Source organism: Methylobacterium sp. GC_Met_2, assembly GCF_026540795.1.
GTDB lineage: Bacteria > Pseudomonadota > Alphaproteobacteria > Rhizobiales > Beijerinckiaceae > Methylobacterium.
The window spans coordinates 54068-94790 of the sequence record NZ_JALNUM010000008.1; the positions used below are offsets into that span (position 1 = coordinate 54068).

The following is a 40723-nucleotide window of genomic DNA, read 5'->3' on the forward strand; positions in this document are numbered from 1 at the left end:
CCCGCACCACCGGCATTTTCGGCGGCCAAGCTGGCGGTCCCCATCGACAATAGGCCGACAGCCGCGATCAGTGCGGTCTTTCGCATGGCAGGCTCCTCGAGCGTTCCACGATCACGTCTTGTGCGTGATCCGTGCACCAACGTCCGCGATGGACGCCTGTTCACTTCGTCAGTCCACTTGGGGGGCTATCGGGCAGTAATCGCGTTTTTGATCGTGTCGTAATCGGCGCGTTTCAAGACACGGCGCGTCAGGAGCTCATCGGGGGAGGCGTAGGGACGGAACTCGATGATCCGCCGGCCGATCATACCGGCCCCGAGCGCGTTCAACTGCTCGACCGACGCCGTGTTGAGATCGACGCTCCCACCTGGCGAGTCGGAGGGGTCCCGAGCCTCTCCCGGGGCCGGCTCCGTCCTCAAACCCGTGGTGGACACACCGTCGGATTGCCGCGCGGGAGAGCCGAGATCGGCCGAGGCACCAGGCGCCGGGCTGGCCGGAGCAGCAGCGGACGGGGATGATGCCGGGGGCGCCGTTGCCGCCATCCCGGGACCGGCCGACGATCCCGGCGTGATGGTCCGGATGGATTGTCCCTTGGCGTCCACGGTGGTTCGCTGCTGTTGCGACAGGGGAATCACCGCGGAGGTCCGCTTGTCCGGCCCACCCTGAGGGCGTGGGCCATACCCGATCCACAGGGATGCCAAGACGATTGCGATCACCGCCAGACCGGCGCTCACGGACAGAACAGATCGGATCATTCGCCCCCCTCTTCGGCCGGCCCGATGCTTGTCCCCGGGCCCGCGATACCATCCGCGCTTCCTCACGGATCGCGCGGGGCAATTCAAGGTTCGTTCGAGTCGCGTTGAACCGTCCTCTGGCGAGCCACCGCTGTCCCCGGGGACGGATTGCGCAAGACGGTGGCCTGTCGAGCCTTGCAGAGCAGGGGGCGGTGCCATGCGGCGGCTCGTGCCGCGCGACATTGACTTCGCAGCCGCACACCGTCATATCGGCGTTGCAGCGTCAGCGGCCGCCATGGCCCGCTTGAGGGGGCTGCGTGACGGATCCTGCGCCATCGCGGCGTGATCCGGCCCCCCTCTTCATAACGTGCATGCACCCGGGCCGCCCCATCACGCGGGCTGCCCCCTGCCAACGGACCGGCCTCAACACGGCATTTCTCGCGCGGAACGCGCGGCGCCCGGCCGGCCCTGCTGCATCGGATACATCCTTGACCCAATTCACCGATTTTGGCCTCGCCCAGCCCGTGCTGCGGGCGCTCAGCGAAGCCGGCTACGTCGCGCCGACCCCGATCCAGGCCCAGGCAATCCCGCCGGCCATGACGGGCCGCGACCTCTGCGGTATCGCCCAGACCGGCACTGGCAAGACCGCGGCCTTCGCGCTGCCGATCCTGCACCGCCTCGCCCTCTCGGACCGCCGCGCCCCGCGCCGCGGCTGCCGGGTGCTGGTGCTCTCGCCGACCCGCGAGCTCGCCAACCAGATCGCCGAATCCTTCTCGGATTACGGCCGGCACCTGTCGTTCACCAACACGGTGGTGTTCGGCGGCGTCACCATCAGCCGTCAGGAGCGGGCGCTGGCGCCGGGCGTCGACATCCTCGTCGCCACCCCGGGCCGCCTGATCGACCTGATCGAGCGCCGCTCGCTGACGCTGGAAGGCGTCGAGATCCTCGTCCTCGACGAGGCCGACCAGATGCTCGATCTCGGCTTCATCCACGCCCTCAAGCGCATCGTGAAGATGCTGCCGCAGAAGCGCCAGAGCCTGTTCTTCTCGGCCACCATGCCGAAGAACATCGCAGGTCTCGCGAGCCAGTACCTCACCGATCCGGTCCAGGTCGCGGTGACGCCGGTCGCCACCACGGCCGAGCGGGTCGATCAGCAGGTGATCTTCGTCCATACCGGCGCCAAGCAGGCGCTGCTCGGACACATCCTGCGCGATCCGGCGATCGAGCGCGTGCTGGTCTTCACGCGCACCAAGCACGGGGCGGACCGCGTTGTGCGCGGCCTCGACAAGGTCGGCATCGCGGCCGCCGCAATCCATGGCAACAAGAGCCAGCCCCAGCGTGAGCGGGCGCTCCAGGCCTTCCGCGACGGCGATTGCCGCGTGCTGGTGGCCACCGACATCGCGGCCCGCGGCATCGACGTCGACGGCGTGAGCCACGTCATCAACTTCGACCTGCCGAACGTGCCGGAGAGCTACGTCCACCGGATCGGGCGGACCGCCCGCGCCGGTGCGGACGGGCTCGCCATCTCGTTCTGCAACGACGAGGAGAAGGCCTACCTACGGGACATCGAGCGCATCACGCGCCAGAAGGTGCCGGTGGCGGGCTTCCCCGAGGGCTTCAACCCGCCGTCCCGCCAGGAAGCGGCCGAGATCGCCCGCGAGGAGGAGCGCCGGCCCGAGCGGCAGCAGCAGCGTCCGGGTGGCGGCCGCCCGGGCCAGCGGCCCCGGCAGCAGCAGGGCCGTCCCCAGCAGGGACGCCCCGAGGGCGGACGCGGCTTCGGCGGCCAGGGTGCCGCCCCCCGGCAGGGACGGCCGCAAGAGGGCCGGCCGCAGGAGGGCCGTGGCCCGGCTCCGCAGGGCCGCGAGGCCCGGCCGCAGGGCGAGCAGCGCCCGAACCAGGGTCGTCCGAGCCGCGATAGCCGGCCCCAGCGGGCGGATGCCCGCCCGCGCAGCGGCGGCGGCGGTGGTGAGGGTCGCAACATCGGTTGGCTGGAGCGGTCGCCCCGCTCCTGAACCAGCCACGACTTCGAGCGCTTGCCGCCGAACCGGATATCGGTTCAGCGGCGCGCGCTCTACGTTAGAGCATTGGAGCCGTACCGGACCGCAACGCAGTCGGGCGTGGCACACGGTGAGACAGCACAGCCGCCCGGGACGGGACCGTCCCGGGCGGTTTTTCATGTGCTCACACCTTCGTGAGCCCTCAGGGGTTGATCTCGTAGCAGCGCGAACGCGCGCTAGTTGAGCGAGCCGGCCCTAGAGCCGGCAAACCAATGATCGGAGAAAACGCCTCATGCTGAGGATTCTTGTCCCGGCCGCCGCCCTCGTCGTGGCGTCGCTCTCGCCGGCTCTTGCCCTTGAAGTCACGAAGTCCGTCGATGTCGCGGCTGCGCCCGAGGCGGTGTGGAAGACGATCGGCGGATTCTGCGGGATCGGCGATTGGCATCCGGTGATCGAGAAATGCGCCCTGTCCAAGAAGGGCGGCAAAGACGTCCGTACGCTCAACCTGAAGGGCGGCGGGACGATCGTCGAGGAGGAAGAGTCCCGCAGCGACAAGAAGATGGACTACACCTACACGATCCTGGAAGGCCCGCTGCCCGTGACCGACTACCACTCGACCATCACGGTGGCGAAGGCCGGCAGCGGCTCCAAGGTGACGTGGACAGGTACGTTCAAGGCCAAGGGCGCTCCGGACGACAAGGCCAAGGAGGCCATCGCCGGCGTCTACGAGGCCGGCCTGAAGGGCATCGCCGACAAGGCGAAGTAAGCGGTCTCCAAGCCAATGCGGGACAACGGCACCGTTCTCCCGCTGATGACGACCGGCGCCCGCCCTCGGGGTGGGCGCCTTCCCTTCCTGATTCGGCAACCCATCTCAGCGGGCGGATTATCAGGGAGCCTGCACCATGCGGTTCGAACTCTATCGGGATGCGAAGGGCGAGTGGCGCTGGCGCCTGCGGGCGCGCAACGGCGAGGTGATCGCCGAGTCCGGTGAGGGCTACGTTCGTCGCGAGGATTGCGAGCACGGCATCGCCCTCGTGCGGCAGAGCGCCGAGGCGCGCATGGAGGACATGACCACGAAGATCGCCTGAACCGGCGCGTCCCAGGGGGTTCTCAACCCGGGATCAACCCTGTCGGACACTCAGCAGTGGTTACGCTGCAACGCTTCACCTCGCCCACGCGTTGCAGCGTTTCGGACCGGGCGGTGGGTTCTCGCTTCCCGTGCGGTTCGTCGTCGGAGACGCAATCACACAAAGGGAGTCGAGACCGTGCTGAGGAAATTCCTGCTCGCGGCCCTGCTGGTGCTGGGCTTCGCGGCCGCAGCGCCGGAGGGCGCGTCCGCCGCGCCGATCGGCCCGGCTCTCGCCCTGCCGGCCAATGCCGCGCCGGCAGTGGCCGAGAAGGCCCAGTACTACTACCGTCGTCGCTTCTACGGTCCGCGGCCCTTCTACCGCCGCCCCTACTACCGTCGCCGGTTCTACGGCCCGCGGCCCTACTGGCGCCGTCCCTATTACCGCCGCCGGTTCTACTACTGAGCTGATTCCAGCCTGACCGACCCGGCGGCTCCCCGAGCCGCCGGGTTTTTCATGCCGTGAGTCGGGCTGCGCATGAAGAGACCATGCGATATGATGCCGAAGACGGGACCGACGACGACAGATCGGCCGGCCCGGGAGGATGCCCGATGAACGATGTTGCTCAAAGCTCCGAGCCTACCGCGGCGTCACCGGACCTCTGGCAATCGATCCCGCTCGAATGCATCCTGAGCGCGGCCGCCATCCTGCTGGCGGCGGGGCTCAAGCTCGCCGGCCTTCTCTCCTGACGGCGCGCGATGAACGGGTGGTCGGCATGCAGCACGTCGGGATCTCATCGGCCGCGAGCGTGGCGCCGCCCCCGGAGACCGATCTGCCCAAAGACGACCAACCAAAAGGCGACCTGACAGTCCGCACCATCGCGATGCCGGCCGACACCAACGCCAACGGCGACATCTTCGGCGGCTGGGTCCTGTCGCAGATGGATCAGGCCGGCGGTATCGCGGGAGTCGACCGGGCGCAGGGCCGGGTCGTGACCGTGGCGCTCGATGCCATGACCTTCATCCGGCCGGTCCGGGTCGGCGACGTACTGTGCGTCTACACCCGAGTTTCTCATGTCGGCCGGACCTCGATGAAGATCGAGGTCGAGGCCTGGGCGCGACGCTTCTGCACCCAGGTCCGCGAGCGGGTGACGCAGGCCACCCTCACCTTCGTGGCGATCGACGAGGCGGGCCGACCCCGGCCGATCCCGCCGGAGGTCCCCTCGCCCCAGGCAGCCACCTGAGCAGGTTTCGCCAAAGTGGCCGCCGGTTTTGCGATGAACACCTGCGACCGGCCGGGGATTTAGACGGCTACTTGATCACCGCGCAGGCGACCCGGTCTCCGGCGCCGCCGATCGGCTGGCTGGTGTGGTCGTCCTCGTTGGCGTGGATGATCAGCGCCGAGCCGTCTCCGTCCTTCAGGCCGCCCTCGCCGTTGAGCGGCGTCTCGCTCCAGACCTCGGCGTTGGCCGAGCCGTCCTGCGCCACGTAGAGGTTCGGCAGGTCGCCCTCGTCGGGCCCGTCCGGGTTGAGCAGGCCGTGCTTGCTCTGGTCGTGGTTCACATGCGCCTTAGAGTTCATGAACTTCGGGTCGGAGCAATCGCCGACGGCGTGGAAGTGCAGGCCGTGCCAGCCGGGCGACAGGGCGCCGGCCTGAAGGGCGACGCGCAGCACGAGGGCATTGGCACCGTCGCGGATCGCCAGAGAACCGATCGTGTCGCCCTTGGCGTTCTTGATCGGCGCCGAAAAGGTCTCAGCGGCCTTGGCGGCCTCCTTCGGCGGCTCCTGGGCGTGGGCAGCGCCCGCGGCGACGGTCGCGAGCGCTGCGAGCAGCGGCAGGGTACGAATCATGCGGTGGCTCTCCTGTCAGGCCCGGTCTAGTTAGGGAGCGCGCTCGCCATCGACAGGGCCGCGCGGGGGAACCTATGCCGCAGATCTGCCGGGACCGCACGAAGCCTTGATGACCTCAGACCGGACCATACCGGAGCGCACCACGGCGGCGCGCCGTGCCGACCTGTTCCTGGTGGAGCACGGCCACTTCGAGAGCCGGGCCCGGGCACAGGCCGCGATCCGCGCCGGGCTGGTGCGCGTCGATGGCCGGCCGCTCGCGCGTGCCTCGGAGGCGATCGAACCCGGGGCACGGATCGAATCCACGCCCGAGCACCCTTACGCCTCGCGCGGGGGCCTCAAGCTGGCCGCGGCCGTGGACGCGTTCGGCCTCGATCCGGCGGGGTGCGTCGCCCTTGATGTCGGTGCTTCGACCGGCGGCTTTACCGACGTGCTGCTCACCCGGGGCGCGCGCTACGTCCATGCGGTCGATGTCGGCCGGGGACAGCTCCATCCGCGGCTCCGGGCCGATCCCCGGGTGGCGAACCGCGAGGGCACCGATATCCGCAGCCTCGATCCCGCCGCTCTGGCGCCGCGCCCGGACTTTGCGAGCGTCGATGTCAGCTTCATCGGCCTGCGCCTCGTGCTGCCGGTACTACCAGCCCTCCTGGCGCCGGGCTCGGGACTCGTCGCGCTGATCAAGCCGCAATTCGAGGCCGGCCGCGACCGGATCGGCCGGGGCGGCCTGGTGCGTGATCCGGCCATCCACGCGGAGGTCTGCGCGGCCGTGCGCGCCGAATTGGAGCGGCTCGGCGCCGCGATCCTGGGCCTGATCGCCTCGCCGGTGACCGGCGGCGACGGCAATGCCGAGTTCCTGATCGGCGCGAGGTTGGCGTGAGTGAAACGATAAGCGAGACCATCACGATCCGCGATCTCGGTGCCCGCGGCGACGGCATCGCGGAGGACGGGACCCTCGTTGCCTATGCGCTGCCGGGCGAGCGCGTCGCGATCCGGCGCGAGGGGCGCCGCGCCGAGCTGCTCGACGTCGAGCAGGCCTCGGCCGACCGCGTCGAGCCCTTCTGCCCCTACGTGATGCGCTGCGGCGGTTGCCGCACCCAGCACCTCGCGCGGCCGGCCGAACTTGCGTGGAAGCGGGGCCTCGTCGCCCAGGCCCTCTCGCAAGCCGGGCTCGGCGTTGCGCCCGAGCCGGCCATCGACGCTCATGGCGCCGGACGGCGGAGGCTCACGCTCCATGTCCGGGCGGTCGAGGGTCGCGCCGAGGCGGGCCTGATGGCGGCGCGCAGCCACGAACTGGTGCCGATCGACCATTGTCCGATCACGGTTCCGGCGCTGCACCCGGCGCCCGACGTGGCGCGCCGCCTCGCCGCCCCCCTCGGCCATGGCCGCAAGCCCCTCGACGTGGCCGTCACCGCCACCGACCAGGGTCTCGACGTCGACCTGCGCGGCCACGGACCGGTGAGCGCCGGTGTCGGTGCCGCCCTGGTGCGGGTCGCGGGCGAACTCGGCCTCGCCCGGCTGTCGCTCCACGGCGAACGTCTGATGGAGGCCGAACCGGTCTCGGTGACCGACGGCGGCACGCGCCTCTATCCCTCGCCCGGCGGGTTTCTTCAGGCGACCGCCGCGGGACAGGCTGTCCTCATCGAGCTGACGCTCGCGGCCCTTGGGGGCCGTGTCCGCAAGGTCGCGGATCTGTTCGCCGGCTGTGGGCCGCTCAGCCTGGCGATGGCCGGGCGCGCTGCGGTCCACGCCGTGGAATCCGACGCTGCGGCGCTGGCCGGTCTCGACCGAGCCTTCCGGGCCGCGACGGGCCTGAAGCGGATCACCACCGAGCGGCGCGACCTGTTCCGCCGCCCGCTGCTGCCCCTCGAGCTCGGCGCCTTCGACGCCGTGGTGTTCGATCCGCCCCGGGCCGGCGCGGAGGCCCAAGCCCGTCAGCTCGCCGCCGCGCAGGTGCCGCTGGTGATCGGCATCGCCTGCGACGCCGGCACTTTCGCCCGCGACGCCGCCACGCTGGTGGCCGGCGGTTACCGGCTGGAATCGGTCACGCCGGTCGACCAGTTCCGCCACGCGGGGCATGTCGAGATGGTTGGCGTGTTCCGGCGCGCGGCGCAGCGACGGTGAGCGACGCAACCTGCAAGGGATTCTCACGTTCTCTCGGCGATTGGAGATTTTCCATGTCCCGAGGATCCCTGCGCCCGCTGGCGCTCGCCGCCCTGAGCCTGGCCCTGCCGGGCTCGCTGGCCGCACAGACCGTTGCCCCGGACCAGACCGGCACCGGCGGCGGCCCCGCCTCGACGATCACGGCGCCGAACACCAACCGGTACGGCGTCACCAAGCCGCCGGGCACCTCGATGGGCCCCGGTGAGGTTCCGTCCCGCCAGGAGAAGCGGCGCGAGCGGGCCCTGACCGACAAGATCGACGACAGCATCTGCGACGGCTGCAATTAGGCCGGTCGCCAGGGTCGGATAGATTCGGCGGCGGACCACGCGGCGCCCGACCACCGGTGCACGTCCTTTCGCCAAGTGTGCCCCGCGGGCGGATGCCGCCGGCTCTGCACCGGAGACCAGCCTGCGGTCGGCAGGCCCGACCGCGATGTCACGGAAGCGTCAGAAAACACCGTCACACCCCCAGCGCAGCTTGCGCCGGGAGTCGCCGTGCCGGATGCGGATAAAACCCAGCGCTGTCCCGTGATCGTCCTGCACCCGAGACCTGTTCGTGATCTTCATCCACCAGCCCGCCGTCGGCGCCGGATCCGCGCTGCTTGAACGCCGCATCATCGACCTCCAGGATCCGATTCCCGAGGATACCGTCTGGCTCGATCTGATCCGGCCGAGCCGCGAGGAGGAGATGAAGGTCGAGGCCTTCGCGGGCATCGAGGTGCCGACCCGCGAGGAGATGAAGGACATCGAGCCGTCCGAACTGCTCTACGTCGAGGAGGGCGCCCGCTACATGACCGGGCGGGTGCTCTCGAAGGTGAGCGATTCCGAGGAGCCGGGGCTCGCCGGCATCACCTTCATCCTGCGGGGCAACCGCCTCGTGACGGTGCGCCACGAGGAGCCGCAGGCCTTCCGGATGTATACGCAGCGCGCTGGCCGCACGATGGGCAACGGCAGCGCCTCCGCACCCTCCGGCGAGACCATCCTGGCCGGTCTGATCGAGGCGGTGATCGACCGGGCCGCCGACGTGCTCCAGCTCCAGGGCGAGCGGATCGACCGCCTCTCGGGCAAGATCTTCGAGGTGCAGGATGATCCTTCCGCCCGCAACACCGCCCTTCAGGACACGTTGCGCGCGCTGGGCCGGCACGGCGACCTGATCTCGAAGCAACGCGAGAGCCTCGTCTCGATGGAGCGTATCCTGCTCGCGCTCTCGGCGACGTACCGAACCAACAAGGCCCCGCGCGACCTACGGGAGGATGTCCGCTCGACCCTGCGGGATCTTCAATCCCTGGAGGAGCACGCGACCTTCCTGAACAACAAAATTCAGTTCCTGCTCGACGCGACCCTCGGTCTCGTCAACCTTGAGCAGAACAACATCATCAAGCTGTTCTCGGTCATGGCGGTCGTCTTCATGCCGCCGACCCTGATCGCGTCGATCTACGGCATGAACTTCAAGTCCATTCCGGAACTGGATTTGCCGTTCGGATACCCGATGGCCCTGGTCATGATGGTGGTGGCCGCGGTATTTCCGTACTTTTTCTTCCGCTGGAAGAAGTGGCTGTAGAGATAATTCCGGTTTCAAAACGAAAAAGGATTAAGATTTTTATCGGAGAATACGTGGCCTGAAGGCGCGGCACCGCCGCGAAGACGGACATTTCCATGCGTATCTCCCTCAAGACGGTTCTCTCCGGCGCGATCGCCCTGCTGGCGCTCGCCGCGGCCGGCCAGGGAGTCGCCAGTGTCGCGTTCCTGTCCGAGATCGAACAGAACGCGACGGCGGTCTCACAGCAGGCGCTGCCGACGCAGAACCAAGCCGAGGCCATCGGGACGGCCGTCCGGGACGCGCGGCTGAGCCTCTACAGGCTCGCGGTGGCGTCCCCCGACGCGACAGCCCTGGACAAGAACCAGACCGCCCTCACCGATACGCTCGGGTCGCTCTCGGGCCTGCGCCAAGCCTTCCAGGACCGCCTCACGGCGCCCCGCGACCGGGCGATCTACGAGCGCTTCACCACGGCCTGGAACGCCTACCAGAACGTCCAGCTGCAAGTGGTCGAGCTGATGATCGCGGGCGACCAGCCCGGAGCCCTCGCGCTTGTGCTGGATCCCGCAACCGGGGCGCGCAACGACGAGGCCGTGGCGAGCCTCACGGAAGCGATCGCCTCGGCCCGCGCGCAGACGGAGGCCAACGTCGCCGAGACCGCCCGGGAAGCGACCCGCGCCAAGCTCGTCGCCGTGGCGGCCACCGTGGTCGGCCTTGCGGTCGCCGCCGCCGCATTGCTGTTCGCAATCTTCGGAATCGCCCGGCCGATCGCGCGCATGACCGGTGCGATGGGACGGCTGGCCGAGGGCGACGAGACCGTAGCGGTTCCCCATACAGGCCGCCGCGACGAGATCGGCGCCATGGCGGCTGCCGTCCAGGTGTTCAAGGACAACCTGATCCGCAGCCGGGCATTGGAGCGTGACACCGCCCTCGCCCGCCAGGATGCCGAAACCCAGCGCCGCCACGCCGTCCACGCCATGGCGGACACCTTCGAGGCTGCGGTCGGCGGCGTGCTCGCGCGGGTCTCGGACGCGGCACGCGGTCTGCGCGCCGATGCGGAGACGATGTCGCGCACGGCCACGCACACGGCCGAGCGGTCGGCGACGGTGGCGGGCGCCGCGCAGGAGGCGGCCCAGCATGTCGGTACCGTGGCGGCGGCCGCCGAGGAACTCGGCGCCTCGGTCCAGGAAATCAGCCGCCAGGTGGACGGCTCCGCCGATCTGGCCCGGGGCGCGGTGGTGCAGGCCGGCCAGACGGCCAACCTCGTGCAGGAGTTGAGCGCGGCGGCGGGACGGATCGGTGACGTGGTGCGGCTCATCACCGACATCGCCGGGCAGACGAATCTGCTGGCGTTGAATGCCACGATCGAGGCGGCCCGGGCCGGCGCGGCCGGCAAGGGTTTCGCGGTGGTGGCCGCCGAGGTGAAGCAACTCGCCGAGCAGACCGCCAAGGCCACGGGAGAAATCGCCGGGCAGGTCGGCCGCATCCAGGGGGCGACCGGTCAGACCGTCAACGCCATCGACGGCATCGCGGCGCGGATCCGCGAGATTGACGGCGTGGCGACCTCGATCGCGGCCGCCGTGGAGGAGCAGGGGGCGGCGACCCGGGAGATCGCCCGCAACGTCGCGGAGGCGGCCATCGGCACGGGCGCGGTCACCGGCACGATCGACGCAGTGGCGCAGGCCGCCGACGAGACCGGCACGGCCGCCACCCGCATGCTCACCTCGGCGGCAAGCCTGTCCGAGCAATCCACCGAGTTGCGCCGGGAGATCGACACCTTCCTGACGACCGTGCGGGCCGCCTGAGGCTTCCCGCTCGGCATTGTGCATCATCCCGAAAGCCGGAGGCTGCTTCTCGGGATGAAGGAGCCAGGGCCTTTGTTTCGACGCGCTCTCTGACGCCGAACCGGTGGCCGCTTCGGCGGAGACCGCGCTAGCCCGGGCTCGACAGCTTCATCAGCACGAGCCCGGAACCGATCAGGCCGGCCGCCAGCATCCGTGCGGCACCCGCCTCCTCGCCGAGCACGGTGATGCCGACCAGGAACGCGCCGACGGCGCCGATGCCGGTCCAGATCGTGTAGGCGGTTCCGAGCGGAAGCGTGCGCATGGCGAGCGCCAGGAAGCCGACGCTGGCGGCCATCGCGACGGCCGTGATCGCGGTCGGCCCGAGGCGCGTGAAGCCGTCCGACTGCTTCATCGCGAAGGCCCAGACGACTTCGAGGATGCCCGCGGTGACGAGATAGATCCAGGCCAAGGCGGCCCTCCTGAAAGGGCCGGGCCGTCCCGGGCTTGTGCCCCGCTGGACGGGGGGAGGACGTGGCCTCGCGCGACGTCAGCTAAGGTTCACGCGGACCGGCTGCAAGGGCGGCGCGGGGATCCCACCCGAGCCGATCCCCGTCACGCCACCGCGGCGAGGTGCTTCACCTCGGCCTTCGCCACCACCTTGCCCACCGGCGCGGCCTTGCCGCAGCTTTCGGCTTCCGGAGCCAGCACCGGCGGCTGCACCCAGCGGCCGGCGTCGAGTTCGGTGATCCGGCCGTTGATCTCGCGGATGACGTAGCGCGAGAACGGATAGACGTGCAGGTAGATCACCATGTTGGTGACCACCGCCTCCAGGGCGGCCGGGTTATGGCGGGCGGTCTCCAGGAACACGCTCCAGAAGTGCTTGGCGAGTTCCGGCCGGCGCACGGTCATCCGCCAGCACACCCGCAGCAGCGAGTAGAGATCGTGGACGACGTGGCGCCAGTTGAGTTTCTGGGCTGCGAATTTCGGCCGCTTGACCCGCCGCGCCACGACCCGCACCCGGTCGAAGAAGTTCTTCGGGTCGTAGACCTCCTGCAGGACGTCCCGGTAATCGGCCAGCACGTCGCGCTGCGGGCGCAGGGTGACGAAGTTGAGCCCCTGCGTGCACTGATCGCCCTGGTCGGCGGTGGTGTGCGCGTAATTCTCGTAGAGCCGGCCCTCCTTGCGCAGGCGCCGCGAGAGCTGCGTGTTCGGCAGCGCGAAGAGCAGGCCGACCATGGCGATCGGGATGCCGGTCTGGCTGATGCAGAGCGACATCGCCTTGGAGATGCTGTCCTGCTCGGTGTCGAAGCCGACGATGAAGCCGGCGGTGACGAACATCCCGTTCTCGTACAGCTTGTGGACGCTGTCGGCGATCGAGCGCTTGGTGTTCTGCTTCTTCTGGGTCTGGATCAGGGTCGCCTCGTCGGGCGTCTCGATCCCGGTGAACAGGGCGAAGAAGTTCGCGTCTCGCATCATCCCGAGCAGCTCGTCGTCGTCCGCGAGGTTGAGCGAGGCCTCGGTGGAGAACTTGAACGGGTAGCCGTGATCCGCCTGCCATTGGATCAGGTGCGGGAGGAACAGCTTGATCGCCTTCTTGTTGCCGATCAGGTTGTCGTCGACGAAATCGACATGGCCCCGGTGGCCGAGGCTGTAGAGCCGGTCGAGCTCGGCCAGCATCTGCGGCGTGGTCTTGGTGCGCGGGGCGCGGCCATAGAGCTCGATGATGTCGCAGAACTCGCAGGTGAACGGGCAACCGCGCGAGAACTGGACGCCGATGTAGAGATAATGGCTGAAGGTCAGCAGGTCGAAGCGGGGGATCGGGCTCTTGGTGACGTCGGCCTTGAATTTCTCCGCCGTGAGCCGGCCGCGGCGCTCACCCGATTCCCAGGCGGCCACGAACTTGTCGAGGATGCCCTCGGCCTCGCCCAGCACGAGGAAATCCGCCTTGTCGTAGACCTCCGGCGTCGAGGTCGGCGCGGGGCCGCCGACGCAGACCGGGGTGCCGAGGGCCACGCACTTGTCGATGACGACGAGGCAGTCCGGTTCCTGGGGCAGCATGCCGCCGGTCATCACGAGGTCGGCCGCCTGGATCTGAGCGTCCGTCAGGTCTTCGCAGTTGCGATTGACCAGTGTCACCTGCCAGGCCGGCGGCAGCATCGCGGCCAGCGTGATCAGGCCGAGCGGCGGCGCCGGGGCGCGGGCGCCCTGGATCTCCATCGCCTCTTTGAAATTCCACATGGAGTTTTCGTAGAACTTCGGGAACACCATCAGCACGCGCGGGGCCGTGTTCGCTTCCGACATGCTGGTTTCCCTCGTTCATGCGCGCGGCCCGGCTCCGGGAGGAATCGGGGTAGGCACAGGCGCGATCCTCACTTGCGGGCGAATTGAGGCCGTTTTTCGCTGCCGCAACAATCCGGAGCGCCGAGTCGCAAAGGACGCCCCTCCACGAGCAGCGAGTGCTCCACCTCGACGCGCTGCGGCGGTGGATTTCCTCATCTTCTTCGGGAATCGCGCTCTTTCGGCGACACACCCGGCGCGCGGCTGATCAGGGTTCGATCCGGAATCGCTCCGGCTGCGTGCCGTCCGCGTCGGTGAAGCCGTAGATCCGGGCGAGGTCGCCCGCATGCAGCACCGCGCCCGCCCGCCGCGCGATGTCGGGGTCGGCGGCGAGTGCGGCGAGCGCCCGGCCGGCATAGAGCGGACCTTCCGTGGCGTGCCCGTCCTGTCCGAGATCGCGCGCCCGCTCGGTGGCGACGAAGCCCGGCGAAAGGCCGAGCGCCGTGACGCCATGCGGGGCGAGTTCCCGCGCGAAGGCCAGGGCCAGCCTGTTGGTGGCGGCCTTGGCCGAATCGTAGAAGATATCGCCGAGGTATTCCTCGGTCCCGAACGAGACCAACGCGATCAGGCCGGAGCGCGCCGCCACCATGGCGGGAGCTACGGCTCGGGCCAGAAGCAGAGCCGGCAAAGGACCGGCTTCGAGGAAGCCGAGATAGGGCTCGGCGGAGCGGCGCCAGAACGGCGTGCCCCAGCCGGCGCCGTCCGGATAGCGTTCCCCGTCGTAGCCCTCGTTGCCGCCCCAGACGCTGCAGGCCGCCACGTCGATCCGCCCGAAGCGGCGGAGCGCCCAGTGCATCATCGCATCGGTGGCGCGCTCGGAGCGGTGGTCGCAGAGGTAGTGATGGCCGCGCCCACCGGCCTCATCGACCATGCGGGCGGTATCCTCGATCGATTCCGACCGCATCTCGGTGCGGGCGCCGGTTTCACTGGACCGGGCGGTGACGATCACGGTAGCCCCTGCCTCACCGAGCGCCCGGGCGAGACCCCGGCCGACGCCCCGCGACGCGCCCGCAACCAGACAGATCTTTTGAGACAGATCGGGCGCGCTCACGTCGAGGTCGCGGGCTTCGACCGCGACAGGAAGGCGGCGAGCCGCTCCTGGGATTCGGGCGAGCGCAACTGCGCATCGAACGCCCTGGCCTCCGCCTCCACGGCCGCCTCGATCTGGGCCTGATCGCCCCGGATCAGCGCCCGGGAGGCGGCGAGCGCCCCGCGCGGCAGGGCGGCCAGCTTGGTCGCCTGGGCGATCGCCTGCTCCACCAGCATGTCGGCCGGCAGCACCGCGTTGACGAGGCCGAGCGCCTGCGCCTCGTCGGCCTCCAGCGGCCGGGACAGGAGCAGCAACTCGGTGGCCCGGAGCCGGCCGACCCGCAGGGGCAGCAGGTAGCTCGACGCCGCCTCCGGCACGAGGCCGAGTTCCACGAAAGGCATGCGCAGCCGCGCCGCGGGGCTGGCATAGACGAGGTCGCAATGCAGACAGAGCGTCGCGCCGATTCCCACCGCGATCCCGTCCACCGCCGCCACCATCGGGGTGCGCGTGCTGGCGAGCTGCCGGATGAAGGCCAGCGCCGGCGAGGCGCTGAACCCGTCCTCGGCATTGTCCCCGGCATTCCCCATGAAGTCGGCGAGATCGTTGCCGGCGCTGAACATGCCGGGCTGCCCGGCGAAGACCACGGCGCCGATCGCCTCCGACGCGTCGGCCGCGGCCAGCGCCTCGCGCATGGAATCGTACATGGCGCCCGTGAGCGCGTTCTTCTTGTCCGGGCGGTTCAGGGTGATCAGGCGGACGCCGCCCTCCAGATCGCTGATGATGATCGTCTGCATGGCGGCGTCCGGATCCAATCCCTACTCGATTTCGGCCAGTATACTGTCGATCGCGTCATCCGCCTTCAGGGCGCTCCGACGCGCCAGGGCGTAGAGCTCCTCCAGGACGCGCGACCACGACCCGGGCTGACGCGGGCTGTCGCGATCGAGCAGGTCGCGCCCGAAATCGTCGACGACCCGGCCGATGGAATCGGTGATCGACACGTGGAACTCGGTGAAGCGCCCGTCATCGACCGACTTGATCTGCACGCTGCTGTTCTGGAAGGCCGCCTGGAACACGTCCGGCCGGATACTCTCCTGCCAGATCAGCTCCCCCGCGCGCGTCCGCTCCAGCAAGCGCTCGACGAGACGCCGCTGCTTGTCGAAATTCATGCCCAACCCCCTGTCGGTTTCCCGACCCGATCGTCTCTCACGGCCGAGCAGCCACGGCCCCGCCGGGGACGAATCGCGGGCATTGAACATCGTGCCGCAGGGCGGAGCTAGAGCGCTCTCCGCAGAAGTGGACACCGCTTCGGCGCAAGAGAGCGCGTCACAACAAAGGCTTTGAGCCGGGCTCGATTGCAACGCGATCGGGCACGGCTCTAGCACGATGTGTCGGGTTCCTGCTCCACATGGCTGTTCGAGCCGGCGGCCGCTCAGACCGCCAGCGCCAGCTTGGCCTCATCCGTGAAGGCGCCGCCCTCGATCACGCTCTGCTCCAGCCCGGACGCGGCCACCAGAAGGTTCTCGGCGTAGAAGCGTGCGAGCGCGACGCGCCCCGCATGGGCCGGGTCGGTCTCGCCAGCCTTCAGGGCAGCGCCCGCCGCCAGCGCGCTCCGGGCGAGGCAGGCGCCGCCGAGCACGAGGCCGAACAGGCGCAGATACGGGGTTGCGCCCGCGAGCGCCGCCTCCGGACGGTTGGACGCCAAAGCCGCGAGCTGGTGGCTCGTCGCCCGGTCGAGGCTGCCGATCCCGTCCCGCAGCCGCGCCGCCATGTGGCCGAAGGCCGGGTCGCCCGCCTTGAGCAGGCCCTCGGCTGCCCGGCGCATCCAGGCGATCTGCGAGCGCACCGTGGCGCCGCCGTTCAGGGGCAGCTTGCGGGCGGTGAGGTCGATCGCCTGGATGCCGTTGGTGCCCTCGTAGATGCCGAGGATGCGCGCATCGCGCATCAGCTGCGCCGCCCCGGTCTCCTCCACGAAGCCCATGCCGCCATGGACCTGCACGCCGAGCGAGGTCACCTCGTTGGCGAGATCGGTGGCGAAGGCCTTGGCCACCGGGGTCAGCAGCGAGGCGCGGTCGAGGGCGGCCTGCCCCTCCGCGCCCTTCGACGCGTCGAGGGCGGCGGCGGTGAGGTAGCAGATCCCCCGGGCGGCGGCCGTGTAGGCCTTCATGGTGAGCAGCATGCGCTGCACGTCCGGATGCGCCACGATCGGGCTCGTCGCCTCGGCGGCACCGATCGCCCGGCCCTGGCGGCGCTCGTGCGCGTAGGCGAGCGCCCGCTGGGTCGCGGCCTCGGCGACGCCGACCCCCTGGAGGCCGACGTTCAGGCGGGCCGCGTTCATCATCGTGAACATGCAGGCCAGCCCCTTGTTCTCCTGGCCGATCAGCCAGCCGGTGGCGCCGCCCTGGTCGCCGAACGCCATGGAGCAGGTCGGCGAGGCGTGGATGCCGAGCTTGTGCTCGAGGCCGGAGCAGCGCAGGTCGTTGCGGCTGCCGTCGGGGAGCACCTTCGGCACGAGGAACAGGGAGATGCCCCGGGTGCCGGCGGGCGCATCGGGCAGCCGGGCCAGGACGAGGTGGACGATGTTGTCGGCCAGATCGTGCTCGCCGTAGGTGATGTAGATCTTGTTGCCGGTGATCCGGTAGGTGCCGTCGCCGACCGGCACGGCGCGGGTCCGCAGCAGGGCGAGGTCGGAGCCCGCCTGCGGCTCGGTGAGGTTCATGGTGGCGGGCCATTCGCCCGAGACCAGTTTTTCGAGGTAGCGCGCCTTCAGTTCGTCCGAACCGTGGGCTTCCAGCGCTTCGATGCCGCCCTGCGTCAGGAGTGGGCAGAGGCCGAAGGCGAGGTTGGCGCCGTTCCACATCTCGGTGCAGGCGGCCTCGATCAGCTTGGGCAGGCCCTGGCCGCCATGGTCGGCCGCGGCCGAGAGACCGTTCCAGCCGCCCTCCGTGAAGGTGCGGTAGGCCTCCCGCCAGCCCGGCGGGGTGGTGACGCGCCCCTCCGCGAACGGGGTGCCGTGCCGGTCGCCGGCCCGGTTCAACGGCGCGAGCACGCCGACGGCGATCCGCCCGGCCTCGGAGAGGATCGCCTCGGCGTCCTCGGGATCGACCGCGTCGAGCCCGGCCACGTGCCGGAGCGTGAACAGCATCTCGGGGACCGGGGCGCGGTAACTCATGACGATCCTCCCTCGGCGGCGGCCCGCGCGTTCGATGTGGCGCGGGTTTGACCGCGCCCGCATCCCGGGGCTACGGCGGCCCGAGAATAGGCGTGCGCACCGCCCGTGTCTCTGAGACGGCTTCCCCCATGAACGATCCCGGGTCAACGGTCCCGGCCGCGACCCCGCGGCTCGATCCTGACGCGTCCGGCCTTGCCGAGGCCGCCGCGCTTTTGCGGGGCGGCGCCCTCGTGGCCTTCCCGACCGAGACGGTCTACGGGCTCGGGGCGGACGCGACCGATCCCGCCGCCGTGGCGCGGATCTTCGCCGCCAAGGAGCGGCCCCGTTTCAACCCGCTGATCGCGCATCTGCCGGATCCCGACTCGGCCGCGGCGGAGGGCGTGTTCGATGGTCCGGCGCGCCGTTTGGCGGATGCCTTCTGGCCGGGCCCGCTGACCCTGGTGGTGCCGGCCCATTCGGGGACGCGCGTCTGCGACCTCGCCCGCGCCGGCCTTCCGAGCGTCGCCCTGCGGGTGCCCGCGCATCCGCTGGCGCGGGCGCTCCTGTCCGCGGTGGACCGGCCGGTGGCCGCGCCCTCGGCCAACCGCTCGGGCCGGGTCAGCCCGACGCGGGCCGCCCACGTCCTCGACGATCTCGCGGGCCGGATCGCCGCCGTGCTCGATGGGGGCGACACGCCGGTGGGGGTCGAATCGACCGTTGTGGCCTGTCTCGGCGGCCCGCCGCGTCTGCTGCGGCCCGGCGGGATCACCCGGGCGGCGCTCCGCGCGGTTCTGGGCCACGATCCGGCGCGCCCGGAGGCGGCCGATGCCGACCGGCCGGCGGGACCCGGCATGCTGGCCTCGCACTACGCCCCCCGGGCGCGGGTCCGCCTCGACGCGACGCGCATCGCGCCGGGGGAGGCGGCGCTGCTGTTCGGCGCGCACCACCCCGAAGGCTACGCACTGGCCTGCGCCGCGCTCAACCTCAGCCCGGCGGGCGATGCCGAAGAAGCCGCCGCCCGCCTCTTCGGCGCCCTGCGGGAGCTCGACGCGTCGGGGGCGGCGACCATCGCGGTGGCGCCGATCCCGTCCGAGGGCCTGGGCGAGGCGATCCGCGACCGGCTGGCCCGCGCCGCCGCCCCCCGTTGAGGCAGCGTGCGATTTTTTTCGCCAGCGGCGGAACAGACCCCTTCGTCGCCCGTTTATTGATCACGAAGGCCTTCTCAGCCCCCAATGGCCTTTTTCCTTTCAGGCTCGGAGCAATCCGAGCCTTTTTTCTTGGCCGAAACCCTCAGGCCAGCTTGGCCGCGATCCCGGCAACGTGGCGGCCCTGGAAGCGGGCGCCCTCCAGCTCCACCCCGCTCGGCTGACGCGAGCCGTCGCCATCCGCGATCGTGCTGGCGCCGTAGGGCGTCCCGCCCTTCACCGCCTCGACCCCGCCCTGCCCCTGGAAACTGTAGGGCAATCCGACCACCACCATGCCGTGGTGAAACAGCACCGTGTGGAAGCTCGTCAGGGTCGTCTCCTGGCCGCCGTGCTGGGACGCTGTCGAGGTGAAGACCGAACCGACCTTGCCGACCAGGGCACCCTTCATCCAGAGCCCGCCGGTCTGGTCGATGAACTGCTTCATCTGGGAGGCCATGTTGCCGTAGCGGGTTGGCGTGCCGAAGATGATCGCGTCGTAGTCGGACAGCTCATCGACGGTGGCAACGGGGGCCGCCTGATCGAGCTTGAAATGGCTCTGCCGGGCGACCTCTTCGGGCACCAGCTCCGGAACGCGCTTCACCACCACGTCGGCCCTGGCCTCCCGGGCACCCTCGGCGACGGCGTAGGCCATCTGCTCCACGTGTCCGTAGGTCGAGTAGTACAGCACCAGCACTTTGGCCATGTCGGGATCTCCGGGTCGCGTTTCGCACGGCCGCCCGAATCATCGAACGGCGCGATGCCACCTCCATCGCGCGTTTCGTGCTTTGCAAAAATGCCCTGCTGCGCAAAACCGGTCTTGCGCAGACGCAAGGAGCAGGCATGCCGCTGGATTGGGACGCGTTTCGCTTCGTGAAGACCGTGGCCACGCAGGGCGGCCTGACGGCGGCCGCGGCGCAGCTCGGAATCAACCACTCGACGGCTTTTCGCCGGCTCACGGCGCTTGAAACGAAGCTCGGGGCACGGCTGTTCGAGCGCCTGCGGACCGGCTACGTCCCCACCCCCTGCGGCCAAGCCATGGTCGAGGCCGCGAACCGGATCGAGGCCGACGTGACCCGTTTCGAGCGTAGGGCGGTCGGCCGAAGCGAGACCCCCTCCGGCGAACTCCGCGTGACGGCGCCGACGAGCCTGGCCTTGGAACTGCTCATGCCGATCCTGGCGGACTTCGCCACCCGCTATACCGAGATCCGGATCGAGCTGATCCTGGCCGAGGCGGCGCTCAACCTGTCGCGCCGGGATGCCGATGTTGCGATTCGGGCAAGCCGCGATCCGAGCGAGACTCTGGTCGGTCGCCGCCTCGCCGCGGTGGCGTGGGCCAACTACGGCCGGGCCGACCGGGAATACCGCGACCTCGCGTCTGAGGCCTGGGTCAGTCCGGATCCGACCGTGGCCGGCGGCACGTTCGCGCGGTTCGTCGGCGCGCAGGCTCCGGCGGATCGTGTCAGGCTGCGGATCAACACGGTCACGGGGCTGGAGGCCGCCGTCGCGGCGGGGATTGGTATTGGCCCCCTGCCCTGCTTCTCGGCCGATGCCAACCCCGCTTTGCGCCGCCTCTCGGGGCCTCATCCGGAACTCGGGGTCGATCTCTGGGTGCTGACCCATCCGGACCTGCGGCACGCGGCCAGGGTCCGGGTCTTCATGGACCATATCGCCGAGGCGATCCTGCCCCTGCGGCCGCGCTTCGAGGGTTTGCCGGTCGCAGGCTCGCAGGAGGAGCGGTAAACGCGTTCAGCGGATCTCGAGCACCTCGACATCGTGGCCGTTCACCTCGACCACGTCGCCCACCGTCTTGCTGGTGATCGCGCGCGCCAGCGGCGCCACGTAGGAGATCGAGCCCTTGTGTGGATCGGCCTCGTCCTCGCCGACGATCCGGAAGGTCTGGCGGGTCTCCTTGCCGGACTCGTCCTCGCGCAGCACCGTGACGGTCGAACCGAAATGCACCGTGTCGCCCGCCTTCGGCTCCACGAGCTGAGCGGTGTTCTTCCGGGATGCCCAATAGCGCAGGTCGCGCCCGATCCTGGAATCCTCGGCCTTATCGTTGGGATCCAGGGACGCGACCTCCTTTTCGAGGCGCGCCACTTCGGCCTCGATCTGGGCCAAGCCCTCCGGGGTGACGAAGTTGGTGTGGGGCGAGATCGGCCGATCCGGCAGGTTCTCGAACGCTTCCCCGCCCTCGGGCTCTTTGATGAATGCGACGCTCATAAAGAATGAAACAGGGCTGGTACGGCTCCGGTTCCACCACTTTGGAAGCAGAGCGCTGCCCGCCGCATCGAACACCGGTTCGGCGCAAGCGGGCGCGGCTCTAGCCCACATCCACCACAATCCGCCCCCGCACCTTCCCGGCCAAAATCTCTTCGCCGAGCCGGCCGACATCCTCCAGGCGGACCGTGCTGGTCATCGCGGCGAGCTTGGCCAGATCGAGGTCGCGGGCGAGCCGCGCCCAGGCCTCGCGGCGTTTCGGCTGCGGGGTGGTGACGCTGTTGATGCCCAGCAGCGAGACACCGCGCAGGATGAACGGCGCCACCGAGGTCGGCAGGTCCATCCCCTGCGCCAGACCACAGGCCGCGACGGCACCGTCGGCCTTCGTCATGGCGAGCACGTTGGCAAGCGTCGTCGAGCCGACCGCGTCCACCCCCGCGGCCCAGCGCTCCTTGCCGAGCGGCTTGCCGGGCTTCGACAGCTCCGCCCGGTCGAGGATCTCGGCCGCGCCGAGGCCCTTCAGGTAATCGGTTTCGCCGTCGCGCCCCGTGGAAGCGATCACGTGCCAGCCCGCCCGTGCGAGCAAAGCCACCGCCACCGAGCCGACGCCGCCCGAGGCGCCGGTGACGATCACCGGGCCGTGGGCGGGCGTCACCCCGTGGGCGTCGAGCGCCATGCAGCACAGCATTGCGGTGTAGCCGGCGGTGCCGATCGCCATGGCCTGCTCGGGGCGGAGCCCCTGGGGCAGCGGAACGAGCCAGTCACCCTTCACCCGGGCGCGCTGCGCATAGGCGCCGAGATGCGTCTCGCCGACGCCCCAGCCGGTGAGCACCACGGGATCGCCCGGCTTGTACGCGGAATGATCCGAGCGCTCGACGATACCGGAGAAGTCGATGCCGGGGATCATCGGAAAGCGGCGCACCACCGGCGACTTCCCGGTGAGCGCGAGACCGTCCTTGTAGTTCAGGGTCGAGTGCGTCACCCGGACGGTGACGTCACCGTCCATCAGGTCGGCCTCGTCGAAATCCCGGAACGCAAGGCTCTGTCCGGCCTCGCCCTTGTCGACCACCCAAGCCTTGAACGTCCCCATCGTCACCTCCCGTCGTTGGCGGTGAGGTGTCGCCGGGACGCCCGGAATCAAGGCGGCAGGGCGGGCGTCAGTACCCTTCGTACGGACTGCCGTAGGTGAAGCCGAGGGCGACGCCGAGATCCGAGGAGCTGGCGCCGGTCATGCCCACGGCATCCGGGATCGAGCCGATCAGCGGACCGCCATAGGAGGCCGGTGCGTAGCCGCCATAGCCGCCGCCGACCGGAACCCATCCGGCCCGGGCGGGCGCCACGCGGACGCGCCGGCTCACGCTGGCATATTCCGGCGGGATCGTCTCGGGGATCGCCTGGGCCGGGCGAACCACCACGGTCCGGGTGCGCATGGCGAAGCGCGGCGGCGTGGTGACCCAGCAGCCGACCAGCTCGCCGCCGGGGCCGCGGCTCGTCTGCCAGAAGCGACCGCCCGGCGCGACCAGCACCTGTTCGGACACGGTGTCGTAAACCGGCGGGACGGTGCGGTAGACGGTGCGCGACGGGCGCACCAGTACGGTCTCCTGCACCGTGTCGTAGACGGGCGGCATGACCACGTGGCGGTAGCAGGCGCTGCCGTAGCAGCCACCGGCCTGGGCGGGCGCGGTGAGGAGCAGGCCGCCGAGGGCGGCGAGGACGAGGGTGCTGGCGACCGGCGCGGTCATGGAATTCCTCTGGTACGCAATACGCTGGACAGAGCCGCGAAAGCGGCGCCCGTCTCGACGTACCAGAGGCCAGACTCGTTGCCTGGCGTGCAAGCATTATCGGGAACGAAGGTAAAATTAACCCTTGGTTTCGACTGCTTAGCCGTCGCCTACGTAGGTAGAATTGCTCGGATCGGCATCAGGATCTCTTATGAAGTCCAGACCGGGCCCGATCAGGTCTGGCCGGCCTTGAGCTGATAGAAGATATGCCGGCCGATGACGTCCATCTTCCGCAGCCGACGCGCCCAGCCCGGCCGCACGTAATCGGCGTGGTAATGGGTGGCGGCGCCGACCTCGGCCAGATAGGTCCGGCCCTCGATCACCGAGCGGGCGATGCGGGTGGCGGATTCCCACGCGCCGGCATCGGTGATGCGGAGCGACTTGCCCTCGCAGGCGAAGGAGAATTGGCAGCCCATGTAGTGGTGCCGGTTCTGGTAGACGACGCCGCAGACGCTCGCCGGATAGAGGCCGCTCTTCACGCGGTTCAGCACCACCTGGGCGACGGCGGCCTGCCCGGCCTCGGGCTCGCTGCGGGCCTCGAAATAGACCGCTTCCGACAGGCAGCGCTGCTCCTTGTCGAGGGATTCCGGGTCGATCAGGTCGGCGTAGCGCCGGCGGGCATCCTCGGGCACGGGCTGGGCGCTGTCGGGGCGCTCGGTGCGGATCGCGAAATCGGGCAGCGCGAGGCTCGCGGCCGCGACCTCGACGGGAATCGCGTCGGCGGGGGCCGGGGTGGTGGACGACAGGGCGACGGCGCGGGGCACCGGCGGGGTCGAGCCATCGAAGCGCGCGGGATCGCCGTCCTCGGTCAGGTCGGCCGTCCCCGCGCCCGTGGAAGCGGCACTGCCGGCACCGGTGGTCAGGCCAAGATCGGGCACCGGCAGGAAGGTGGCGTCCGGCTCGGATTCCGGGTCCCAGATCGCGGCCCCTTGCGTGAGCACGCCGCTGACGCTGCCGGTGACGTCGCCGAACACCAGGGCGGCGCCGGTCTCGCGGAGGTTCACGGCACGACGGGCGAAGCTCTCGGCCGGCGGCTGGGCCGGGTTGCCCTTGCCCGCCCGCTGCACCACCGGGAAGACATGGGCGCCGGTCTTGAACACCGCCCGGGGCGGCTCGTCGCCGAGGCTGCGCAGGGCGGAGCCGATCAGCATCGTGCCGGGCGGCAGGGGCGGGACCGTGTCGGCATCGATCAAGCCGAGGCGGCTCGATCCGATGGCGTTCTCCGTGCCGGCATCGGCGGTGAACGACACCAGAAGGCCGAGCCCGACCATCCAGGGGGTCATCGCGGCCGAGAGCCAGCGCAGGCTCGATTCCCGTCGTCCTCGTCTCGTGCCCACGACGCCAGACCCGTACTCACAGAACCCGAAGGACCCGATCCTCCCCGTTTCCAGGGTGTTTCTGCGGCCGCCCGGGATTTATCGCGCGGTATGGTTGAGGCTGGGTTAAGCGCGCGTCACGGGCGCTGTCCCGTTCGGACGCGACCATGAAAAAGGGCGGCCCGAAGGCCGCCCTGTCGCGTCTCGATGCTGCGCGTCGCCTCACTCGGCGGCGGGCATACGCTCCTCGACCGGGATCGCACCGCTCTCGAACTGCTTCTGCTGCAGGATCATCGCGTCGCGGCGGCGGGCGATGGAGCGGATGTCCGCCACCATCGAACCCGTGCCGGCCGGGATGAGCGAGCCGACGATCACGTTCTCCTTCAGACCTTCCAGATGATCGACCTTGCCGTTGACCGCGGCCTCGGTGAGCACCCGGGTCGTCTCCTGGAACGAGGCCGCCGAGATGAACGACTTGGTCTGCAGCGACGCCTTGGTGATGCCGAGCAGGACTGGAACGCCCTGGATCGGCTTCTTGCCCTCGGCGAGCAGCTTGTCGTTGAACTCGGTCAGCTCCGTGCGGTCGATCTGATCGCCCGAGAGGATGTCGGAATCGCCGCCATCGGTCACTTCGACCTTCTGCAGCATCTGCCGGACGATCACCTCGATGTGCTTGTCGTTGATCGACACGCCCTGCAGCCGGTAGACCTCCTGGATCTCGTTGACGAGGTAGGCCGCGAGCTCCTCCACGCCCTTGATCGCCAGGATGTCGTGCGGCGCCGGGTTTCCATCGACGATGTAATCGCCGAGCTCGACCACGTCCCCGTCCTGCAGGTGGATGTGCTTGCCCTTCGGGATCAGGTACTCGACCGCCTCCGAGCCGTCATGCGGCGTCAGCGTGAGCCGACGCTTGTTCTTGTAGTCGCGGCCGAACGCGATGGTGCCCGACTTCTCGGCGATGATCGCCGCGTCCTTCGGGCGCCGGGCCTCGAACAGCTCCGCCACCCGCGGCAGACCGCCGGTGATGTCGCGGGTCTTGGCCGAGTCGGTCGAGACGCGGGCCAGGATGTCGCCGGCATTGACCTTCGAACCCGGATCGAAGCCGATGATGGCATCGACCGGCAGGAAGTAACGGGCGTCCGAGCCGCGGGGCAGCTTGAGCGCCTTGCCTTCCTTGTCGACCACGACCATCGCGGGCTTCAGGTCCGAGGTCCGGGCCGAACCGCGCCAGTCGACGACGACGCGCTTGGCGATGCCGGTCGACTCGTCGGTGGTCTCGGTCATGGACTGGCCGTCGACCAGATCCTCGTAGGCCACGAGGCCATCGACCTCGGTGAGGATCGGACGGGTGTAGGGATCCCACTCGGCGATCCGCTGCCCGCGCTTGATCTTGTCGCCCTCGTCGACCCGGAGCTTGGCGCCGTATTGCAGGCGGTGGACCGCCCGCTCGACGCCGTCCGACCCGACGATGACGACCGCCACGTTACGGCCGGTGGCGATCAGATCGCCATCGGAGTTCTTGGCGATCGCGCGGTTGCGGATCTTGATCGTGCCCTCGAAGCTCGACTCGATGAACGACGAGTCGGCAATCTGGGCCGCACCACCGATGTGGAAGGTCCGCATCGTGAGCTGCGTGCCCGGCTCGCCGATCGACTGCGCCGCGATGACGCCGACGGCCTCACCCATGTTGACGGGCGTGCCGCGGGCCAGATCGCGCCCGTAGCAGGTGGCGCAGACGCCACTCCGGGTGGCGCAGACCAGCACCGAGCGGATCTTCACCTCCTGGATGCCGGCGGCGTTGATCGCCGGCAGGTGCCGCTCCTCGATGGTCTCGCCGGTCTTGACGATCACCGTGCCGTCCGCAGCCACCAGATCCTCGGCCGTGGCGCGGCCCAGGATACGGGTGGCGAGCGTCGCCACGACCTGACCGGCATCCACGATGGCGCGCATCTTGATGCCGTTGGTCGTGCCGCAATCGACCTCGCGGATCACGGCATCCTGGGCCACGTCGACGAGGCGGCGGGTCAGGTAGCCGGAATTGGCGGTCTTCAGGGCGGTATCGGCCAGGCCCTTACGGGCACCGTGCGTGGAGTTGAAGTACTCCAGGACGTCCAGGCCTTCCTTGAAGTTCGAGATGATCGGCGTCTCGATGATCTCGCCCGACGGCTTGGCCATCAGGCCGCGCATCGCCGCGAGCTGCTTCATCTGGGCGGGCGAGCCACGGGCACCGGAGTGGCTCATCATGTAGATCGAGTTGATCTGCTTGTCGGCCCCGTTCTCGTCCTTCTGGACGGCGGAGATCCGGCCCATCATCTCGGCCGCCAGCTTGTCCGAGCACTTGGCCCAGGCATCGACCACCTTGTTGTACTTCTCGCCCTGGGTGATCAGGCCGTCGTTGTACTGCTGCTCGTAATCCTTCACGAGCGCGCGGGTGGTGTCGACGATCGACCACTTGTTGTCCGGAACGACCATGTCGTCCTTGCCGAACGAGATGCCGGCCTTGAACGCGTGGTTGAAGCCCAGCGCCATGATCCGATCACAGAAGATCACCGACTCCTTCTGACCGCAGTGGCGGTAGACGGTGTCGATCATCGCCGAGATCTCCTTCTTGGTCATCAGCTTGTTGACGACGTCGAAGGGAACCTTGGCGTGCTTCGGCAGGGCGCCGGACAGGATCACCCGGCCCGGGGTGGTCTCGTAGGTCTTGGTCAGCGGCTGGTTGTCCGGGCCGATGCCGGTCCAGCGCCACTTGATCTTGGTGTGCAGCGACACGGCCTTGGCGGCGAGCGCATGCTCGAGTTCGCCCATGTCGCCATAGACGCCCTGCATCGGGTTCTTGGGATTGTCCGCCTGGAACGCGCCCGGCAGGCCGTCAGCCACGATCGACAGGTAGTAGAGGCCGAGCACGATATCCTGCGACGGCACGATGATCGGCTGACCGTTGGCCGGGTGCAGGATGTTGTTGGTCGACATCATCAGCACGCGCGCTTCCAGCTGCGCCTCGAGCGACAGCGGGACGTGCACGGCCATCTGGTCGCCGTCGAAGTCGGCGTTGAACGCGGCGCAGACCAGGGGGTGCAGCTGGATCGCCTTGCCCTCGATCAGCTTCGGCTCGAACGCCTGGATGCCCAGACGGTGGAGCGTCGGCGCGCGGTTCAGCATCACCGGGTGCTCGCGGATCACCTCATCGAGGATATCCCAGACCTCCGGCTTTTCTTTTTCAACGAGCTTTTTCGCCTGCTTCACCGTGGCGGAAAAGCCCTTGGCGTCGAGGCGCGCGTAGATGAACGGCTTGAACAGCTCCAGAGCCATCTTCTTGGGCAGGCCGCACTGGTGCAGCTTCAGCTCCGGACCGACCACGATGACCGAACGGCCCGAGTAATCGACGCGCTTGCCGAGCAGGTTCTGGCGGAACCGGCCCTGCTTGCCCTTGAGCATGTCGGCGAGCGACTTCAGCGGGCGCTTGTTGGCACCCGTGATGACGCGGCCGCGCCGACCGTTGTCGAACAGCGCGTCCACCGCCTCCTGCAGCATCCGCTTCTCGTTGCGGATGATGATGTCGGGGGCGCGCAGCTCGATCAGCCGCTTCAGGCGGTTGTTGCGGTTGATGACGCGGCGATACAGGTCGTTCAGGTCGGAGGTCGCGAAGCGGCCGCCGTCCAGCGGGACCAGCGGGCGCAGGTCCGGCGGGATCACCGGCACGACCGTGAGGATCATCCATTCCGGCTTGTTGCCGGACATCTGGAAGGCCTCGATGATCTTGAGCCGCTTCAGGAGCTTCTTGGGCTTGAGCTCCGAGGTGGTGACCGCGATCTCCTCGCGCAGATCGTTGGCGATCTTGTCGAGGTCGAGTTCCTGCAGGATGCGCCGGATGGCTTCGGCGCCGATCATGGCGGTGAAGCTGTCCTCGCCGTACTCCTCCTGGGCGCGCAGGTACTCCTCCTCCGAGAGGAGCTGACGCTCCTTCAGGGGGGTGAGGCCCGGCTCGATGACGCAGTAGGACTCGAAGTACAGGATCCGCTCAAGGTCCTTGAGCGCCATGTCGAGCAGCAGGCCGATGCGCGAGGGCAGCGACTTCAGGAACCAGATGTGCGCGACGGGAGCGGCCAGCTCGATATGGCCCATGCGGTCGCGCCGGACGCGCGCCAGGGTGACCTCGACGCCGCACTTCTCGCAGATGACGCCCTTGTACTTCATGCGCTTGTACTTGCCGCACAAGCACTCGTAATCCTTGATCGGCCCGAAGATGCGCGCGCAGAACAGGCCGTCGCGCTCGGGCTTGAAGGTCCGGTAGTTGATGGTCTCGGGCTTCTTGATCTCACCGTACGACCAGGAGAGAATCTTCTCCGGGGACGAGATCGAGATCTTGATCTGGTCGAAGCTGACCGGTGTGGCCTGCTGGTTGAAAAGGTTCATGACCTCTTGGTTCATGATCCGCTCCTTGTTGACGCCGAGGGCCCCGCGCCGGGCCGTCGTGTCCTGAAAAAGGTCCGGCGCCGCACCCCGCACGGGTGCTGCTCACCGTCGTCAAACCCGGAAGGCCCCTCCCCTTCCCGCTCGACCGTGGCGGCGGTGATCCCCACCGCCACGGGAGGTTTTTGCGACTGGCTCTACTCGGCCGCGTCGGCCGGCGGCTCGAGCTGGTCGTTCGCGGCCTTCTTCGAGGACGTCAACTCGACGTTGAGGCCGAGCGATCGCATCTCCTTGACGAGCACGTTGAACGACTCGGGGATGCCGGCCTCGAACGTGTCGTCACCGCGGACGATCGCCTCGTAGACCTTGGTGCGGCCGGCCACGTCGTCCGACTTCACCGTGAGCATCTCCTGCAACGTGTAGGCCGCGCCGTAGGCCTCCAGCGCCCAGACCTCCATCTCGCCGAAGCGCTGACCGCCGAACTGCGCCTTGCCGCCCAGCGGCTGCTGGGTGACGAGCGAGTACGGGCCGATCGACCGGGCGTGGATCTTGTCGTCCACCAAGTGGTGCAGCTTCAGCATGTAGATGTAGCCCATCGTCACCTTGCGGTCGAAGGACTCGCCGGTCCGCCCGTCATAGAGCGTCGACTGCGCCGAGCGGTCGAGCCCGGCCATCTCCAGCATCTGCTCGATGTCGGCTTCCTTGGCACCGTTGAACACCGGAGTGGCCATCGGCACGCCGCGGCGGACATTGTTGCCGGCCTCGGCCAGCTCCTCGTCCGTCAGACCGTCGAGCTCACCCGGAGAGTAGATCGCCTCCATCTCCTGACGCAGCGGCGCGATGTCGTGCGACTTCAGATAGGCATCCACCGCCTTGGAGACCTTGCGACCCAGGCCCGCAGCCGCCCAGCCCAGGTGCGTCTCCAGGATCTGACCGACGTTCATGCGCGAGGGCACGCCCAGCGGGTTGAGCACGATGTCGGCATGGGTCCCGTCCTCCAGGAACGGCATGTCCTCGATCGGCACGATCCGCGACACGACACCCTTGTTGCCGTGACGGCCGGCCATCTTGTCGCCCGGCTGGATCTTGCGCTTCACCGCCACGAAGACCTTGACCATCTTCATGACGCCAGGCGGCAGCTCGTCACCACGCTGCAGCTTCTCGACCTTGTCGAGGAAGCGCTGCTCCAGGCGCTTCTTCGACTCGTCGTACTGCTTCTGCATCGCCTCCATCTCGGTCATGAGACGGTCTTCGATGACGGCGAACTGCCACCATTGCGAGCGCGGATAGTCGTTGATCAGCTCGCGGGTGAGCGTCGTGTCCTTCTTGAAGCCCTTCGGGCCGGCCACCGGCGCCTGGCCGATCAGCACATCCGCCAGACGGGCGTAGGTGTTGCGGTCGAGGATCGCCTGCTCGTCGTCGCGGTCCTTGGCGAGCCGCTCGATCTCCTCGCGCTCGATCGCCTGGGCGCGCTCGTCCTTGTCGACGCCGTGGCGGTTGAACACCCGGACCTCGACGATCGTGCCGGTGACGCCCGGCGGGACCCGCAGCGAGGTGTCGCGCACGTCCGAGGCCTTCTCGCCGAAGATGGCGCGGAGCAGCTTCTCCTCCGGCGTCATCGGGCTCTCGCCCTTCGGGGTGATCTTGCCGACGAGGATGTCGCCGGCATTCACCTCGGCACCGATATAGACGATGCCGGCCTCGTCGAGGTTCTTGAGCGCTTCCTCGGAGACGTTCGGGATGTCGCGGGTGATTTCCTCCGGCCCGAGCTTGGTGTCGCGGGCCATCACCTCGAACTCCTCGATGTGGATCGAGGTGAACACGTCATCTTTCACGATCCGCTCGGAGAGCAGGATCGAGTCCTCGAAGTTGTAGCCGTTCCACGGCATGAACGCGACGAGCACGTTCCGGCCGAGCGCCAGCTCACCGAACTCGGTCGAGGGACCGTCGGCGATGATCTCGCCCTTCTTCACGAACTCGCCGACGCGGACCAGCGGCTTCTGCGTGATGCAGGTCGACTGGTTGGAGCGCTGGAACTTCTGCAGGCGGTAGATGTCGACGCCCGGCTTGTTCGCATCCGCCTCCTCGGTGGCGCGGATGACGATACGGGTGGCGTCGACCTGATCGATGATGCCGGCCCGGCGCGCCGCGATGGCGGCGCCGGAATCCCGGGCGACCACCGCCTCCATGCCGGTGCCCACGAACGGGGCGTCGGCGCGGACCAGCGGCACCGCCTGCCGCTGCATGTTCGAGCCCATCAGCGCGCGGTTGGCGTCGTCGTTCTCCAGGAACGGGATCAGCGCCGCGGCGACCGAGACGAGCTGCTTGGGCGAGACGTCCATGAGGTCGACGCGCTCGGGGCCCACGACGATCACGTCGCCGGCCCGACGGCAGACCACGAGGTCCTCCGTCAGCTTCTTGTTCGCGTCCATCTGGGCGTTGGCCTGGGCGACGTAGTACTTCGCCTCCTCCATGGCCGACAGGTAGGCGACCTCGTTGGTGACCACGCCGTCGCGGACGCGGCGGAACGGGGTCTCGATGAAGCCGTACTTGTTGACCCGGGCGAAGGTCGCCAGGGAGTTGATCAAGCCGATGTTCGGGCCTTCCGGCGTCTCGATCGGGCAGATCCGGCCATAATGGGTCGGGTGCACGTCGCGCACCTCGAAGCCGGCGCGCTCGCGGGTCAGACCGCCCGGGCCGAGCGCCGAGAGGCGGCGCTTGTGCGTCACCTCGGACAGCGGGTTGGTCTGATCCATGAACTGCGACAGCTGCGACGAGCCGAAGAACTCGCGCACGGCCGCGGCCGCGGGCTTCGCGTTGATCAGGTCCTGCGGCATGACCGTGTCGATATCGACCTGGCTCATGCGCTCGCGGATGGCGCGCTCCATGCGCAGGAGGCCCAGGCGGTACTGGTTCTCCATGAGCTCACCCACCGAGCGGACGCGGCGGTTGCCGAGGTGATCGATGTCGTCGACCTCACCCTTGCCGTCGCGCAGCTCGACCAGAGCCTTGACCACCGCCAGCATGTCCTCCTTGCGGAGGGTGCGGACCGTGTCGGCGGCGTCGAGGTCGAGCCGCATGTTCATCTTCACGCGGCCGACCGCCGAGAGGTCGTAGCGCTCGGAATCGAAGAACAGCGAGTGGAACATCGCCTCGGCGGTATCGAGGGTCGGCGGCTCGCCCGGGCGCATGACCCGGTAGATGTCGAACAGCGCGCCCTCGCGGCCGGAATTCTTGTCCACCGCCAGGGTGTTGCGGATGTAGGGACCGACATTGACGTGGTCGATGTCGAGCACCGGCAGCTCGGTGGTGCCGACATCCTCGAGGCTCTTCAGGAGCTTCTCGGAGATCTCCTCGCCGGCCTCGGCCCAGATTTCGCCGGTCTGCGCGTTGACCAGATCCTCGGCAATGTACTGCCCGACGAGATCCTCGTCGGTCGCCTTCAGGAACTTGGTGCCCTTGTCGGTGATCTGACGGGCGTTGCGGGCGTTGAGCTTCTTGCCGGCCTCGAGCACGACCTCGCCGGAATCGGCGTCGATCAGGTCGACGGTCGCCTTCATGCCCTTCATGCGCTCGGCATCGAACGGCACACGCCACTCGGCGCCATCCCGGTCGTAGACGACGCGGTTGTAGAAGGTCGACAGGATCTCCTCGCCGTCCAGGCCGAGCGCGTAGAGCAGCGACGTCGCCGGCAGCTTGCGCTTCCGGTCGATGCGGACATGCACGATGTCCTTGGCGTCGAACTCGACGTCGAGCCAGGAGCCCCGGTACGGGATGATGCGGGCGGCGAACAGGAGCTTGCCCGACGAATGGGTCTTGCCCTTGTCGTGGTCGAAGAACACGCCCGGCGAGCGGTGCATCTGCGAGACGATGACGCGCTCGGTACCGTTGACGATGAAGGTGCCGTTCTCCGTCATCAGGGGCATGTCGCCCATGTAGACGTCCTGCTCCTTGATGTCCTTGACCGACTTGGCCTGGGTGTCGGGATCGACATCGAACACGATCAGGCGGAGCGTCACCTTCAGCGGCGCCGCAAAGGTGATGCCGCGCTGGCGGCACTCATCGACGTCGTATTTCGGCTGCTCGAAGGTGTAGCGGACGAATTCCAGGAGGGCCGTGGCGGCGAAGTCGGAGATCGGGAACACCGACTTGAACACGCTCTGCAGCCCTTCGTCGCCGCGCCCGCCTTCGGGCTCGTCGACCATCAGGAACTGGTCGTAGGACGCCTTCTGAACCTCGATGAGGTTCGGCATCTCGGCAACTTCCTTGATCTTGCCGAAGAACTTCCGAATGCGCTTGCGACCGACCAGCGTGTTGGCCATGTGACCTCGCTCCTACCCGCGTGCCTCGCGCCCGGGGAAGCGTTCCCGCGAAGGGACCTCCCGCACCGGGCCGTGACGCGCGCCCCGCCGGGCCGCGCCACCGAACCGAATCTCGTTTTCGGTCCCTTCCGGGACCATCCGCCGAAGCGGCCTAAAGCCCGCGGGCGCAGCGCCCGCGGGCTTCGGTCACGACAGGCCCGGAACGGACCTCCGTGAGGTGATGGGCCGGGACCGGCCCATCGTCGCCTTACTTGAGCTCGACCTTGGCGCCGGCCTTCTCGAGCTGGGCCTTGAGCTTCTCGGCCTCGTCCTTGGTGACGGCTTCCTTGACCGGCTTGGGCGCGCCCTCGACCAGGTCCTTGGCTTCCTTGAGGCCGAGGCCGGTGATCGCGCGGACCTCCTTGATGACCTCGATCTTCTTGTCGCCGGCGGCGGTGAGAACGACCGTGAACTCGGTCTGCTCCTCGACGGCGGCAGCGCCACCGCCAGCGGCCGGGCCAGCGGCCACGGCGACGGCAGCGGCAGCCGAGACGCCCCACTTCTCTTCAAGCATCTTGGCCAGGTCGGCAGCCTCGAGAACGGTCAGCGAGGACAGGTCGTCGACGAGCTTGGCAAGATCAGCCATTGTGAATTCCTCTCAGATATCGGTTCGAACGAAGGGTTTTTGAAGGCCCTCAGGCGGCCTCGTCCTTGGTGGCATAGGCCCCGAACACGCGGGCGAGCTTGGCCGCCGGCGCATTGACGACCTGGGCGATCTTGGTCGCGGGCGCCTGTACGAGGCCCACGATCTTGGCGCGCAGTTCGTCGAGGGACGGGAGCGAGGCGAGGGCCTTCACGCCGTCCGGGTTCAGGGTTGTCGCGCCCATTGCGCCGCCGAGAATCACGAGCTTGTCGTTCGTCTTGGCGAAATCCACCGCGACCTTGGCGGCTGCGACCGGATCGCCGGAATAGGCGAGCAGGGTCGGGCCCTTCAGGAGCGGCTTGATGGAGGCGACGTCCGTACCATCGAGTGCGATGCCGGCGAGGCTGTTCTTGGCGACCTTCACGGTGGCGCCGGCCTGCTTCATCTGCGAACGCAGCTTCTGCATGTCGGCGACCGTGAGGCCCTTGTAGTGGGCCACGACGACGACGGCGCTCTGATTGAACACGCCGTTGAGCGTCGAGACGAGGTCAGCTTTTGCTGTCCGGTCCACTGGGCTCTCTCCGGTTGGCGGAACCCGAAAATCGGGCCCGCCGGTTGCACATGCCGCCCGGACGTGGTCTCGGCCTTCGAAAGACCGGGAACGTCCGAACGACGCTTCGCGGCCCTGTCCCCACACGTGCCCCTGAGGGGTCGCTTCGGGTGAGTTGGTTCAAACCGATACCCCTCCACGGCCTGAGCCGTGGCGAAGCGTTTCGAATTCGGTCTTCCCCGTCTGTGCAGGCTGGTGGATTAAGCCGGCGAACCGGCACCTGCAGTCTCGGACAGGACATGGCCGGACGAGGCTCCGCGGGGCGTGGTGCCCTCTGGATCCTGCCGGCCAGTGCCACCCGGTTGCCCGGGCAACATTTCGAGCGGAAACCGGCCAATCGGCCGTTTCCTTCCGTAAGGATAAATGCGTGAAGCGCGGTGTATAGAGCCTGGCAAGCGGCCTGCCAAGACCCGAAGCGCGACTTTTCCGCCGCAGGCAAGGGGCTGCACGCCATCACTCCGCCATCCAAGCGCAGTTCCCGCGTGTTCTGGCCCTCAGACCTGACTGAGCAGTGCATTGACGTCTCGCCCGCGGTAGAGGATGCGCAGGATCTCGATCCGCGTCTCGCGCAGGGCATATGCGATGACAACGCGGCGCTCGAAAGCGATGAGCCGCAGCCCTGGCCTGAGATCGTCCCGGGCACGCCCTGCCCTGGAAAGTTCGGATAGCGACTCGCAGCGGCTCCGGATCCGACGAATGAGGGCTATCGCCCGTTCCAGGCTTTCGATGGCGATATAGTCGTACAGAGAAACGAGATCCCCAACGGCCTCCGACCGGAGGAAGATCTCAAGGCTCACCGCCGTTGCTCACCCGGCGCGCGTGCCGCCCTTCCAAGCGGTCGAACGCGACAGCAACGGCGACTCCCGGACTGGGATCATCGAATGCCGCGGCGATCGAAGCCAGAAGATGGTCGCGATGCCCAGTCTGGGTCGCGATGGCCTCTTCCAAGAGGCGCAATCCCGCGGCGATCACGTCAGACGGATCCCGAAATCGGCCGGCATCGACTTGGCTTCGCACGAAGCGGTCGAGGTCAGGAGGCAGGTCGATGTCGGTCATGACGGAGTTCCGCATTTCAGACAGCAGGCCGTGAGGCTATGCCGCCTCGCGCTCCGGCGCCAGCTTCCGCCTTGCCGATTCCCACCAGCTCCGGTCGCGGGCCTCCTTCGCCTCCGCGGCCTTGGCGGCGTAGAACGAGGCGTTGTGCTCGCCGCGCAGGGCCTCACGGGTGAAGCGGATCAGGTGGTGGGCCACGAAGCCCATATTGAACACCGCTTCGATCTGCCCGCGCTTCAGGGCATAGCCGGCCGCGCTCCAGAACGGCTTGCGGTAATCCGAAAACATCCCGACCCGCGTGATGATGTTGAAGCCGAGGATCAGACCGCGGCGCAGGTTGGTGAAGGTCAGCTTGCCGGCGGTCGGCGTGGTGATGCGGTTCGGGTAGGTCACCGCGCACTGATGCTTGAACCGCTCGAAGATTTTTTCGGGCTCGTAGGCGTGCGCGATCGCCCGGCGCCAGCTGCTGACCACGGAATCGTGGGGGCGCTTGAACAGGACGTTCGATTCCAGGCTGGCATCGTGCAGGAGCCGGCCTTCGCGCTCCAGCCGGTCCCAGAGCGGCGTCTTGGGCAGGGCCTGGAGCAGGTTGATGGTCAGGACGGGAATCGCCGAGCGGTCGATGAAGTCGATCAGGTTCTGCTCGGATGCGTCGCTGTCGGAATCGAGCCCCAGGATGATGCCGGAGGTCACCTCCAACCCGTAGGAATTCAGCGTCTCGATCGCCTCGTACATCGGCACGGCGGCATTGTGGGTCTTGTCGATCCCCTTGAGCGCCTCCGTCTCCGGGGTCTCGATCCCGACGAACACGGTCATGAAGTTCGCCTGCCGCATCAGCTCGAGGATCTCGGGCTGCTTGGCCATGTTCAGCGTCGCCTCGCAAGCGAACTGGAGCGGGTATTCGTTCTTCTTCTGCCACGCCACGAGGTGCGGCAGCATCTCGCGGGTCGCCTTGCGGTTGGCGATGAAGTTGTCGTCCACGAAGTAGACCACCGCCGGGTGGCCCGGCTGGCTGATGATCGCGTCGAGCTCGGCGCACATCTGCTCCGGGCTCTTCAGGCGCGGCTGGCGGCCGTAGAGCTGCGGGATGTCGCAGAACTCGCAGCGATACGGGCAGCCCGAGGAGAATTGCAGCGAGCCGATCAGATAGCGCTTCAGCGGCGCCGCCTCGTAGGCCGGGGCCGGGAAATCCGAAAGGGCGAGCCGATCCTTGGTCTCCAGCACCACCTGGGCGGGCGGCGGCGTCAGGTCGGCATCGAGGCGCGCGATGAGCTGGTCGGTGGCGTCGCCGATCTCGCCGAGATGGAGGTAATCGAAGTCGCGGTACTTCTCCGGGGCGCCCGAGACCGAGGGGCCGCCCAGGGCCGTGACCTTGCCGGCCGCGCGGGCGCGGTCGCGGATGTCGTGGATCTGCGGCTCCTGGATGTGCATGCCGGAGACGAACACCGCATCGGCCCAGGCGAAGTCGGCCGGACCCGCGCGGCGGATATTCTCATCGATGAACCGGCATTCCCACGCCTCCGGCATATAGGCTGCGATCAGCAGCAAGCCTTGCGGCGGCATGAACGCCTTCACCCCGCCCATCAGCGGGTAGGCGTGGGAGAACGTCCCGAAGGACGGGGTGTAAGCGGGGAAGACGCACAGGATGCGTCGCTTGGAGGAAACCGTCAGGGTGCATCGCATGGCGGCTTATCTAGCACAGCCTTGGGGCTTGGCGCCCCCCTTCGTGGTGAGAATGGCGTGAGGGAGCATCGACAACGAAAAAACGCCCGGCCGTTTCCGGCCGGGCGCTTCGCAGCGTGGACGATTCGCCTGGGGTCAGGCGGTGAGCACGGTGTTCGGCTCGACCTTCACGCCCGGGCCCATCGTCGAGGTGACGGCGATGCGCTGGACGTAGGTGCCCTTGGCACCCGCGGGCTTGGCCTTGGCGACCGCGTCGGCGAACGCCTTGATGTTCTCGACGAGCTTGTCGGCGTCGAACGAGACCTTGCCGACGCCGGCATGGACGATGCCGGCCTTCTCGACGCGGAACTCGACCGAGCCGCCCTTGGCACCGGCGACGGCGCTCTTCACGTCCATGGTGACGGTGCCGACCTTCGGGTTCGGCATCAGGCCGCGCGGGCCCAGCACCTTACCGAGACGACCGACCAGCGGCATCATGTCCGGGGTGGCGATGCAGCGATCGAACTCGATCTTGCCGCTCTGCACGATCTCCAAGAGATCCTCGGCGCCGACGATGTCGGCACCGGCAGCCTTGGCGTCGTCCGCCTTGGCGCCGCGGGCGAAGACCGCAACACGCACCGTCCGGCCGGAGCCGTTCGGCAGGTTGCAGACGCCGCGAACCATCTGGTCGGCGTGACGGGGATCGACGCCGAGGTTCATGGAGACCTCGACCGTCTCGTCGAACTTCGCGGTCGCCCGCTCCTTCACCAGCTTGATCGCCTCGTCGAGGGGATAGAGCTTGGTGACCTCGATGCCCTCGCGGGCGGCGCGGATGCGCTTGCCTTCCTTAGCCATGATGTCCTCCCTCAGGCCGTGACTTCAAGGCCCATGGCCCGGGCAGAGCCGCGGATCATGGCAACGGCCGACTCGAGCGAGTCGCAGTTGAGGTCGGGCATCTTCTTCTCGGCGATCTCGCGGAGCTGCGCCTCGGAGATCTTGCCGACGGTCGGGCCCTTGCCCGGGGTCTTGGAGCCGGAGGCCGGCTTCTTGCCGATCTTCAGGCCGACGGCCTTCTTCAGGAAGAAGGTGACCGGGGGCTGCTTCATCTCGAAGGTGAAGGAGCGGTCCTGATACGCGGTGATGATCACCGGGATCGGGGTGCCCTTCTCCATCTGCGCGGTCTTCGCGTTGAAGGCCTTGCAGAATTCCATGATGTTGAGGCCGCGCTGACCGAGCGCGGGGCCGATCGGCGGCGACGGGTTCGCTGCGCCGGCCGGGACCTGAAGCTTCACGTAACCCGTGATCTTCTTCGCCATGGGACTGCTCCCAATGATAATCCGCCCCCACGCAGCCTGAAGCGCGGCGGGTCGGACGGTTGCAGGTCGCGGTGCGAGCCGTTGATCCCGGAGGCGAGGCCGGGCGGATCTCCCGCGGATGGTGCCGCATCCCTATCGAGGTGCGGCGGCTTCTCGGCTGCCGCTCAGCGACGGCCGCGAAAGACCAGCGGCCGGAAGGCCGCCGAAACAAGCAGGCTCAGGCCTTCTCGACCTGGGCGTATTCGAGCTCCACCGGCGTGGCGCGGCCGAAGATCGACACGGCCACCTTGAGGCGGGAGCGGGCCTCGTCGATCTCCTCGACGGTGCCGTTGAAGCTGGCGAACGGCCCGTCGGCGACCCGTACGGTCTCGCCGATCTCGAAGGACACGGAGGGCTTCGGCCGGTCGACGCCCTCGGCGACCTGCCCCTTGATCCGCTCGGCCTCGGAATCGGGGATCGGAACCGGCTTCGACTTGTCGGCGCCCAGGAAGCCCGTGACCTTCGGGGTGTTCTTGATCAGGTGGTAGACCTCGTCGGTGAGGTCGCACTTCACCAGCACGTAGCCGGGGAAAAACTTGCGCTCGGCATCGACCTTCCGGCCGCGGCGCACCTCCACGACCTTCTCGATCGGGACCATCACCTCGTCGAACAGCTCGGACAGCCCGCGCTGGGCCGCCTGGTCCTTGATGGACTGCGCGACCTTGTTCTCGAAGTTCGAGTAGGCGTGGACGATGTACCAGCGCTTCGACACGGTTCCGTTCAACTCCGATACGTCTGCGAGGTCTCCCTCGTCCGATGGTGCCCGGCCTCAGAGGCCCAAAATCTCAAAGACCGAGGATCAGGCCAACCACGAAGCGCAGGGCCTGGTCCACCACCGTGAAGAACAGGCTTGCGACCACCACCATCACGAACACCATGATCGTCGTGATCGTGGTCTCCCGGCGGGATGGCCACGTGACCTTGCGGGCCTCGTCGCGGACCTGCGCGAAGAACTCGCCCGGTGTGGCACGCTTCTGCGGCGCACGAACCGGCGTCGCCGGACGGGCCGGCGGCGGGTTCACGGGGCCGCGGGCCGCGCCGCGCACCAGGTCCACCTTCTTGGTCGCTTCGTTCGATGCCATGGCGCCAGTGTCTGTGCGTGTTCGGCCCCGGGCAGAGACCGCTCCGGGAACGCGAATGACGGCGCCGAGGACCCGGATGGGCCCGCACCGACGGTCGCTTCAGATCTCGGATTTCGCCCGCTCTAACGCAACTCCACCGGCTTGTCGACCGGGCCGCTGCGTGGGATCGGGCCGGATGTCTGGCAGGAGTGGAGGGACTCGAACCCGCAACCTCCGGTTTTGGAGACCGGCGCTCTGACCAGTTGAGCTACACTCCTAGCGCACCGCCCAATGCCTCATCGCGGCCCGGCTTGCAAGGGGTTCGGCCGGCGGCCGCCGCAAATCACCGGCCGTGATCGGCCCGCTCCATCGTGTTCAGGGGCCGGAGCTGGCGGCCGTCGAAGCGGAACAGTTCGTCGCTGCGGCCGTACGGGCCCGTGCGCAGGTAACGCGTGGCCTCCGCGGCCAACGCGCGCCGCGCGGGGCTGCCGGACGGCCAGGCGAGGAGCAGGTTGCGCGTCGGTCCGGCCAGCGTGATGCTGTCGGTCTTGAGGGCGCTCCGAATCTCGTTGAGATAAGGCAGCACGAGCAGCCGCGCGGTGGCGAAATCGTCCCCCGGATTGGCCATGGCGAACAGGGGCGCACCGTCCCCGAGCACCAGTTCGAACGGCGCATCCTTCGACGTGACCGCCAAGTTCGCGACGGCCGTTGTCTCCACCTGTGCGGGATCGATCTGCCAGCCCGCGAGCATCTCGCGGGTCGCGTACTGATAGCGATTCGGCTCGTCGAGCACGTAGACCACGTGCAGCGTCTCGGAAAACCGACGATGCGCGAGCATCGCGTATTGCTGGAGGATCTCGTCCGGCACGAGTTGCGGCCGCAGGCGCGACCGGATCGTCGCGAAGTCGCCCGTGTCCGGTGCGGGGGCGGCCTTCGCGAAAGCCACGGCGAGGAATTCCTCGACCTCATGCCGGCGCCCGGGCTCGGAGAGGCCGTCGATGCGCTGATACAGGTTCGTCAGATCGATCGTCTTCGTGCCGACGCTGAGCTGCGCCGGATCCGCCTCGAGGAGGACCTTCACCCCCGGCCGGATCTCCCGGATCAGCGCTGCCACCTCAGCGCGAAAGCGCCCGTCGGTCAACGCATCACCCCAGGCCGCGCCGGCCAGAACCGCCGCCCCCACACAGATCAGGGCCACGAAACACCCGGCCCGAAAAATGGAACCGACCGACATCCGAGTCTCCCCAAGACCAGGCGGAGACAGGACAAAGCAACGCCGGCGCTCCGTCAAGACGAAGGCCGGCGTGAGTCACATCGATCTGGGTCGACGCCCGCCGTCGAGACGGCGGGATGCTTGTGGCCCAGTGCACGGCGCACCGGTCCTTCGAGCCATGCCCGATCGCACGGCAATGGGACTGGCTCGAAGTCTTTGTCGTGACGCGCTCTCCCCCGAACCGGTGTCCGCTTCGGCGGAGAGCGCTCTTGCAGGG

At 68.5% G+C, this 40723-nt stretch carries 39 protein-coding genes and 1 tRNA gene (1 of these 40 only partly in view); 13 read left to right on the forward strand and 27 right to left on the reverse strand.

All coding sequences use genetic code 11. From position 1 onward, the window contains the following. Both OXS49_RS05040 and OXS49_RS05045 read right to left on the reverse strand, forming a co-directional pair. Positions 1 to 86, reverse strand: the beginning of a protein-coding gene (locus tag OXS49_RS05040; protein ID WP_243997822.1) for a hypothetical protein. It extends 187 nt beyond the left edge of the window; 86 of the gene's 273 nt are visible here — the first part of the coding sequence; its start codon is at positions 84 to 86; its stop codon lies beyond the left edge, outside the window. 99 nt (positions 87 to 185) lie between these two features. Beyond that, positions 186 to 731: a helix-hairpin-helix domain-containing protein gene (locus OXS49_RS05045; RefSeq protein ID WP_267422388.1), complete on the reverse strand. Its 546-nt coding sequence runs from the start codon at positions 729 to 731 to the stop codon at positions 186 to 188. 488 nt (positions 732 to 1219) lie between these two features. On the opposite strand from OXS49_RS05045, the gene OXS49_RS05050 reads away from it, so the two are divergent. From OXS49_RS05050 to OXS49_RS05075, 6 genes are all read left to right on the forward strand, one after another. After that, complete coding sequence (locus OXS49_RS05050; protein WP_267422390.1) at positions 1220 to 2743, forward strand: DEAD/DEAH box helicase; 1524 nt, start codon at positions 1220 to 1222, stop codon at positions 2741 to 2743. A 277-nt stretch (positions 2744 to 3020) separates the two neighbouring features. Further along, positions 3021 to 3494 (forward strand): SRPBCC family protein, encoded by a 474-nt coding sequence (locus tag OXS49_RS05055; protein ID WP_243997828.1) that lies wholly within the window; start codon positions 3021 to 3023, stop codon positions 3492 to 3494. Positions 3495 to 3630: 136 nt separating this feature from the next. Next, positions 3631 to 3816, forward strand: coding sequence for a DUF1508 domain-containing protein (locus OXS49_RS05060; RefSeq protein ID WP_243997830.1), 186 nt, complete (start codon positions 3631 to 3633; stop codon positions 3814 to 3816). A 177-nt stretch (positions 3817 to 3993) separates the two neighbouring features. Then, positions 3994 to 4260, forward strand: a complete 267-nt coding sequence (locus tag OXS49_RS05065) for a hypothetical protein (protein ID WP_267422391.1) — start codon at positions 3994 to 3996, stop codon at positions 4258 to 4260. 146 nt (positions 4261 to 4406) lie between these two features. Continuing rightward, positions 4407 to 4544, forward strand: a complete 138-nt coding sequence (locus OXS49_RS05070) for a hypothetical protein (RefSeq protein WP_243997834.1) — start codon at positions 4407 to 4409, stop codon at positions 4542 to 4544. A gap of 26 nt (positions 4545 to 4570) precedes the next feature. Further along, a complete protein-coding gene (locus OXS49_RS05075; protein ID WP_243997836.1) occupies positions 4571 to 5038 on the forward strand; it encodes an acyl-CoA thioesterase in 468 nt (155 codons plus the stop codon). A 67-nt stretch (positions 5039 to 5105) separates the two neighbouring features. Here the strand turns inward: OXS49_RS05075 and OXS49_RS05080 are convergent, their stop codons facing one another. After that, a complete protein-coding gene (locus OXS49_RS05080; protein ID WP_267422393.1) occupies positions 5106 to 5645 on the reverse strand; it encodes a superoxide dismutase family protein in 540 nt (179 codons plus the stop codon). Between the two features lie 109 nt (positions 5646 to 5754). On the opposite strand from OXS49_RS05080, the gene OXS49_RS05085 reads away from it, so the two are divergent. The 5 genes from OXS49_RS05085 to OXS49_RS05105 all read left to right on the forward strand — a co-directional run bounded on the left by OXS49_RS05085 (position 5755) and on the right by OXS49_RS05105 (position 11143). Continuing rightward, positions 5755 to 6519, forward strand: a complete 765-nt coding sequence (locus OXS49_RS05085; RefSeq protein WP_267422394.1) for a TlyA family RNA methyltransferase — start codon at positions 5755 to 5757, stop codon at positions 6517 to 6519. Next, positions 6516 to 7763, forward strand: coding sequence for an RNA methyltransferase (locus OXS49_RS05090; RefSeq protein ID WP_267422395.1), 1248 nt, complete (start codon positions 6516 to 6518; stop codon positions 7761 to 7763). Before OXS49_RS05085 ends, OXS49_RS05090 begins: the two co-directional genes overlap by 4 nt. 53 nt (positions 7764 to 7816) lie before the next feature. Next, positions 7817 to 8089, forward strand: coding sequence for a hypothetical protein (locus tag OXS49_RS05095; RefSeq protein ID WP_267422396.1), 273 nt, complete (start codon positions 7817 to 7819; stop codon positions 8087 to 8089). A 268-nt stretch (positions 8090 to 8357) separates the two neighbouring features. Continuing rightward, positions 8358 to 9362: a magnesium transporter CorA family protein gene (locus tag OXS49_RS05100; protein WP_267422397.1), complete on the forward strand. Its 1005-nt coding sequence runs from the start codon at positions 8358 to 8360 to the stop codon at positions 9360 to 9362. A 95-nt stretch (positions 9363 to 9457) separates the two neighbouring features. Beyond that, positions 9458 to 11143, forward strand: a complete 1686-nt coding sequence (locus OXS49_RS05105) for a methyl-accepting chemotaxis protein (protein ID WP_267422398.1) — start codon at positions 9458 to 9460, stop codon at positions 11141 to 11143. Positions 11144 to 11270: 127 nt separating this feature from the next. Here OXS49_RS05105 and OXS49_RS05110 read toward each other — a convergent pair whose 3' ends face one another. From OXS49_RS05110 to OXS49_RS05135, 6 genes are all read right to left on the reverse strand, one after another. Further along, positions 11271 to 11591: a multidrug efflux SMR transporter gene (locus tag OXS49_RS05110; protein ID WP_267422399.1), complete on the reverse strand. Its 321-nt coding sequence runs from the start codon at positions 11589 to 11591 to the stop codon at positions 11271 to 11273. A gap of 143 nt (positions 11592 to 11734) precedes the next feature. Further along, positions 11735 to 13423, reverse strand: a complete 1689-nt coding sequence (locus OXS49_RS05115) for a B12-binding domain-containing radical SAM protein (RefSeq protein ID WP_243997851.1) — start codon at positions 13421 to 13423, stop codon at positions 11735 to 11737. 244 nt (positions 13424 to 13667) lie between these two features. Then, positions 13668 to 14510: an SDR family NAD(P)-dependent oxidoreductase gene (locus OXS49_RS05120; protein WP_243997853.1), complete on the reverse strand. Its 843-nt coding sequence runs from the start codon at positions 14508 to 14510 to the stop codon at positions 13668 to 13670. Then, positions 14507 to 15283, reverse strand: coding sequence for an enoyl-CoA hydratase-related protein (locus OXS49_RS05125; protein WP_267422402.1), 777 nt, complete (start codon positions 15281 to 15283; stop codon positions 14507 to 14509). Before OXS49_RS05125 ends, OXS49_RS05120 begins: the two co-directional genes overlap by 4 nt. 21 nt (positions 15284 to 15304) lie before the next feature. Further along, the gene (locus tag OXS49_RS05130; protein WP_243997857.1) at positions 15305 to 15655 is read right to left on the reverse strand and encodes a hypothetical protein; all 351 of its coding nucleotides are present in this window, start codon (positions 15653 to 15655) and stop codon (positions 15305 to 15307) included. A gap of 263 nt (positions 15656 to 15918) precedes the next feature. Beyond that, entirely contained in the window at positions 15919 to 17658 is a 1740-nt protein-coding gene (locus OXS49_RS05135) for an acyl-CoA dehydrogenase (protein WP_267422404.1), read from the reverse strand. A gap of 128 nt (positions 17659 to 17786) precedes the next feature. On the opposite strand from OXS49_RS05135, the gene OXS49_RS05140 reads away from it, so the two are divergent. Next, a complete protein-coding gene (locus OXS49_RS05140) occupies positions 17787 to 18785 on the forward strand; it encodes an L-threonylcarbamoyladenylate synthase (protein WP_267422406.1) in 999 nt (332 codons plus the stop codon). 142 nt (positions 18786 to 18927) lie between these two features. Here OXS49_RS05140 and wrbA read toward each other — a convergent pair whose 3' ends face one another. Beyond that, entirely contained in the window at positions 18928 to 19524 is a 597-nt protein-coding gene (wrbA, locus tag OXS49_RS05145; RefSeq protein WP_267422408.1) for an NAD(P)H:quinone oxidoreductase, read from the reverse strand. Between the two features lie 137 nt (positions 19525 to 19661). On the opposite strand from wrbA, the gene OXS49_RS05150 reads away from it, so the two are divergent. Next, the gene (locus OXS49_RS05150; RefSeq protein ID WP_267422410.1) at positions 19662 to 20561 is read left to right on the forward strand and encodes a LysR family transcriptional regulator; all 900 of its coding nucleotides are present in this window, start codon (positions 19662 to 19664) and stop codon (positions 20559 to 20561) included. A 6-nt stretch (positions 20562 to 20567) separates the two neighbouring features. On the opposite strand, the gene greA is transcribed toward OXS49_RS05150, so the two are convergent. From greA to OXS49_RS05235, 17 genes are all read right to left on the reverse strand, one after another. After that, the gene (gene greA / locus OXS49_RS05155; protein ID WP_267422411.1) at positions 20568 to 21041 is read right to left on the reverse strand and encodes a transcription elongation factor GreA; all 474 of its coding nucleotides are present in this window, start codon (positions 21039 to 21041) and stop codon (positions 20568 to 20570) included. Positions 21042 to 21141: 100 nt separating this feature from the next. Further along, positions 21142 to 22128: an MDR family oxidoreductase gene (locus OXS49_RS05160; protein WP_267422413.1), complete on the reverse strand. Its 987-nt coding sequence runs from the start codon at positions 22126 to 22128 to the stop codon at positions 21142 to 21144. Positions 22129 to 22195: 67 nt separating this feature from the next. Then, positions 22196 to 22780, reverse strand: a complete 585-nt coding sequence (locus tag OXS49_RS05165; protein ID WP_267422415.1) for a hypothetical protein — start codon at positions 22778 to 22780, stop codon at positions 22196 to 22198. Positions 22781 to 22992: 212 nt separating this feature from the next. Beyond that, positions 22993 to 24090: a cell wall hydrolase gene (locus OXS49_RS05170; protein ID WP_267422445.1), complete on the reverse strand. Its 1098-nt coding sequence runs from the start codon at positions 24088 to 24090 to the stop codon at positions 22993 to 22995. 267 nt (positions 24091 to 24357) lie between these two features. Further along, positions 24358 to 28566: a DNA-directed RNA polymerase subunit beta' gene (gene rpoC, locus OXS49_RS05175; RefSeq protein ID WP_267422417.1), complete on the reverse strand. Its 4209-nt coding sequence runs from the start codon at positions 28564 to 28566 to the stop codon at positions 24358 to 24360. A gap of 179 nt (positions 28567 to 28745) precedes the next feature. After that, on the reverse strand, positions 28746 to 32870 hold the full coding sequence (gene rpoB, locus OXS49_RS05180) for a DNA-directed RNA polymerase subunit beta (RefSeq protein WP_267422419.1): 4125 nt from the start codon (positions 32868 to 32870) through the stop codon (positions 28746 to 28748). A gap of 247 nt (positions 32871 to 33117) precedes the next feature. Next, positions 33118 to 33495, reverse strand: coding sequence for a 50S ribosomal protein L7/L12 (gene rplL, locus OXS49_RS05185; protein WP_243923907.1), 378 nt, complete (start codon positions 33493 to 33495; stop codon positions 33118 to 33120). Positions 33496 to 33544: 49 nt separating this feature from the next. Then, entirely contained in the window at positions 33545 to 34063 is a 519-nt protein-coding gene (gene rplJ, locus OXS49_RS05190) for a 50S ribosomal protein L10 (protein WP_243923909.1), read from the reverse strand. Between the two features lie 533 nt (positions 34064 to 34596). Then, positions 34597 to 34899 carry a type II toxin-antitoxin system RelE/ParE family toxin gene (locus OXS49_RS05195; protein WP_267422421.1) on the reverse strand — a complete coding sequence of 101 codons (303 nt, stop codon included), beginning with the start codon at positions 34897 to 34899 and terminating at the stop codon, positions 34597 to 34599. Continuing rightward, positions 34889 to 35158, reverse strand: a complete 270-nt coding sequence (locus OXS49_RS05200) for a type II toxin-antitoxin system ParD family antitoxin (RefSeq protein WP_267422423.1) — start codon at positions 35156 to 35158, stop codon at positions 34889 to 34891. The genes OXS49_RS05195 and OXS49_RS05200 overlap by 11 nt, the downstream gene beginning before the upstream one ends. Before the next feature lie 36 nt (positions 35159 to 35194). Then, the gene (locus tag OXS49_RS05205; RefSeq protein ID WP_244002555.1) at positions 35195 to 36838 is read right to left on the reverse strand and encodes a B12-binding domain-containing radical SAM protein; all 1644 of its coding nucleotides are present in this window, start codon (positions 36836 to 36838) and stop codon (positions 35195 to 35197) included. A gap of 135 nt (positions 36839 to 36973) precedes the next feature. After that, entirely contained in the window at positions 36974 to 37672 is a 699-nt protein-coding gene (gene rplA, locus OXS49_RS05210; protein ID WP_243923912.1) for a 50S ribosomal protein L1, read from the reverse strand. Positions 37673 to 37683: 11 nt separating this feature from the next. Further along, a complete protein-coding gene (gene rplK, locus OXS49_RS05215; RefSeq protein WP_244002553.1) occupies positions 37684 to 38133 on the reverse strand; it encodes a 50S ribosomal protein L11 in 450 nt (149 codons plus the stop codon). Between the two features lie 217 nt (positions 38134 to 38350). After that, the gene (gene nusG / locus OXS49_RS05220; protein WP_243923914.1) at positions 38351 to 38884 is read right to left on the reverse strand and encodes a transcription termination/antitermination protein NusG; all 534 of its coding nucleotides are present in this window, start codon (positions 38882 to 38884) and stop codon (positions 38351 to 38353) included. 73 nt (positions 38885 to 38957) lie between these two features. After that, positions 38958 to 39254 (reverse strand): preprotein translocase subunit SecE, encoded by a 297-nt coding sequence (secE, locus tag OXS49_RS05225; protein ID WP_244002551.1) that lies wholly within the window; start codon positions 39252 to 39254, stop codon positions 38958 to 38960. A gap of 180 nt (positions 39255 to 39434) precedes the next feature. Continuing rightward, a tRNA-Trp gene (locus OXS49_RS05230) sits at positions 39435 to 39511 on the reverse strand. 65 nt (positions 39512 to 39576) lie between these two features. Continuing rightward, entirely contained in the window at positions 39577 to 40467 is an 891-nt protein-coding gene (locus OXS49_RS05235) for a hypothetical protein (protein ID WP_267422436.1), read from the reverse strand. Between the last annotated feature and the right edge of the window lie 256 nt (positions 40468 to 40723).

Excerpts from the sequence above, each read along its gene's own strand:
- OXS49_RS05200 (WP_267422423.1), bottom strand. The coding sequence starts at position 35,158 with ATGACCGACATCGACCTGCCTCCTGACCTCGACCGCTTCGTGCGAAGC.
- OXS49_RS05115 (WP_243997851.1), bottom strand. The coding sequence starts at position 13,423 with ATGTCGGAAGCGAACACGGCCCCGCGCGTGCTGATGGTGTTCCCGAAG.
- OXS49_RS05085 (WP_267422394.1), top strand. The coding sequence starts at position 5,755 with ATGACCTCAGACCGGACCATACCGGAGCGCACCACGGCGGCGCGCCGT.
- OXS49_RS05055 (WP_243997828.1), top strand. The coding sequence starts at position 3,021 with ATGCTGAGGATTCTTGTCCCGGCCGCCGCCCTCGTCGTGGCGTCGCTC.
- wrbA (WP_267422408.1), bottom strand. The coding sequence starts at position 19,524 with ATGGCCAAAGTGCTGGTGCTGTACTACTCGACCTACGGACACGTGGAG.
- OXS49_RS05075 (WP_243997836.1), top strand. The coding sequence starts at position 4,571 with ATGCAGCACGTCGGGATCTCATCGGCCGCGAGCGTGGCGCCGCCCCCG.
- OXS49_RS05105 (WP_267422398.1), top strand. The coding sequence starts at position 9,458 with ATGCGTATCTCCCTCAAGACGGTTCTCTCCGGCGCGATCGCCCTGCTG.
- OXS49_RS05060 (WP_243997830.1), top strand. The coding sequence starts at position 3,631 with ATGCGGTTCGAACTCTATCGGGATGCGAAGGGCGAGTGGCGCTGGCGC.
- OXS49_RS05080 (WP_267422393.1), bottom strand. The coding sequence starts at position 5,645 with ATGATTCGTACCCTGCCGCTGCTCGCAGCGCTCGCGACCGTCGCCGCG.
- OXS49_RS05205 (WP_244002555.1), bottom strand. The coding sequence starts at position 36,838 with ATGCGATGCACCCTGACGGTTTCCTCCAAGCGACGCATCCTGTGCGTC.
- OXS49_RS05095 (WP_267422396.1), top strand. The coding sequence starts at position 7,817 with ATGTCCCGAGGATCCCTGCGCCCGCTGGCGCTCGCCGCCCTGAGCCTG.
- OXS49_RS05125 (WP_267422402.1), bottom strand. The coding sequence starts at position 15,283 with ATGCAGACGATCATCATCAGCGATCTGGAGGGCGGCGTCCGCCTGATC.
- OXS49_RS05135 (WP_267422404.1), bottom strand. The coding sequence starts at position 17,658 with ATGAGTTACCGCGCCCCGGTCCCCGAGATGCTGTTCACGCTCCGGCAC.
- OXS49_RS05160 (WP_267422413.1), bottom strand. The coding sequence starts at position 22,128 with ATGGGGACGTTCAAGGCTTGGGTGGTCGACAAGGGCGAGGCCGGACAG.
- OXS49_RS05235 (WP_267422436.1), bottom strand. The coding sequence starts at position 40,467 with ATGTCGGTCGGTTCCATTTTTCGGGCCGGGTGTTTCGTGGCCCTGATC.
- OXS49_RS05140 (WP_267422406.1), top strand. The coding sequence starts at position 17,787 with ATGAACGATCCCGGGTCAACGGTCCCGGCCGCGACCCCGCGGCTCGAT.
- rpoC (WP_267422417.1), bottom strand. The coding sequence starts at position 28,566 with ATGAACCAAGAGGTCATGAACCTTTTCAACCAGCAGGCCACACCGGTC.
- rplK (WP_244002553.1), bottom strand. The coding sequence starts at position 38,133 with ATGGCGAAGAAGATCACGGGTTACGTGAAGCTTCAGGTCCCGGCCGGC.
- OXS49_RS05070 (WP_243997834.1), top strand. The coding sequence starts at position 4,407 with ATGAACGATGTTGCTCAAAGCTCCGAGCCTACCGCGGCGTCACCGGAC.
- rplL (WP_243923907.1), bottom strand. The coding sequence starts at position 33,495 with ATGGCTGATCTTGCCAAGCTCGTCGACGACCTGTCCTCGCTGACCGTT.
- OXS49_RS05165 (WP_267422415.1), bottom strand. The coding sequence starts at position 22,780 with ATGACCGCGCCGGTCGCCAGCACCCTCGTCCTCGCCGCCCTCGGCGGC.
- OXS49_RS05130 (WP_243997857.1), bottom strand. The coding sequence starts at position 15,655 with ATGAATTTCGACAAGCAGCGGCGTCTCGTCGAGCGCTTGCTGGAGCGG.
- greA (WP_267422411.1), bottom strand. The coding sequence starts at position 21,041 with ATGAGCGTCGCATTCATCAAAGAGCCCGAGGGCGGGGAAGCGTTCGAG.
- rplA (WP_243923912.1), bottom strand. The coding sequence starts at position 37,672 with ATGGCTAAGGAAGGCAAGCGCATCCGCGCCGCCCGCGAGGGCATCGAG.
- rpoB (WP_267422419.1), bottom strand. The coding sequence starts at position 32,870 with ATGGCCAACACGCTGGTCGGTCGCAAGCGCATTCGGAAGTTCTTCGGC.
- OXS49_RS05170 (WP_267422445.1), bottom strand. The coding sequence starts at position 24,090 with ATGGTCGGGCTCGGCCTTCTGGTGTCGTTCACCGCCGATGCCGGCACG.
- OXS49_RS05150 (WP_267422410.1), top strand. The coding sequence starts at position 19,662 with ATGCCGCTGGATTGGGACGCGTTTCGCTTCGTGAAGACCGTGGCCACG.
- secE (WP_244002551.1), bottom strand. The coding sequence starts at position 39,254 with ATGGCATCGAACGAAGCGACCAAGAAGGTGGACCTGGTGCGCGGCGCG.